Here is a 57,671-nt window from a genome sequence, read left to right on the forward strand (position 1 = left end):
TGGAAGGCCCGAATCGAAAGCGTCATTTCAGCTTTCGACCGAGGGACTGAAATGACACGAGGGGCAAGCCGGCGGAGCTGGATAGAAATAAAAGCGGAGCCGGCTCGAACTGCCCCGAAATGCATTGGAAGGCCCGAATCGAAAGCGTCATTTCAGCTTTCGACCGAGGGACTGAAATGACACGAGGGGCAAGCCGGCGGAGATAGAAGGCTAAAAAAGCGAAACGTACTAAACGTCACTTCAAATTAGTTTTCCAATACTTCTACTTTACGAATAGGAAATAGAGGAGTATGCTTATTCAACAGAGTAATTTATGACATATGTATTATAACTATGGAGTGTCTAGTCAATCGATTAGGCCTTCTTTTTCGCATTTATTAAAATTACTGATTAGACTATTTGAAGGAGTGACGGTACAGTGAAAATCGTGATGCATTTCATGATTATTATATTGTGCTTAGTACTAACCTATTATATATACGATAAGCAATTAGGCGCTATCTCATTCCTTCTTCTTGCGCTTTACTTGTTTATCTATGGCTATTCTCGATTGAGAATTGAAAAAAAGAAGAATTGATTGTAGCAAAAATTAAGTATAATTGTTTATAATGGATATTATGTTTATGTAGAGAAAGGACGTGCACGAATTGAACCTTCGTGATTTAACTCAAGAACAACTAACAGAAGAATCATTAATTAACCTAGCATATGCTATTTTAGAAGAAAAACATCAACCAATGGCGTTTGCTGAAATTATGGAAGCTATTATTGAATTAGGTGCTCGCACTTCAGAACAAATGAAAGCTGCAGCTATCCAATTCTACACAGATATCAATATTGATGGCCGCTTTCTTGTATTAGGGGAAAATCGCTGGGGTATCCGTGAATGGTATGCCATCGAACAAGTCGAAGAAGAAACTGCTCCAACAGTCAAAGTTCGTAAGAAAAAAGCGAAAGCTGCAATTGTCGATGATGTTCATGAAGATGAAGAAATCGAATTTGATGAAGATTTCGATGAATTCGTTGATGACGATGATGATGATACAGAAGACTTTGATACTACTGATATCGATGAAATTGAAGACGATGATTTAGATGAAGAAATCGAAATCGAAGATGAAGAAATCGAGATTGAAGACGAAGACTTTGAAATTGAAGACGATGATGATTTAGCAGATAAAGAAAAATAATAACTTCTTGACAATTTAGGTTATATCATATACCCTTTTACTTGGGCTCCTTAAAAAAGGAGATTGACCGTATAAATAATACGCTCCCCCTGCAAGTTACTTGCGGGAGGAGCGTTTTTTGTATTTTTTACAAGTGTTTTAGGAACACTACCTATAAGGAGGAATTTGCAGTGACTAAATATATTTTTGTAACTGGCGGCGTAGTCTCATCACTAGGCAAAGGTATTACAGCAGCATCATTAGGACGATTATTAAAAAATCGTGGTTTAGAAGTAACAATCCAAAAGTTTGACCCATATATCAACATTGACCCAGGAACAATGAGCCCATATCAACACGGTGAAGTATTCGTAACAGATGATGGTGCAGAAACAGACTTAGACCTTGGTCACTATGAACGTTTTATCGATATCAATTTAGGTAAACATTCAACTGTAACATCAGGTAAAGTTTACTCAACTGTATTGAAAAAAGAACGTCGTGGTGATTATAACGGTGGTACAGTTCAAGTTATTCCACACATCACTAACGAAATTAAAGACCGTATTCAACGCGCAGGTCGCGAAACAAATGCAGATATTGTTATTACTGAAGTAGGTGGTACTGTCGGTGATATCGAATCATTACCATTCCTTGAAGCAATTCGCCAAATGAAACGTGATCTTGGAAATGACAATGTCTTATATCTTCACTGTACACTAATCCCTTACATTGCAGCAGCTGGTGAGTTAAAAACAAAACCAACTCAACACTCTGTAAAAGAACTACGTTCACTTGGTATTCAACCAAACATCCTTGTTGTACGTACAGATCGTCCGGTTCCTCAAGAAATGAAAGAAAAACTAGCACTATTCTGTGACGTAAAACCTCACGAAGTAATCGAATGTGTAGATGCGGATCATTTATATGAAATCCCACTAAATCTACAATCTCAAGATTTAGATGACATCGTGCTTGAACACTTTGGCATCCAAGCACCAGAAGCAGATATGACAGATTGGAAAGAACTTGTAGATAAAGTGAAAAACCTTAAAAAATCAACAAAAATCGCCCTTGTTGGTAAATATGTTGAATTACAAGATGCTTACATTTCTGTTGTCGAAGCTCTTAAACATGCAGGCTATGCTTTTGATACTGACATCGAAGTTAATGCGATCAACGCTGAACACGTTACAGCTGAAAATGTCAAAGAATTACTAAACGATGCGGATGGTATCCTTGTACCAGGTGGATTTGGAGATCGTGGTGTAGAAGGTAAAATCTTGGCAATCCAATATGCTCGTGAAAATGACGTACCATTCTTAGGCATTTGTTTAGGTATGCAACTTGCAACAGTTGAATTTGCACGTAATGTACTAGGCTTAAAAGGTGCTCATTCTACTGAACTAAATCCAAAAACAAAATACCCAATTATCGATTTACTTCCAGAACAAATCGATGTAGAAGACCTAGGCGGTACACTTCGTCTTGGCTTATATCCATGTAAACTAAAAGATGGTTCTCGTGCAGCACAAATTTACAATGATGAATTAGTATATGAACGTCATCGTCACCGTTATGAATTTAACAACGAATATCGCGAAGCTATGGAAGCAGAAGGATTAGTATTCTCAGGTACTTCACCAGATGAACGCTTAGTTGAAATCATCGAATTACCAAACAATAAGTTCTTCGTGGCATCTCAATTCCACCCAGAATTTAAATCTCGTCCAAACCGTCCACAACCATTATTCCGTGATTTCATCGGCGCAGCAGTTAAATAATAATTTTTTATACTTGCCAGATTCTTGAATAGAGTCTGGCATTATTATTAGGATGAAAGTTTTCTAAAAGAAAAAACGCTCTTTAATTGATCACGACAAATTAGAAAGCAAAAACTAATCGTGATCAATAGGAGCGTTTTGTACATAATAATTTAGTTTTATAAACCACCTAGCATTTCATCATATGCTATTTTAATTGCTTCATAGATAAATAATGCTGTCAAAGTGTGTGGCATAACAATTCGTTCACCTAATTCGTTTGGTAACAAGCCTTTTTTAATGCCCATTGAAATATATGTGTATGCTAAGTCACCCATTTCGCCAGCATCTTCTTCTTTTTCATTTGCAACAACAGCAAAAGGGATAAAAGAATCATATAATCTGTGAGCTAGCGCTAATGCATCAGGATGATTTGCACTGTGTGTGAAAATACATACGCGATCTAAATCACTTATTTCGACACTACTTGTCCATGGACGTAATTTTCTAAAAGGTTCAGTTGCGTTTAATGCATTTATCTCAATAGCTTGTAATTCGTCAAAGCATGCAAAGTAAACAGTACCTTCAAAAGCACCTGCTTGTGCAAGTAAGCGTGCGGTTTCTTCGATTGCATCTTCTTTGTCAGAGGCAATTTTAGATAGTAAACCGCCGACTTGGGTCGATAACATTTTTAACATTTTATTCACCTCATGACATTAATTATAAAGAGGGGAGATTTCAATTGCAAAATCTAAAAAAAGTAGATATCTTAAGAGGAAAAAATAGGGATGGGCACGAATACAATATAAGGATGATAAAATAAGGAGTAGAGGTTTTGTGAAAAAATTATTAATCGTAGATGACCAACAAGGAATACGCCTTTTACTTAACGAAGTTTTTAAAAGAGAAGGGCATGAGCCATTACTAGCTTCTAACGGATTAGAGGCAATTCAAATTCTAGAAAATGGAGCAGTCGACGCTGTTTTACTTGATATGAAAATTCCTGGCATGAATGGATTGGAAATTTTAAACTATATTAAAAATTTACATAAACAATTACCAGTTGTAATGATGACAGGTAATGGAGATGCTAGTTTAATTAGCAAAGCAAAAGAACTTGGAGCACAGCATTTTTTTATGAAGCCTTTTGATATTTTTGAAGTGAAGGACACGATTAACAAATTATTGAAAGAATAAGTATAGACGGTGGTCAATGCTTATTCTTTTTGTTATTATGATAGTGTTATTATTCAATTTTATACCATGCTATATCCTAAAGGAGGATTTACTGATGGCTTTGGTTTCAATGAAAGAAATGTTAATTACTGCAAAAGAAAACGGTTATGCTGTTGGTCAATTCAACATCAATAACCTTGAATGGACTCAAGCGATTCTACAAGCAGCAGAGGAAGAAAAATCACCTGTAATTTTAGGCGTATCTGAAGGCGCTGGTAAATACATGGGTGGCTTTGTTGCTGTTGTTAATATGGTAAAAGGACTTATGGAAAGCTACAAAACGACAGTTCCAGTAGCAATTCACTTAGATCATGGTTCAAGTTTTGAAAAATGTAAAGAAGCGGTAGATGCCGGTTTTACATCTGTTATGATTGATGCTTCTCATCATCCATTTGAAGAAAATATTGAAATTACTTCAAAAGTAGTAGATTATGCACATGCACATGGTGTTTCTGTCGAAGCAGAACTAGGAACAGTTGGTGGCAATGAGGATGGCGTAATCGGTGGTATCATGTACGCTGATCCTGAAGAATGCCGTAAGATGGTTGAAGCAACTTCAATTGATTGCTTAGCACCAGCACTTGGTTCAGTACACGGACCTTACCATGGCGAACCAAATCTTGGTTTTAAAGAAATGGAAGAAATCTCAAATTTAGCTGGACTTCCATTAGTGCTACATGGTGGTACTGGTATTCCTACAAAAGATATTCAACGTTCTATTTCTTTAGGAACAGCGAAGATCAATGTAAATACTGAGAACCAAATTGCTGCTACAAAAGTAATTCGTGAAATTTTGGACAACGATAAAGAAGTTTACGATCCACGTAAATTCTTAGGACCAGCACGTGAAGCAATCAAGGCAACTGTCATTGGCAAAATGCGTGAATTTGGTAGCTCACAAAAAGCTTAAGCATATATTTTTAGTAAGGGAATCGGAGAAGACATCGGTAAGAAAATCGAATCTTCTCCATTTTTTCCATCATTCAGGAGGAATATAAATTGAAATTTTTTATTGATACAGCAAATTTTGAAGAAATAAAAGAAGCACATGCATGGGGAATCATTTCTGGTGTAACTACCAACCCTTCTTTAGTTGCAAAAGAAAAAAACATTTCATTTCATGATCGTTTAAAAGAAATCGCAGAATTAGTTGATGGTTCAGTAAGTGGAGAAGTTATCTCATTAGATGCTGAAGGTATGATCAAAGAAGGTCATGAATTAGCTAAAATCGCTCCTAATATCACAGTTAAACTTCCAATGACACCAGATGGATTAACTGCATGTTCAACTCTTTCAAAAGAGGGTATCAAAACAAATGTAACGTTAATCTTCAGCGCAAACCAAGCATTATTAGCTGCACGTGCTGGCGCAACATATGTTTCTCCATTCTTAGGTCGCTTAGATGATATTGGTCAAGATGGAACAGAACTAGTACGTGAAATTGCTGAAATTTTTGCAATTCACGAAATTTCAACTCAAATCATTGCCGCTTCTATTCGTCATCCACAACATATTACAGAAGCTGCTTTAGCAGGTGCGCATATTGCTACAACACCTTTTAAAGTTTTAAAACAATTATTTAAACATCCTTTAACTGATAAAGGTATCGAAGGATTTATGAAAGATTGGGCAAACAAAGATAAATAATATAAGGAGATTCACATGGACGTATATAAAATTACAGGGGAAAAGCATCTAAAAGGAACGATTAAAGTAAGTGGTGCTAAAAACAGTGCAGTAGCTTTAATTCCAGCTTCTATTTTGGCAAATTCTCCTGTAACGATTGAAGGATTACCAGAAATCTTAGACGTTTGGACATTAAAAGCATTGCTTGAGGAAATTGGTGGCGAAGTAGAATTTAAAGATGGCCATATGATAATCGATCCTCGTTCAATGATTGATATGCCATTACCTAATGGCAATGTGAAAAAATTACGAGCTTCTTATTATTTGATGGGTGCAATGTTGGGGCGTTTTAAAAAAGCAGTCATTGGTTTACCAGGTGGATGTCATTTAGGCCCTCGACCAATTGACCAACATATTAAAGGTTTCCAAGCATTAGGAGCTCAAGTGACTAATGAACATGGTGCCATTTATCTACGTGCTGAAGAGCTACATGGTGCGAAGATTTATTTAGATGTTAGCAGTGTCGGCGCTACGATTAATATTATGCTGGCAGCAGTATTGGCTAAAGGTAAAACAGTTATTGAAAATGCCGCAAAAGAGCCAGAGATTATTGATGTTGCCACTCTTTTAACGAATATGGGTGCCAAGATAAAAGGTGCTGGTACGAATGTGATTCGTATCGAAGGCGTTGAAGAATTACATGGTACAAACCATACAATTATTCCTGACCGTATTGAAGCAGGAACATATATGATTATGGCTGCTGCCGTAGGTGATGGTGTCATAATTGATAATGTTATTCCATTACACTTGGAAGCAGTGACTGCCAAATTACGGGAAATGGGCGTAAAGGTTATTGAAGAAGAAGAACGGATTCTTATTCCAAAAACAGATGCTTTAAAATCAGTTGATATTAAAACCCTTGTTTATCCAGGATTCCCAACAGATTTACAACAACCATTTACAGTTCTTCTAACACAGGCAACAGGTTCTTCTATTGTAACGGATACGATTTATTCTGCTAGATTTAAACACATTGATGAAATCATTAGAATGAATGCAAACGCAAAAGTAGAAGGACGTTCTGCCATTATCACAGGTCCTAGCAACTTAGAAGCTGCAACAGTTACTGCAACAGATTTGCGTGCAGGGGCTGCGCTAATTATAGCAGGGCTACTAGCAAAAGGTGAGACTGAAATCCACGATATTTATCACATAGAGCGTGGTTATAGTGATATTATCACTAAACTACAAGCCATAGGTGCTGATATACGTAGGGAATCAATCGAACCGAACAACAAGAGCAGCGTGACCAATAGATAATGTAGATTTCCTGTAGTAGTTCTTATTACATTGTTAATAAGCGATGAAGCTGAAAAAAATCTGCAGAAAATATTCTGTGTGCTATAATAGATTTAGTTTGAAACGATTCCGGTCAAAAAGGCTGGAAAACGGGAGGAACAGTAAAAAATGAAACGCAGTTTATCAATGGAAGTAGTACGTGTAACAGAAGCGGCAGCAATCGCCTCAGCAAGATGGATGGGCCGTGGGTTGAAAATGGAAGCAGATGACGCAGCTACAACAGCAATGCGCCAAGTATTTGATTCAATTCCAATGGATGCAGTTGTTGTAATTGGTGAAGGCGAAATGGATGAAGCGCCTATGCTTTACATCGGTGAAAAACTAGGCTCAGACCCTAATGGTCCACAAGTTGACATCGCAGTTGATCCACTAGAAGGTACTAACATCGTAGCAGCTGGAAGCGGTAATGCTTTAACAGTATTAGCTATTGCTGATCGTGGTAACTTACTCCATGCCCCTGATATGTATATGGAAAAAATTGCAGTTGGTCCAGAAGCAGCAGGTAAAATCGATATTGAAGCCCCTGTTATTGACAACTTACGTGCAGTAGCAGAAGCAAAACATAAAAATATCGAGGATGTCGTAGCTACATTATTAAACCGTGAACGCCATCAACCAATCGTAGATCAAATTCGTGCTGCTGGTGCACGTATTAAATTTATCTCAGATGGTGATGTAGCGGCAGCTATCAACACAGCATTTGATGAAACAGGTGTAGATATTCTATTTGGTACAGGTGGTGCACCAGAGGGTGTAATCGCAGCAGTTGCCTTAAAATGTCTTGGCGGAGAGTTCCAAGGTAAATTAGTTCCTTCAAATGATGAAGAAATTGAACGTTGCCATAAAATGGGTATCGAAGTCAACAAAGTGTTGAAAATGGATGATTTAGTAAAAGGCGATGATGCCATCTTCGCAGCTACTGGAGTAACAGATGGAGAGTTGTTAAAAGGAGTTCAATTTAAAGGAAGCTTCTGCACAACTGAATCCGTTGTAATGCGTGCAAAATCAGGTACTGTTCGTTTTATCGAAGGCAGACATAGTTTAACTAAAAAACCAAAACTATATATGCAAGACTAAACTTCAATTTTTTACTGCCCGGTGTCATGCCGGGCTTCTTCTTAAAAATTCATTCCATTCAAAACTCGTAAAACTCACATACCAAAATTCAAATTTGTAAAACAATATTATATAAGAGTGGTGTTATTGCCTATGACGACAAAAACTATTTCTCAACTAGAAGATATGAAATTAAAGGACCTGTATGCGCTTGCACGTGAATACAAGATTTCATATTATGGTAAGTTGACAAAAAAAGAATTGATTTTTGCTATTTTAAAATCACGTGCTGAAAGTGAAGGCTATTTCTTCATGGAAGGTGTATTAGAAATTATTCAACAAGAAGGTTTCGGATTCTTACGTCCTATTAACTATTCACCAAGTTCAGAAGATATCTATATTTCTGCATCGCAAATCCGTCGATTTAGTCTTCGTAATGGCGACAAAGTAACTGGTAAAGTTCGTCCTCCTAAGGAAAACGAACGATACTATGGACTTTTACATGTTGAAGCTGTTAATGGAGAAGATCCTGAAACAGCAAAAGAACGTGTACATTTCCCAGCGCTCACTCCACTATACCCAGATCGACAAATCAAACTAGAAACAACTCCTACGAAACTATCTACTCGTATCATGGACTTAGTTGCGCCAGTTGGATTTGGACAACGTGGATTAATAGTTGCTCCTCCAAAAGCAGGTAAAACATTATTATTAAAAGAAATCGCCAATGTAATTACAGAAAAATATCCAGAATCAGAACTAATTGTCTTGTTAATCGATGAACGTCCAGAAGAAGTAACTGATATAGAACGTTCTGTTAAAGCAGATGTTGTAAGCTCAACCTTTGATGAATTACCAGAAAATCATGTAAAAGTGGCAGAACTTGTTTTAGAACGAGCAATGCGTCTTGTAGAACATAAACGGGATGTAATCATCTTAATGGATTCTATCACACGACTTGCACGTGCATATAATCTAGTAATTCCACCAAGTGGTCGTACATTATCAGGTGGGATTGATCCAGCAGCTTTTCATAGACCAAAACGATTCTTTGGAGCTGCACGTAATATAGAAGAGGGCGGAAGCTTAACAATCCTAGCAACAGCTCTTATCGATACGGGATCACGTATGGATGAAGTAATTTATGAAGAGTTTAAAGGTACAGGTAACTTAGAACTACACTTAGATCGTAATCTTGCAGAACGTCGTATCTTCCCAGCAATTGATATTAGACGTTCAGGAACGCGTAAAGAAGAGTTACTAATACCAAAAGCTCAATTAGATAAGTTATGGGCGATTCGCAAGACATTTTCAGATTCACCAGACTTTGCAGAGCGCTTTTTGAAAAAATTACGCAATACAAAGACAAATACAGAATTCTTCGATACACTGAATTCTGATATGAAAGCTGCTAGAAATGGTAAAGGTTTAATCTAATACATTATAGAATGTATGCTATTTTTCCAGCCTAATTTTGTGTTGCACCTTTTTAAATTTCTTGTTATACTATGGACAATGCATTTCATATGCGTTGCATATGCGACAAACTAATCTGGGTCGTGTAAGGCAACAGTTCTTATAATACTCTGTTCCGGATGGTTCAGGGCGAGAGGAGATACCAAACATGAAACCAGGAATTCACCCAGAATACAAAGAAGCAACAGTAACTTGCTCTTGTGGTAATTCATTTAAAACAGGTTCAGTAAAAGAAAACATCACTGTTGAATTTTGCAGCGAATGTCACCCATTCTATACTGGCCGTCAAAAATTCGCGTCTGCTGATGGACGTGTGGATCGTTTCAACAAAAAATACGGTCTTAAATAATTTCTTTAGAAATTTAAAATACCTGCCTAGCACTTTACCGCAAGGCAGGTATTTTTCTTGCGATAAAAAGTATTTTCATGTAGTATAAAGAAATTGATTCTACCTATAACACATTATTTTGTCGAAAAAAAGAGAGGTATTTTGGCTTTTTTTCGGTATGATGTTGGATATATGTTTTTGAAAGGAGTCTGGTCAATGTACGTAATGACTCAAAACGGCTGGATTGAAGTAATTTGTGGCAGTATGTTTTCAGGAAAATCTGAAGAATTGATTCGACGAGTGCGCAGAGCACAATTTGCGAAACAAAAAATTGCTGTCTTTAAGCCTAAAATTGATAATCGCTATAGTGAAGAAGCTGTTGTAAGTCATAATGGCTCGACAGTAATTGCTCATCCAATCGAACAATCAAAAGAAATGTGGAATTACCTTACAGATGATTTTGATTTAATCGCGATTGATGAAGCACAGTTTTTTGGTGAAGATATTATAGATACTGTTCAAGAATTAGCTAATCACGGATACCGTGTAATTTTAGCAGGACTTGATCAGGATTTTAAAGGTGTTCCATTCGGTCCGATGCCAAAACTTATGGCAATTGCTGAGCAAGTAACAAAACTACAAGCTGTTTGTAGTGTATGTGGTTCACCTGCAAGTAGAACGCAAAGACTTATTAATGGACAACCTGCAAAAGTAGACGATCCCGTAATTTTAGTTGGTGCTGCAGAAGCATACGAACCTCGTTGCCGTCACCACCATTTAGTACCAGCAGGCCAAACAAATATGGTGAAATAATAAAATAGAAAAGAGGAGTGGCAATAGCTGCTCCTTTTTTGAATGGAAGTAAAGTTCGGGGTTAATATATGAATAAAGTAATGCAAAAACACAAGTGAAATACACCTAAATGATTGAAAAAACATAAAATAACAATCTTCTCCGTTCTAAAAGAGTAGCGATAGTGGCTTTTTTTCATTATACTATTAAAGGAACATCAAAAATGAGCGACTCGTCTAACCCTAACGAACAAAAGAGAGCGCCGTAGCTGTACAGATATAAATGATATATCAGTAACTTATGTCAGCAACTGAATTAATTTCATAACTCAAGTTTTTTCAAATGGAATGTGACTCATTTGATACTAATTTCTATTAAATAGTTTCTATAAAATGTTGTCTATAGCTGAAAATCTGTAAATGGATATCGTATATATTCAACCATTCATATTTATAAACAAAAAATAGATTTATGAAATTGATTCACATATATAATACAAATAAATAAATTGTAAATAGAAAGGTATCGGTGAAAAATAATGTTTGATCGCCTACAAGCTGTTGAAGATCGTTATGAAAAGCTAAATGAACTTCTAAGCGATCCAGATATCGTATCTGACTCAAAAAAATTAGCTAAATACTCAAAGGAACAATCTGATATTCAAGAAACTGTAGAAGTTTATCGTGAATATAAATCAGCAAAAGAACAACTAGCTGATGCAAAAGAAATGCTAGAAGAAAAACTTGACCCAGACATGAAAGAAATGGTCAAAGAAGAAGTTAGCGATTTAGAAAAACAAATTCGTGACTTTGAAGAACGTCTTCGAATTTTATTGATTCCTAAAGACCCTAATGATAATAAAAACGTTATTATGGAAATTCGCGGTGCTGCAGGTGGGGACGAAGCAGCATTATTCGCAAACTCACTATTCCGTATGTACAGTAAATACGCTGAAACACAAGGTTGGAAAATTGAAGTAATGAATGCAAACCCAACAGAACTTGGTGGTTATAAAGAAATCGTCTTTATGATTAACGGTCAAGGTGCGTATTCTAAATTTAAATATGAAAGTGGCGCACACCGTGTTCAACGTGTACCAGAAACAGAATCTCAAGGTCGTGTCCATACATCAACATCGACAGTTGTTGTAATGCCAGAAGCAGAAGAAGTAGAACTTGATCTTCAAGACAAAGATATCCGAGTAGATATCTATCATTCATCAGGTGCTGGTGGTCAGCACGTCAACAAAACTGCATCTGCTGTACGTATGACACATATCCCAACAGGTATCGTAGTAGCTATGCAAGATGAACGTTCACAACTTAAAAACCGCGAAAAGGCAATGAAAGTACTTCGTGCTCGTGTTTATGATAAATTACAACAAGATGCACAAAGTGAAATCGATGCAGAACGTAAATCTGCAGTTGGTACAGGGGACCGTTCTGAACGTATCCGTACTTACAACTACCCACAAAACCGTGTAACAGATCACCGTATTGGCTTAACAATTCAAAAACTCGACCAAATTATCGAAGGTAAATTAGATGAAATTATCGATGCATTGATTTTAGAAGAACAAGCCAAAAAATTGGATGCACTAAATGACACAGCACTTTAATTTTATATATGAGGCCCTGAATGGGGCTTCTTCTTTTTTACGGGATAAAGGTCGAGAGGAAATTGCTGCAAGACTTCTTTTACAACATGTATTAAAAAAAACGTACACAGAATTATTAGTAAGTATGCATGATGAGATTGAAGAAGAGGATTGCCGAACTTATTGGCAAATGGTTGAATCTCATGCACAGGGAATGCCTATCCAATATATCATTGGTGAGGAAGAGTTTTATGGCCGTACTTTTCAAGTGAACGAATCAGTTCTCATTCCTAGACCTGAAACGGAAGAACTCATTCTAGAAGCAACCAAAAGGATAAAGCGACTTTTTGGTGCACAACCAACCATTAAGTTAGCGGATATAGGGACAGGTAGTGGTGCCATTGCCATTACAATGAAAAAAGAAATCCCCACTTTACAAGTAACGGCAACAGATATTTCATCCGATGCGTTAAAAGTAGCAAAAAAAAATGCGAAGCTGCTCAATGCAGAAATCCATTTTGAAGAGGGCGATTTAACAGTACCAATCTCTCAACAAAAATGGCAAGTTGTCTTATCTAATCCCCCTTACATTGCCTATGAAGAAGCGGCTGAAATGTCTGAAGTTGTACTAGAGCATGAACCACATACGGCACTTTTTGCAGAAGATGATGGACTAGCACTTTATAAAAGACTAGCAAAAAATCTTCCAAGTCTAATGACCAAACCAAGTTTTATAGGTGTGGAAATCGGGTATGCGCAGGGCCCAGCAGTTGCCGCACTATTTAAAGAAAACTTTCCACAAGCCAATGTTGAAATCATAAAAGATATCAACGGAAAAAATCGTATGGTTTTTTGTGAAATAGATGAATAAATAGTAATCTATTTGTCCATGATAGTTTCATGGAGGGGATACAAATGATAGAAGATTACTATAATATCAAACAACCACAAGAATTATCATATTACACGATTAAACAACCAAAACAACCATCTCAAGTGACAATACTTTTGCAATTTATAACTGCACTTTTACTTATACAATTAATCCTTATGGTCGTTCAAAGCTATTTAACGGAGCAATATAGCGTTGAACTAGAGCAACCAAGATTTCGGATTATCGCCAATAGCAATTCATCTGCAGATCAACAATATAAACACCAATTAGTAAATGAAATCAAACCAATCTTAGATAAAGCAGTATTGAATTCTACTGGACAAGTAAATCTATCAACAATTGAAGCTGAGATCAAAAATAAATTAGCTACAAAATTAGAAACAGACAATATTAAAGTCACAACAAAAGATGCATTATTTCCACCAAAGCGTTATCAAGATAAGATATATGCACAAGATAAGTATCAAGCAATTGTTGTGACAATCGGTGCAGGAAAGGGAGATAATTGGTGGTGTGGATTATTTCCGAAAGTTTGCTACCGTGATGAGGTAGAAGAAAAGAAAGAAGAAAAACCTAAATTTTTTATAATAGAATGGTTTAAGAGTCTATTTTCAGACAAAGATTAGAGTTACCCACAATATTTGGTAAATTGTCCACAATCTAACCAACGTTATCAACAAATTGTGCATAACTTTCTGAAAACTCTTTAATATCGGGAGGTAACAACATGGAAACACAACGTCTAATTGTGGATAATAATGTGGATTCCGAAAAAAGTTATTCACAAGCTGTGGATTTGTTAAATGCTGGAGAATTAGTTGCATTTCCGACAGAAACTGTATATGGACTTGGTGCGATCGCAACAAATAACACAGCAGTTAAAAAAATCTATGCAGCAAAGGGAAGACCATCGGACAATCCATTAATCGTACATATTGGTACTTTCGATGAGCTTGAAAACTATGTAGAGGATATTTCAGACAAGGCAAGAATATGTATGGATGCATTTTGGCCTGGCCCATTAACGATGATTTTTAAAGTTAAGCCCAATGTGCTTGCAGAAAGCGTAACAGCTGGATTGGATACAGTAGGAATTCGTATGCCAAACCATTCAGTTGCTTTAAAGCTATTGCAAAAACTAGGAAAGCCAGTAGCTGCTCCAAGCGCTAATCGCAGTGGCAAACCGAGTCCTACTGAAGGAATTCATGTTGAACAAGATTTAACAGGCAAAATCCCATTGATTTTAGATGGTGGAGCAACTGGAGTTGGCGTAGAATCTACTGTTATTGATCTTACATTAGAAACACCAGTTATTTTACGGCCAGGAGCAATTACAAAGGAAATGTTCGAAAAAGTAATCGGTCCAGTAAAACAACCTACTCATATTGAACAAAAACAAGGTGCTCCTCGTGCTCCAGGTATGAAGTACAAGCATTATGCACCAAATGCACCGGTTTTGTTAATTGAAAAAGACAAAAACCAAGTTGCGTCTGCCATACAGCAACTGCAACAACAAGGACACAAAGTTGCTCTATTAGCACCACAAGATTTTGAGGAACTAACGCCAGATTGGTTTTTCACTTTAGGAGAAACACAAGAAGATATGGCGGCCAACCTTTTTCATGCATTACGAGCATGTGATTTAACAACAGCCGATGTAGTACTTGCAACAGTTACAACTACCCAAGGAGTCGGAGCTGCCATTATGAATCGCCTCGAAAAATCCGCAGGCGGTAAATGGTATAAACAAAAATAACTCTATATTATAGAAGGAATTTTTAACAAGCAGCTGGAAAACAGCTGCTTTATTTTTTTTAACTGCCTGAGTTGTGCAAAAGAAGCTGTGAGTTGTGCAAAAGGGTCTGTGAGTTGTGCAAAAGGGTCTGTGAGTTGTGCAAAAGGGTCTGTGAGTTGTGCAAAAGGGTCTGAGTTGTGCAAAAGGAGCCGTGAGTTGTGCAAAAGGGTCTGTGAGTTGTGCAAAAGAAGCTGTGAGTTGTGCAAAAGGGTCTGCGAGTTGTGCAAAAGGAGCCATGAGTTGTGCAAAAGAAGCTGAGTTGTGCAAAAGAAGCTGTGAGTTGTGCAAAAGGGACCATGAGTTGTGCAAAAGACCCCACGAGTTGTGCTAATCAGCAAACAAAATTATAACCAATTACCAATTTACCAATTACCAATAAAATCCCTATCCCAAAAGCAACGACAACCTCCAAAAGAAAAATGCTCTTAATTGTCCGCGCCAAAGAAAAGGAAAGAATTAAAATCCTCCCGCGAATAATAGAAAAATATAATCCACCCCGAGCATCATTTTAAAATTTCAGCATATGAATGTTTCAGCATTCATAGGATAAAAGACGATTCCTATTGAATGGAGGAGCTTTGTGAAAGAAATTATTGCTGCTATTATTACAGCTATGGATGTGTTGACGATTTATATACTAATACCCCAAGTGAAATATCGCTTTTGGCTATCACTTTGGACAGGTGTTCTCCATATGATTTTCCCCTATATTGGTTTTCTCTTTGGTGAATGGCTTGCCGCTTATATATCAAACCTTGCACAAAATATTTCAGGTATATTATTAAGTATGATAGGTGTACAACTATTACTAGCAGTAAAAGATCATAAAGCTGCTCAAATTCCTGTAACCATATTAGCCATCACTACTAGTTTAGATACCTTTTCAGTTAGTGTATCTTTTGGTATGCTTCAATTAAAAGAAACATTACTCGTTTGTAGTATGGGAGTATTTGCTTTTCTATTTTCATATATTGCGCTAGTTTTACATAAAAAAATCCCATCAAAAATAGGAATATACATGCAATTAATAGCAGGAGTAGTGTTACTTTTGATGGGTATTTTTTCATTTAATTTGTAAAAATAGATTACTAATTAAGTGTTTTACTATATAATGAAAGGTAAGGATATCAGATGAATATTTATTTTGTATGTACAGGAAATACTTGTAGAAGCCCAATGGCAGCAGCTATTTTAAAATCAAAAAAACTACCAGAAATCAGTGTGAAGTCAGCAGGAATCTATGCAATGCCTGGAAGCCCCATGTCACATAACTCGGAAATTGTGTTACAGGAGAAGCAAATTTCCTACGACCATACTTCACAACCAATTACATTGGAAGACCTTCAATGGGCCAATTTAATCTTAACCATGACTTCTGGACATAAAGAATCACTTTTACAAGTGTTTCCACAAGTAGCGGATAAGACATTTACATTAAAAGAATATGTCACTGAATCGAGTGACTTAGATGTATTAGATCCGTTTGGTGGCGATATTGAGACATATCGCAAGACGTTCCAAGAACTTAGTACATTGATGGATGGACTTGAAAAGAAAATATTGGAGGAGTAAGCATGGCAAAAAAAAGTGTGCAACATTCTTTTGGACTAAAAAAGAAACTTATCCTATTTGTAACTATCTTAGCAGTTATAACTTATAGTGTTAGTTACTTCTTTATCGAGTATTTACAACCTCAATTTTTCCCAAACGTAAAAGACGGGGTATTTCAAATCATTACATATTCTTTGGGAATCATTTGGTCCGGCATTTTAGCTGGATTATTCAGTTCACTATTAGTAAAACCTTTGCAAAAACTAGAACATGTAGCAATTGAAGCTGCAGATGGGAAACTTAGCAAAGATGTAGAAATGCCAAATAGCTCAGATGAAATTCGTTCATTATCAGAAGCATTTCAAACAATGCTTGTAAGTCTACGTAAAATAGTCGCAAGTATCAATCAAAATTTCCAAACAACGAACAAAACAGTATTAAATTTGTCTGAAGAGACTGAACAAGCTTCCAAACAAACGGAATCGATTGCTGAAACGATTTCAAATATTTCAGAAGGTGCTACAAGCTCTGCAATTGCTATTCAAGAAACAGCGGAAGCACTAGAAGATGTTCGTATATTGGCAGAAGAGGTCAATCAACGTGCCATCACATCATCAAACCAATCAACAAAAATGATGAGTGAGCTAAATTATACAACAAATGCTATTAACCAATTAGTAGAAGGTATTGAAAAAATAACATCTGGTAACCAATTAGCTCTTAAAGATATTCACCAACTTGAAAAAAACGCGTTAAAAGTAGAACAAATTATTCAGTTAGTTGGTGACATTGCTGAACAAACTAACTTGCTTGCACTAAATGCCTCTATCGAAGCGGCAAGAGCAGGAGAACAAGGTAAAGGATTTGCAGTAGTAGCAGAAGAAGTACGTAAACTTGCAGATGAAAGTGCAGAAGCTGTAAAAGGTATTACGGAATTAATCCAAACAATTCAATTAGATGTTCAAACAGTCGTTGGGAAAATGACTGAGCAAGTTAATATTGCGGAAGGTGAAGTAGCACGTATTTCCGAAACAACATCTGCTGTTGATGGAATGTCTGCAATGGTTAAAGAAATGGCAGATTCAATTGTGGAAATTTCAGAATTTGTAGGGAAACAATTACATAACATTGAAAAAACGGCCCATCAATCTCAAGAGGTAGCAGCTATTGCTGAACAAACTTCTGCAGGAGCAATGGAAGTACAAACAGCAACAGATGATCAAGTAAGATCCATTGAACAAATCGACCAACTATCTCATATATTAAAACAACAATCTGAAGAGCTATACCAAATGATTCAAAAATTTGAAAACTAATATTGAAGCTAGCTTCTATAGCTAACCGGTTAGGACATAGGAATAGCCTAATCATACAAGGCAAATTGTCGTCTTATTTTGATGGCAATTTGCCTTTTTCTTCCGCTCTTTTTTATCTTTTCACCCAGCAATTTTATGAAATCTTCTCCTAGTCGCATTCAAACTAGCGTTGGATTCTCTCCATAATCACATAGATTTGATCTAAAACTTAATCAATTAGAGTTAAATCACGAATTAATATATTGAAATTTAAAAATATATTCGTGATTTACTTATAATATCATGATAAATTTATGATAAAAAATAATATTATTCGTATTTTTAAAAATTGCCTCTCGCAATTGAGTAGAAAATATGTCATTATACATATAGAAGTGGTAAACTGATGATGAAAAGAACAATTGAAAAGAGGGAACCCATTGAAAATTGCAATTTCATCAGATCATGGTGGTAATAATTTAAGAAAAGAAATCATAGCTTTGCTAGAAGAACTTGGTATTAGTTATGAAGACTTTGGTCCAAAAACATCTGATTCAGTAGATTACCCAGACTATGCCTTACCAGTTGCTAATGGAGTAGCTAGTGGTCAGTTTGATCGCGGTATTTTAATTTGTGGAACTGGTATTGGAATGTCCATTACTGCAAACAAAGTAAAAGGTGTTCGTTGTGCATTAGTACATGATGTATTCAGTGCTAAAGCAACACGTTGCCACAATGATTCAAATGTGTTGGCAATGGGAGAAAGAGTCATTGGACCAGGACTTGCACGTGAAATCGTTCAAACGTGGTTATCAACAGACTTTGAAGGTGGTCGTCATGAACGTCGCATCAACAAAATTTCAGAAATAGAAGCACAAGAACAATAATTAGATTAGAGGTCTTAAACGATGAACTTACATCAAATTGAAGAACAGCTCGAATCATTGCTATTTCAGTTTGAACAACAAGTGACTTTCCGTAATGGGCAAATTTTCGTTATAGGATGCTCAACATCAGAAGTAAAAGGTCAAAAGATTGGTACAGCTGGTGGTTTAGAAATAGCAGAAGCTCTGTATAAACCATTAAAGTCTTTTGCTGAAAAACACCAACTTTATTTAGCGTTTCAAGGTTGCGAACATATAAATCGCGCCTTAACTATAGAAAGAGCTGCAGCAGAACAATATGGATTAGAACCTGTTTCTGTTATCCCTGTTCAAAAAGCTGGTGGTTCGATGTCAACGTATGCTTATAGCCAATTTAAAGATCCTGTAGTAGTTGAAGAAATTCAAGCTCATGCAGGAATTGATATTGGTCAAACATTAATTGGTATGCACTTAAAAAAAGTGGCAATTCCTGTCCGCACTTCTATCTCAAAAATTGGAGAGGCAGTCGTGACAGTTGCAAAAACTCGTCCAAAACTAATAGGTGGCGAGAGATCAGTATACAACAAAGAGTAGAAATTAGGGGGAATAGGTGTAATGGAAAATCTAGCAGCACTAGATCAGTCAACTATTGCGTCACAAGACAAAGCAGTATTTGAAGCAATTGAAAAAGAATTTGCTCGTCAACAAGCGAATATTGAGTTAATCGCTTCTGAAAATATTGTTTCTAAAGCAGTTTTAGAAGCACAAGGCTCTGTATTAACAAACAAATATGCTGAGGGCTATCCTGGTAAACGTTATTATGGCGGTTGTGAACATGTGGATGTTGTTGAAGATATTGCACGTGATCGCCTAAAAGAAATCTTTGGCGCTGAATATGCAAATGTACAACCACATTCAGGTGCACAAGCCAATATGGCCGTATACTTTACTATCTTAGAACCAGGCGATACTGTTTTAGGTATGAACTTATCTCATGGTGGTCACTTAACACACGGTAGTCCTGTCAATTTCTCAGGTAAACAATATAACTTTGTTGAATATGGTGTGACAGAAGATACAAACGTAATCGACTATGAAGATGTTCGTCAAAAAGCACTTCAACATAAACCAAAATTGATCGTGGCAGGTGCATCTGCATATCCACGCATTATTGATTTTGCTAAATTCCGTGAAATCGCTGACGAAGTAGGAGCGTATTTCATGGTCGACATGGCTCATATTGCAGGTCTTGTTGCTGCAGGTGTTCATCCAAACCCTGTACCATATGCTGACTTTGTAACATCTACTACTCACAAAACTTTACGTGGCCCACGTGGTGGACTAATTCTTTGCAAAGAAGAATGGGGTAAGAAAATTGATAAATCCATCTTCCCAGGTATTCAAGGTGGTCCATTAATGCATGTTATCGCAGGTAAAGCTGTTGCATTTGGCGAAGCACTTCAACCTGAATTTAAAGAATATATCCACCAAGTTGTGAAAAACGCAAAAGTATTTGGCGAAGCATTACAAGCAGAAGGTATTAAACTTGTATCAGATGGTACGGATAATCACCTATTATTATTAGATGTACGTTCTCTAGGCCTAACAGGTAAAGTAGCAGAAAAACTTCTAGACGATGTGAACATCACTGCAAACAAAAATACAATTCCTTACGATCCAGAAAGTCCATTTATCACATCTGGTGTTCGAATTGGTACACCTGCTATTACATCTCGCGGTTTCAAAGAAGAAGATGTGAAAGAAGTTGCCTCTATTATTGCTAATGTTTTAAAAAATCCAGAAGACGAAGCAGTTAAACAAGATGCAATTACACGTGTTAAAGTCCTAACAGATAAACACCCAATTTATACGAAATAAGTGTAAAAAAAAGCTACTTTTGGTATAATCCAAAAGTAGCTTTTTTTATTTAGTAAAATAGTATTGTTTTGTGCGTTTATAGGGGAGGATAATTTAAGTGGAAAACGATTTACCTCAATTGTCCAATGATTTAATCGAGTGGTTTCAAAATTTTGATGATAAGATAGATAGCAAAATTCTTGGTGGTTTTGTAGTATTTGATACAGAAAATGATGATTTTCCTATACTGTTTTCAAGTAGAAGCTTTGAAACTATGACCAAATACGAAAAGCAAGAAGTAAAAGGGTTGTCCTTTTTTTCAATGATAAAAGAAGAATTACATAAAGCTATTTCAAAAACAAAACGGTTAAGCAAGGAAATGTTCATAACCACAAAAGATAATGCTATCGTTCATTGCAAAGTATTATTTCATCCACTGCAATTTAGTGGAACTTCTCGAAAGCTATATATGGCAACTTTTTATAATAGAACAGAACAAAAGAAAAATAAATTAATTTCAGATATTCAAAATTGGGTTTTAGAAAAGTATAACGATGAAGAAAACCCAGAAATAATATTACAGGGATTCTTCAAAAAAATTGAACAATACACGTCCAATAATATTACTTGTAGTGTAATGATTTATAATGAAGATGATAGTGCGAAAATGTTTCTATCAGAAAGTTTTACGAACAAAACGATAAACGCATTTAACAAAGATGATATCATCCCTTATAATAAATATTTTAAAAAACTACTAAGTAAGAATTCACAATATATCATAAAAAATGTATTACTAGAACCTAATATGTACTTACCATCACATGATATATGTTCTCGATACAATAAAGCGGTTTTATTTGCATTAAAAGATGATGAAAATAAAGTAAGAGGCGTATTCATTGTTGCATGTTCTAACAAATGGTCATTAGAGAGTATTGATATTACACTTTTTCAACAATTAACAACAGTGATTAGAACAATTGTTAAATATGGTAGTTATCAAAAAATAATGCTTGAACGAATTACGAAAGAGCCAAATTCAGGATTATATAACCTGGCTTATTTCAAAAAGAAAGTACAAGAAAAATTTCCAGAATGTTCAAAAGGTTATATTTGTATAATATCTCCTAAAGAATATGAAGATATAGTTAATCTTTATGAACGTAAAGCGGGTTATGATTTATTGACTCAAATTGCGGATAGGATGAGTAGTTATAAAGAAAACAGAAACTTAGTAGTAGCTTCATTCGCTACAAACGCATTGATTGTTTTTGTTGATTTTAACTATAAGCAATATGAAAAACATGTCTTAGAACAATTTGTAGAAAGGCCATTTATAATACATGGTTTTGAAGTTTTTGTCTCATTAAGTGTAGGGCTATCTCCAATTGAAAGTTATCAGCAACTAGATGAAAGTATTAGAAGGGCAGATCAAGCTTTTTCAAAAGCAAAGCTTGAGCCTGGAAATAATATTCAATTTTTTGACGATGAAGATAATAATAGAATTAAACACGAAAGAAGAATGTACAATTTAATCATTCATGGCATAAAAGAAAAACAATTCATACCATATCTTCAACCAAAAGTATCTCTACAAACTAAAGAAATCATTGGTTTTGAAGCATTAGCTCGGTGGCAAACGAAAACTGGTAAGATGATTTACCCAGATCAATTCATACCACTTGCTGAAAGTACTGGGAAAATAATTGATATTGAAAATATGATTTTAGATAATGTGTTAGATTGGCTCTGTGAACGGAAAAGTAGAGGATTACCATTGTATCAAGTGTCTATTAATATATCTCCACAGCATTTTTATGAACAAGATTTTGTATGTAATCTCGTCGACAAACTAGATATATATCGTGTGAATCCAAAATATATCAAAATAGAAATAACAGAAAGTATTGGATTAGTCGATTTAAAAAAAGCGAGTACAATTATTAATCATTTAAAATCTTATGGATTTGCAACATCTATGGACGACTTTGGAAAAGGTTTTTCTTCTCTGAATTACTTAACTCAATTAGATTTTGCGGAGATTAAAATTGATAAAAGTTTTATTGACAATATGAATGATTCGAAAACATTTGCCATTATTCGAACCATGTTACAACTAGCGGACAATTTAAATGTTAAAGCTGTAGTTGAGGGAATCGAAGATAAAAGTCAAGTTGAAAAGCTAGGAGAAATTGGCTGTGATGTAGGTCAGGGTTATTACTTTTATAAACCTTTATCTATAGGACAAGTAAATGAAATTTTGAACGAAATACGATAATTTCAAAAAAATACATAAGAATGAATCTTTTCTGTTATAATAAGCAAGATAAATATTAAATAGGGAGAGATCTTCTTGGGTAAAGTATTCGTTTTTGACCATCCATTAATTCAACACAAACTAACATATATTCGTGATAAACACACAGGAACAAAAGAATTCCGTGAATTAGTTGATGAAGTGGCAACACTTATGGCATTTGAAATTACTCGTGATATGCCAACTGAAGAAATTGAAATTGAAACACCAATTACAAAAACAAAAACAAAAGTATTATCAGGTAAGAAAATTGCAGTTGTGCCAATTTTACGTGCTGGATTAGGTATGGTCGATGGAGTATTAAAACTAATCCCTGCTGCTAAAGTAGCTCATATTGGTTTATACCGCGATCCAGAAACACTAAAACCAGTTGAATATTATGCAAAATTCCCAGCTGATTTAGAAGAACGTGATTATATTATTGTTGACCCAATGTTAGCAACAGGAGGTTCAGCAATTGAAGCCATTAACTCACTAAAAAAACGTGGTGCAAAAAATATTAAGTTCATGTGCTTAATTGCAGCTCCAGAAGGCGTAAAAGCTATCCAAAAAGAACATCCAGATATCGATATCTTTATTGCAGCATTGGATGAACAACTAAATGAGCACGGATATATCGTACCGGGTCTAGGAGATGCCGGCGACCGTTTATTTGGAACAAAATAATGAATAATATAGGTGGTGCTTCGATTGTCTAAAAAGTGGAAAGTAATGACAGTATTCGGTACACGTCCAGAAGCGATTAAAATGGCTCCGCTTGTATTAGAGCTTAAAAAGCATCCGGATGAACTTCAAACAATTGTTACCGTAACAGCTCAGCATCGACAAATGTTAGACCAAGTTCTAGACACATTTAAGATCACACCTGATTATGATTTGAACATCATGAAGAATCGCCAAACGCTTCTAGATGTCACAACAAGAGGTCTTGAAGGACTTGATGAGGTTATGAAAGAGGCGAAGCCAGACATCGTACTTGTTCATGGTGACACAACTACAACATTTGTCGCGAGTTTAGCTGCTTTTTATAACCAAATTGCAATTGGACATGTAGAAGCGGGCTTAAGAACGGGTAACAAGTATTCTCCGTTTCCGGAAGAGATGAACCGTCAGCTTACAGGGACGATGGCAGACATTCATTTTGCACCTACTGAACAAGCAAAACAAAATTTGCTGATTGAAAACAAAAAAGAAAATAGTATTGTTGTAACCGGGAATACTGCTATTGATGCTCTGAAAACGACAGTTAGCGATCATTATGATCATCCTGTATTAAAAAAATTAGGACAAGATCGAATGATTCTATTAACTGCTCATCGTCGGGAAAACTTAGGTGAACCTATGCGCCATATGTTTAAGGCGATTAAACGTTTGTTAACAGAGTTCAATGATGTTCAAGTTGTATATCCCGTGCATTTAAATCCAGTTGTTCGTGAAATTGCTAACGAAATTTTAGGTGATGAACCGAAAGTACATTTGATAGAACCACTTGAAGTGTTTGACTTTCATAATTTTGCTGCAAGATCATTTATGATTCTGACAGATTCAGGTGGTGTTCAAGAAGAAGCGCCTTCTCTCGGTAAACCAGTACTTGTATTAAGAGATACCACGGAAAGACCAGAAGGTATCAAAGCTGGTACATTAAAACTAGCAGGAACAAATGAGGATACTATATATCATTTAGCAAAAGAATTGTTAACAGATCATAGCGAATATGAAAAAATGGCACATGCATCCAACCCATATGGTGATGGACATGCTTCTGAAAGAATAGTAGAATCATTACTCGGATTTTTATCATCAAATAGTTTGTAACAAAATCCTCACAAATTATTCCATATAATTTGTGAGGATTTATAATATTCTAACAATAGCTACAAAATTGAAATATTTTGTTCAAAATTTGTCTACAATTTGACAAAGTAGTATTGCTTGTGAAGTTTTTCTCTCTAACCAATTGACATGAAATATTCACTATTGTATGCTTACAAAGGGTAAGAATGATAAGGGTTTCATGCTCAAAAATCATAATGGAAACTCTTTAGATACCAAGTTTCTACTAATTTTGCAGTTAATATTATTTTCTGTAAAATTTTAGCGGTTTTTGTACGTCTATTAGATGTCCTTATGAGGCGGTGGTTTATCATAAAAGCTTATCTCTCACCATTTGGATCCGATTCAACTCAAATGTGAGTTTAAACGGCTTCCACCCCAGTGTAGTTTTACACTACTTATCCGACATCCATTCGGTGGTCAGCTATACTTCCATCATTCGAAGAAAATAAGATTCAGGAGATTAAAGACCAATGCTAGAATTGCATCAAATTTTTGCTATGCAGAAGAAAGCCTTCTTTTTTTTGCTTGCATTTTTTGCGTTAGGCTGGGGATTTACATCATTCAAAACTGTATTTGCTGGTCTCGCAGTAGGTGTGCTTTTTGGTCAATATAACTTTTGGATTCTCGTCCGAAGAATGGAACGCTTTGACCGAGCATTAAGTGAAGGGAAAAAAGCACCGTCTCTAGGGATGGGCTTACGCTTTGCATCTGGTGTTGCAGCTGCCGCAGTAGCGATTACTTGGCCAAAGTATTTTCACTTAGTGAGTGTGGTCATTGGGCTAATGATTCCGTACGTTCTGCTTTTAGTAGACAGGATCGTATTTCATGTAAAAAACCAATAAGCACATTTGAAAGTGAGGTGAATGCAAAGTGCAACATGAAAATCCGCATTTTGATTTATGGGGATTAGGATTTAACCCAGCGAATATTTTAGTATTACTGGTTACAGCTGTAATTGTTTTCTTAATTGCTTTCATTTCTACTAGAAATCTGAAGTTAAAACCAACAGGTATGCAAAACTTTATGGAGTGGATTATGGACTTCGTAAAGAATATCGTCAACAGCAATATGGACTGGAAAACTGGTGGTAGATTCCATGTATTAGGAATCACACTAATAATGTTCATCTTTGTTGCGAACATGCTTGGTCTTCCTTTCTCAGTTCATGTAAATGGAGAACTATGGTGGAAATCACCAACAGCTGATCCGACAATCACAATGACTTTAGCCGTAATGATTCTAGTATTATCAAACTACTATGGTGTTAAACTACGTGGTATGAACCATTATATCGGTACGTTTACAAAACCAATGCTTTTCTTATTCCCATTGAAAATCATTGAAGAGTTTGCAAATACATTGACATTAGGTCTACGACTTTACGGTAACATTTATGCAGGTGAAATTCTATTAGGATTACTTGCAGGTTTAGGTACAATGTGGTCAGGTTGGGGCTTCCTAGCAGCAGCCATTCCAACATTAGTATGGCAAGGATTCTCCGTATTTATCGGTTCAATCCAAGCATTTATTTTCGTTATGTTAACAATGGTTTATATCTCTCACAAAGTGAGTGAAGACCATTAAGTATAAATTGTTTAGCAGTAGCATTAGCTAAACAGCTGACAACCACAAAAAAATATAACATTTCCAAGGAGGAAAATTTACAATGGGTTTATTAGCAGCAGCAATCGCAGTTGGTTTAGGTGCACTTGGTGCAGGTATTGGTAATGGTTTAATCGTTTCTAGAACAGTAGAAGGTATCGCTCGTCAACCAGAAGCTCGTGGCGTTCTTCAAACAACTATGTTCATCGGGGTAGCATTAGTCGAAGCCCTTCCAATCATCGCGGTAGTTATCGCATTTATCGTAATGAACAAATAATCGTCTTTAATTGTTTTATGAAATGGCGAAGAAAATTTCATCTAAGGAATACTTCGCCTTTCCTTATGCCTATAATTGAAGGGCAAAATTCCTTTAGAATTTACATCTTACTAAGATTCCAATCATAAATGATTTGAACTCTAAGCTCTTGAAGGGAGTGAAACAATCGTGTTTTTAGACTATCTATCACTAGGTGAAGCAGCTCATGTTGGCGTGAACTGGGGAGATATCCTGGTTACATTAATAGTTTTCATCGTCCTAATGCTTCTTTTGAAAAAATTCGCATGGGGTCCATTGATGGGAATTATGCAACAACGTGAAGAACAAGTTGCTGGTGACTTAGACGCAGCTGAAAAAAGCCGTCAAGAAACTAAACAATTATTAGAAGAACAACGTAGCCTTCTTAAAGAAGCTCGTGTAGAAGCGCAAGCGATTGTTGAAAACGCTAAGAAACAAGCAGATCTTCAAAAAGAAGAGATTGTTTCAGCTGCTCGTAATGAAGCAGTGCGTTTACAAGAATCAGCAAAACGTGACATCGAGACTGAAAAAGAAAAAGCAATCGCCGCTGTTCGCGAAGAAGTGGTTTCACTTTCTGTCCTTGCAGCATCTAAAGTACTTAATAAAGAAGTCTCAGAAGAAGATAATCGTTCTCTAATTGAAGAAACGATTGCGAAGGCAGGGGAAAATCGATGAGTCAATCGACTGCAGCGAATCGCTATGCTAAAGCTTTGTTTCAATTAGCACAAGAACATAATCTTCTAAATGAAGTAACAGAAGATTTACGTGAAGTAAAAATCGCATTTGAAGAAAACCAAGAACTATTTAAGTTACTTGATTCTCCAAAAATCGATGCAGAACAAAAGAAAGCAAACCTTTCTGAATTGTTCGCTTCTGTACAACCAATCATTGTGAATGCATTAAAACTTTTAGTTGATAAAAAACGCATTCATGAAGTAGTTAATGTAATTGATGCATTCGTTACTCAAGCTAACAATGCTCAAGGTGTTGCAGATGCAATTGTTTTCTCAACACGTGCACTAACAGAAGATGAAACACAACGCATTTCTACTGTATTTGCTCAAAAAGTAGGAAAAAATGCGCTTCATATTACAAACGAAATCGATGCAACACTACTTGGTGGAATTCGAGTTCAAATCGGAAACCAAATTTACGATAACTCAGTCGCAACAAAACTTGCTGGCTTACAACGTGAATTGATCGGTTAATCCAATAATCATTTGAGAGGTGACAAACGTGGGCATCAAAGCTGAAGAAATCAGTGGACTTATTAAAAAACAGATGGAAAATTACCAATCTGAAATGCAAGTTAGCGAAGTTGGTACAATCATCACTGTTGGTGACGGTATCGCTCGTGCTCACGGCCTAGACAACGTCATGGCTGGAGAATTACTTGAATTCTCTACTGGTGTTCTTGGTATGGCACAAAACCTAGAAGAAAATAACGTTGGTATCGTTATCCTAGGCCCTGCTAAAGGCATCAAAGAAGGCGATGAAGTTCGTCGTACAGGTCGTATTATGGAAGTACCAGTTGGTGAAGAACTAATTGGTCGTGTTGTAAACCCACTAGGTTTACCAGTTGATGGACAAGGTCCAATCAATACTACAAAAACTCGTCCTATCGAAAGCCCTGCTTTCGGTGTAATGGCTCGTAAATCAGTTGATACACCACTACAAACAGGTATTAAAGCAATCGATGCTTTAGTTCCAATTGGTCGTGGTCAACGTGAATTAATCATTGGTGACCGTCAAACAGGTAAAACATCTGTTGCAGTCGATGCAATCTTAAACCAAGCTGACCAAAACGTAACATGTATCTATGTTGCAATCGGTCAAAAAGAATCAACTGTACGTAGCTTAGTTGAAACTTTACGTAAAAACGGTGCATTAGACTACACAATCGTTATTACTGCAGCAGCTTCTTCTCCAGCTCCATTATTATACTTAGCTCCTTACGCTGGTGTATCAATGGGTGAAGAATTAATGCTTCAAGGTAAAGACGTATTAATCGTATATGATGATCTTTCTAAACAAGCAGCTGCTTATCGTGAACTGTCATTATTATTACGTCGTCCTCCAGGTCGTGAAGCTTACCCTGGTGATGTATTCTACCTACACAGTCGTTTACTAGAACGTGCTGCTAAATTGAACGAATCTTACGGCGGCGGTTCAATTACTGCTCTTCCATTCGTTGAAACTCAAGCAGGCGATATCGGTGCTTACATTCCAACAAACGTAATTTCAATCACTGATGGTCAAATCTTCTTACAATCTGACTTATTCAACTCAGGTGTTCGTCCAGCGATCAACGCAGGTCTTTCTGTATCTCGTGTTGGTGGTGCTGCACAAATCAAAGCAATGAAAAAAGTTGCCGGTACACTACGTCTTGACTTAGCTGCTTTCCGTGAACTTGAATCATTTGCTGCATTTGGTTCTGATCTTGATGCCGCTACTAAAGCAAAACTTGAACGTGGTAAACGTACAGTAGAAGTACTTAAACAAGATCTTAACAAACCTATTAAAGTTGAAAAACAAGTTGTAATTCTATATGCATTGACTAAAGGATTCTTAGATGATATCCCAGTTCAAGACATCGTTCGTTTCGAACAAGAATTATATGCTTGGTTAGATGTTAATGATGAAAACGGCGCCGGCGTTTTAAATCAAATTCGCACTACTAAAGGCCTTCCATCTGATGAAGATATGGCTTCAACAATCAATGCATTCAAAAAAACTTTCGCTCCTTCAGCTGAGTAAGATTGCATAAATGTGAATTTTAAAATAAAACGGTAAGGTGGTGAAATACCAGTGGCATCATTACGCGAAGTAAAACAACGTATTAAATCTACAACTAGTACAAGTAAAATTACGAACGCAATGCAACTCGTGTCATCTTCAAAAATGTCACGTGCTGAAGCAAATGCTAAAGCATACGTTCCATATATGAATAAGATTCAAGATGTTGTTGCAGCAATCGCTTCAGGAACTCAAGATGGCGCACATCCAATGTTAGTCTCTCGTCCTGTAAAAAAATCTGCTTACCTTGTGATCGCTTCAGATCGTGGTTTAGCAGGTGCATACAACTCAAATGTTATTCGTAAAGCACTTGATGGAATGGAAAGTCGTAACCAATCAAAAGATGACGTCGTTATTTTTGCGGTTGGTCGAGTTGTTCGTGATTTCTTTAAAAAACAAGGTTTTAACGTAGTTGATGAAGAAATTGGTTTACCTGACCAACCTTCATTTTCAGATATTAAACAAATTGCTCGTAAAGCTGTTGGTATGTTCACAGATGGTACTTATGATGAACTTTATATGTACTACAGTCACTTTATCAGTGCAATTTCTAACGAACCAACGGAGAAAAAAGTACTTCCAATTACTGATATTACTCCAACAAGCACAACATCAGCTTCTTATGAATTTGAGCCATCTGGCGAAGCAATTCTAGAAGTATTGTTACCACAATATGCGGAAAGCTTGATTTATGGTGCGTTATTAGACGGTAAAGCGAGTGAACATGCTTCACGTATGACAGCAATGAAGAGCGCTACAGATAACGCTCATGACTTAATAAATGACTTAACAATTCTGTATAACCGTGCACGTCAAGCGGCTATTACACAAGAAATTACCGAAATCGTTGGTGGAGCTGCGGCCTTAGAATAGGCCACTCCCTAACCTTTCTGTAATTAGTTTGATAGGAGGGAAATACAAGTATGAACACAGGACACGTTCTTCAAGTAATGGGTCCAGTTGTCGACGTACAATTCGATAACAACACATTACCAGAAATCAATAACGCGCTAACTGTAGAAATTAAACGTCCTAACGAAGACGCTGTAACACTTACTTTAGAAGTAGCTCTTCACTTAGGCGATAACGCTGTTCGTACCATCGCAATGTCATCAACAGATGGCTTACAACGTGGCGCAGTAGTAACTGACAAAGGTGCTGCAATCTCAGTACCAGTTGGTGAAGTAACATTAGGTCGTGTATTCAACGTATTAGGTGATACAATCGACTTAGCAGATCCAATTCCAGCAGAAGCTCGCCGTGATCCAATTCACCGTGAAGCTCCTACTTTCGAAGAACTTTCAACAAATGTTGAAGTACTTGAAACAGGTATTAAAGTAGTTGACTTATTAGCACCATATATCAAAGGTGGTAAAGTCGGACTATTCGGTGGTGCTGGTGTAGGTAAAACCGTATTAATCCAAGAACTTATCAATAACATCGCTCAAGGACACGGTGGTATTTCCGTATTCTCTGGTGTAGGTGAACGTACTCGTGAAGGGAACGACCTATTCTATGAAATGAGCGATTCAGGCGTTATTTCAAAAACAGCAATGGTATTCGGTCAAATGAATGAGCCACCAGGTGCTCGTATGCGTGTAGCATTAACTGGTCTTACAATGGCTGAATATTTCCGTGATGAAATGGGACAAGACGTTCTATTATTCATCGATAACATTTTCCGTTTCACTCAAGCAGGTTCTGAAGTATCTGCATTATTAGGTCGTATGCCTTCTGCCGTAGGTTACCAACCAACACTTGCAACTGAAATGGGTCGTTTACAAGAACGTATCACATCAACAAACAAAGGTTCTGTAACATCTATCCAAGCGGTATATGTACCAGCCGATGACTATACTGACCCGGCTCCAGCTACAACTTTCGCTCACTTAGACGCTACAACAAACCTTGAACGTAAACTTTCTGAAATGGGTATCTACCCTGCCGTTGACCCATTGGCTTCAACTTCTCGTGCATTGTCACCTGAAATTGTTGGTAAAGAACATTATGATGTTGCTCGTCAAGTACAAGCTACATTACAACGTTACAACGAATTACAAGATATTATCGCTATCTTAGGTATGGATGAATTATCTGATGAAGATAAATTGACTGTAGCACGTGCTCGTCGTATTCAATTCTTCTTATCTCAAAACTTCCACGTAGCTGAACAATTTACAGGTCAAAAAGGATCTTACGTACACGTAAAAGATACAGTTCGTGGCTTCAAAGAAATTCTTGAAGGTAAGTATGATAAATTACCTGAAGATGCATTCCGTCTTGTAGGTTCTATCGAAGAAGTTGTTGCTAAAGCAAAAGATATGGGCGTAGAACTTTAATACTAGGGACTTGGAGGAAAAAATATGAAGACGACTGTAGTCAACATTGTCACTCCCGACGGCCCAGTATACGATTCAGAAGTTAGCATGGTTATTGTGAAAACTGTAACTGGTGAAATGGGAATTCTGCCTGGACATATTCCAACAGTTGCTCCATTAGCAGTTAGTGCTGTTCGTCTTAAAAAAGACAATAACACTGAAGTTGTAGCAGTAAGCGGTGGCTTTGTTGAGATTCGTCCCGATAAAGTTACAATTTTAACTCCTTCTGCAGAAATTGCCGATGATATCGACATTGCTCGCGCAAAAGAAGCTGTTAAACGTGCAGAACAACGACTTCAAAGTAAGCAAGATAACATTGATTTCAAACGTGCAGAATTATCTTTAAAACGCGCGATGAATCGTATCAACGTTAAAGAGGGTAACATCTAAGTAATAGATGAATTTTAAAGCGAGCAGAATTTTATTTCTGCTCGCTTTTTTAAAAGAAAAAAGGGAGGACTCTATGGATTCAATAACAGCTTCTTTAGGACAAAATGCGTTAATTGGAATTTGTTCGCATATTTTCTTTATTGCAATAACATTTTATGCATTACAAGCAATCATGTATGAAAAAGTTTTTAAGAAAAATCATGTCTTTCAAATTCAGCTACTGTTAATTTTAGTAAGTATTGCTATCGGATCAACTGTGTCGAATTTCTTTATTGCCATTTCAACGTGGTCTAAACAATTACCATATTTATTTAATTAAATGTATTCTGTATGCAAAAGAAATAATGGCACAAACTTATTGTAGAAATTATTTCAGTATTAATCCATTTTATATTACAATAAAGTTATGTGCGTTTTTTGGTCGCATTATGTGTTTACATTATTCCTTTTGCATATAGAGTAACTAATTACCCAGGAAATATTTTGTTGAAACATGTTTAAATTTCTCAAGTATTGTTTTTCTTTAAGCGCAAATGGAAATTTATTAACACACTTCTAGTTTTTTAACGTAATATAGTATTACTATAGTTATTTATTCGTAGAAATCTAAAATAGTGTAATCGGTTCTTGTCAACAACATGAAAAAAAGGTATTATGAAAGTTGCTTTGTTACTAATTATTTACATTGAACAACTAAAAAAAAGAATTTTATGAGCTGAAATATAAGAAAGTTTATTTAGAATAAGTTCGGAGGGACATATTGTGGAGAAAATTGTTGTAAAAGGCGGCAAGGTTTTACACGGAAATGTAAAAGTAGAAGGAGCAAAAAATGCAGTTCTACCAATACTTGCAGCATCATTATTAGCATCTGAAGGAAAAAATATTATAAATAATGTGCCGAACTTGGCAGACGTTTATACAATCGATGAGGTATTAAAAAGCTTAAATGTGGACCTTTCGTTTTCAAGCGCTGAAAATATTGTCGAAATCGACGCATCTGGACAGATTTCGTCAGAAGCTCAATTTGAATATGTACGTAAAATGCGTGCATCTATTTTAGTAATGGGACCACTTTTAGCACGTAATGGTTATGCACGTGTTGCAATGCCAGGTGGATGTGCAATTGGTTCACGACCAATTGATATTCATTTGAAAGGCTTTGAGTTAATGGGAGCGAAAATTTCTACAGGACATGGATATGTAGAAGCTTCAACAGAAGGCCGCTTAAAAGGTGCTAAAATTTATCTTGACTTTCCTAGTGTAGGTGCTACTGAGAATATTCTTACTGGTGCAGCATTAGCAGAAGGCACAACAATCATTGAAAATGCCGCAAAAGAACCTGAAATAGTGGATTTAGCAAACTTTATCAATGAAATGGGTGGTAAAGTAGTTGGTGCTGGAACAGATACGATTCGTATTGAAGGTGTCGAAAAATTACATGGTACAACACACTCAATTATCCCTGATCGAATCGAAGCTGGAACATTTATGATTGCTGCAGCGATTACAGGTGGCGATGTATTAATCGAAAATGCAGTTCCTGAGCATTTAACTGCGCTTGTTTCAAAAATGCGCGAAATGGGCGTCGAAATTGAAGAAGAAGCTGAAGGTTTACGTATCCGTGCAACTCATCCTTTGAAAGCAGTAGATATTAAAACTATGCCTCATCCTGGATTCCCTACAGATATGCAATCACAAATGATGGCACTAATGCTAGTAGCACAAGGTGCAAGCGTCATTACAGAAACTGTTTTTGAAAATCGATTTATGCATGTTGAAGAATTCCGTCGTATGAATGCAAATGCGAAAATTGACGGACGTTCTGTTATTATTGATGGACCATGTAAGTTACAAGGTGCCGAAGTTGCGGCAACCGACTTACGTGCAGCCGCTGCATTAATTCTCGCTGGATTAGTTGCAGAAGGCGTTACACGTGTTTCAGAGCTAAGACATTTAGATCGTGGATATGTTAATTTCCACAAAAAGCTAGCTTCACTAGGTGCAGAAATTGAACGAATTTCATCAGAAGAAGTATTTGAAAAAGAACTTCAAACAAACTGATTTTTCGTTAATATGGGACCCACTACATACATATGCATGTAGTGGGTTTTTATATGCTTAAAAAGAAAATCTTTTCAAAAAAATCATAAAAAGCAATGCAATCTCATATTCATAGATTATGAAAAAAATACATCTCTATATTCTACTTATTATCGCCGTTTTATTCATATTGCCAACTTTTTTAAACAAGGACAAGGAGACCAAATCCATTCCATCCTCAGAAGCTGCAGGAAAACAGACTCAGGGGAAGGAAAATACAGTAAAGGACGATGAATGTAATATTCAAATTCAGATTCAAGGAAAAAAAGAAACGTATTCACTTGAAGAGTACCTAGTAGGGGTTTTAGCTGCAGAAATGCCTGCTTCTTTCCCTCTTGAAGCCTTAAAGGCACAAGCTATCGCCTCCCGAACGTTCGCTTTAAAACGTACCAATTTTGGTGAAAATGCGATAGAGCCAAATGTATCAGCTCAAGCATTTGCCAACAAAGAGCAAAGAAAAAAGGGCTGGGGAAAAACTTTTAAGAAAAATGAAAAGAAAATAAGAAAAGCAGTACAAGAAACAAAAGGACAAGTATTAGTTTATGAAGATGAACTAATTACAGCTATGTTCTTTTCAACAAGTAATGGACAAACAGAAAGTGCAAAAAGTTATAGTGGTCACGCCATTCCTTATCTTCAATCGGTCTCTGTTCCTACAAATGAAAAAGAATCACCAAGATATCACACAACTTATAATTTCACACTTCAACAATGGAATGCAGCCTTCAATGAGACATGGACAAAATCACAAATACAAAATATGAAAATCTCTCATAATAGTTCTGGAAGAGTTGAAACCATTAAATCTGGAGACTATAAGTGGTCTGGTAGAGAAGTACGCCAAAAACTGCAATTAGCGTCAACAGACTTCACGATTAAATGGAATACGGACAAAAATACGATTCAAGTAAAAACAACCGGATACGGCCACGGAGTAGGGATGAGTCAATATGGTGCCAAGGCACTCGCAGAAAAGGGGGCAGGTGTAAAAGAGATCCTTCATCATTTCTATCAACACGTAAAAATAGAAAAACTAAAAAAATCTTCTTCTCTATGTTTAAACTCTCAAGCTATTGACAACAATAGCAAATGAGGTGATGAAAATGAGAGAGGAAAATAAGAATAAACCTACTCCAAAAAAAGGAAATGTTACAAAACAGCGCTGGTTTTGGCCGGTAATTTACGCAAGCTTTTCGATTCTACTAGTCGCAGGTGTTTGGGGTTATTCGGCATTAACGAACTCTTCAAATGAGACAGGCACTAAGAAAATAACAGTTTCAAAAGAAGAGACTCCATCTGTAGAGACAAACGCAAAAGCCGAATCTATGAAGTATCCATTTAAAGAAGCACTCTTAAAAGATGCAAAAGTAATTCAGGACTACTACGATGTTGAGGCAAGTGAAGAATCTAGAGAAGGTGCCCTACTTGTATTTAACCAAACGTTTACAACAAGTGACGGTATTGCCATTTCAGTTAACGGTGAGGGCTTCGATGTTCTTGCTGCACTTAGCGGAACAGTAGAAGAAGTAAAAGACGACTCGTTTATTGGAAATGAAGTTACAATATCCCATTCTAATGGTATGACTACAAAGTACAGTTCTGTTGGTGATATCAAAGTTAAAAAAGGGGATAAAGTAGAACAAGGACAAACACTTGGTAAAGCAATTTCCAACGAATACAATCCAACTGCTGGAACACATCTTTACTTTGAAGTAATGCAAGAAGGTAAACTTATCAATCCAAAAAGCTTACTTGCTTTTTAGATAATTCTGACGACTAGGTTCTAAGTATAAGGTTTTAGACATAAGGTGAAGAAACGTTCGTACATTGTGGAAAGGAAGAGAATGTGCACGAACATATTCGCAATCGATGTCTAAAACTTGGTTTAATGCTTAAAGAGTCGCAACAGACTGTGAGAGCCTTAGCGCAAAAAACAGGTTACTCCAAGAGTACCATCCATAAGGATCTTACAGAAAGATTGTCACAAGTAAACGAGGAGTTAGCAAAAGAGGTAAGTGAAATACTGGCTTACCACAAATCCATCCGTCATATTCGCGGAGGAGAGGCAACACGCCAAAAATGGCTTTCTCGTAATGCAGAAAAAAAGACACCCTCGCATTTAGAATAGTGAGGGTGTCTTTTTTTGTCTTTTATTTAAAAAGAAGATTGCTAACGACAGTACTGAAATATCATATGTATGGGAATAATAAGTAAAAAGGCATATTTTATATATATAAATGCCTATATATTAAGGAAATATTAGATGTAATTAAATCAATGCTATGTTAAAATATTCTAGATACATATCGAATTTTTTAAGTAAGAATTGATAAGGAATGAAAGGGGAAAAAACATGTTTTCTAAAGATATTGGGATCGATTTAGGAACAGCAAATGTATTGATCCATTTAAAAGGTAAAGGAATCGTGTTAAACGAACCATCTGTTGTTGCAATCGATAAAAATACAAACAAAGTACTAGCTGTTGGAGAAGAAGCACGTAAGATGGTCGGTAGAACACCTGGGAACATAATCGCTATTCGCCCATTAAAAGATGGCGTTATTGCCGATTTTGACGTAACAGAATCCATGTTAAGATACTTTATCAATAAATTAAATATCTCTGGTATTATGTCAAAGCCACGTATATTAATATGTTGCCCAACTAATATCACAAGTGTAGAGCAAAAAGCTATTCGTGAAGCAGCTGAAAAGTCAGGCGGACGTAATGTCTTCTTAGAAGAAGAGCCAAAGGTAGCAGCGATTGGCGCAGGAATGGATATATTCCAACCAAGCGGAAATATGGTAATCGATATTGGTGGTGGTACTACTGACGTAGCGGTACTATCAATGGGTGATATCGTAACATCTGAATCCATCAAAGTAGCGGGTGACTTATTTGATAATGATATTTTGCAGTATATTAAAAAAGAGTACAAGCTCTTAATAGGCGAACGTACTGCAGAGAATATCAAAATTCAAATTGGTACCGTCTATCCTGAAGAACGAGATGAAAGCATGGAAATTCGCGGACGTGATCTCGTTACAGGATTACCACGTATAATCGAAATTCATTCGCATGAAATTGAAAAAGCATTACATGAATCTGTTTCACTTATCGTGCAATCTGCAAAAAATGTTCTTGAAAAGACCCCACCAGAATTATCAGCGGATATTATTGATCGCGGTGTAATGGTTACAGGTGGTGGTGCTTTACTTCATGGTTTAGATCATTTATTAACAGATGAACTAAAAGTACCTGTCTTTATCGCAGAAAATCCTATGAACTGTGTAGCTGTTGGAACAGGCGTATTGTTAGAAAATATTGATAAAACACCAAAGAGTCGAAAAAAATAACCGAAATAAAATAAGAATATAAATCTTATTTTATTGAAAGGATGAAAGCGATGTTTCGTGGATTTTATACAGTTGCTTCAGGAATGATTGCACAACAGCGTCGTACTGAACTTTTATCAAACAATATCGCAAATGCAAACACACCTGGTTATAAAGCAGATCAATCTACCATCCGCTCATTTCCCAATATGTTATTATCGCGTATTACAAAAAGTGGAACTGCTAATGTAGAAAACGGCTTTGAAGGTAGTTCATCTAAACAAATTGGTGCACTTGGAACAGGTGTTTATATGCAAGAAACATTACCAGATTATTCACAAGGACAAATTACTGAAACAGAGCTTCCAACAGATGTAGCACTAGTAAATGGTAACTTACCAGTGAACGGTGAAACAGGAAAGCCTGGCGCTGTTTTTTACCGTCTTCAAAATCCGACAGGCGGAGAAGCGTACACCCGTAATGGCAACTTCACAATTGATGCTGCAGGTAATTTAGTGAATGCTCAAGGGTATTATGTACTGTCAGATCAAGGCAAGAAAATTACACTACAAAGTGAAGATTTCCAAATTACAGAAGACGGCTCAATTATGGAAAATGGGCAACAGGTAGCACGCTTAGGCGTATCTTATTCAGCACAACCAGATACATTGGCAAAGCGTGATACTGGATTATACTACACAAGTGATGGACAACCACTTCCATCCGCTTATAACGTAAATAATGTTAGCTTTTCTGTAAAACAAGGTTACACAGAACGTTCGAACGTTGATGCAGCTCGTACAATGACCGATATGATGACCGCTTATAGGGCCTTTGAAGCAAACCAAAAAATACTACAAGCGTACGATAAAAGTATGGATAAAGCTGCAAACGAAATTGGCAAAGTATAATATCTACTCTGCTAAAACAGCAAGCTAGTACCGTAGATTTAGTATTTTGGGTTACTTAGGAGGTTTACGTAAATGATACGTACAATGATTTCGGCTTCAAATACAATGTCACAACTACAACAACAGTTGGATACAATCGGTAACAATATGGCAAATAGCAATACACATGGCTTCAAAGCAAAGGAAGCTAAATTTGGCGAATTGCTATACCAAGAATTTAAAAACGATGAAGAAGACAAAACAAAGCGACAATCACCAGTCGGTATTCGTATAGGTGTGGGAGCTCGTTTAGCTCAGGCACAATTGAATACAAAACAAGGTGGCCTTCAACAAACAAATCGTGCACTCGACTTTGCATTTACAAAAGAAAACCAATATTTTAATGTGTTGATGCCAGATGGTAAAAATGGCACAAAAACAGCTTATACAAGACAAGGCGACTTTTATCTTTCGCCTATAAAAAACGGTAATGTAATGCTAGTCAATACAGATGGCTATCCAGTAACAGATGCCAATGGTAATGCCATCGTGTTGAAAGATGGGGCAAAAGACTTTGCTGTTTCGGAGGACGGAACGCTAAATGTTCAGTATAATAATAATACAAGCGTCAAAATTGAAATGGGTATCACACAGATTAAAAAGCCTCAATTGATGGAACATATATCTGATACATATATTGGATTGCCTAATAATTTTAATCAATTGGGTGTTACAAGAGCTGATGTTTTGCAAAACTTACAAGGTGCAAATCGTACACAAATAGGTATGCAAAATGGTAGCCTTGAAATGTCTAACGTAGATATTTCAAAAGAAATGACAGAACTTATTAATACTCAACGCTCTTATCAATTCAACGCTCGAACGATAACGATGGCCGATCAAATGATGGGACTAGTTAACGGAATAAGATAAGTAATTGTTTATAGAGGAGATTATGTAATGACAAATAATTCAACTGAACAGAGAACTGAAAAACCAACACCGCAACCGCGTACTCGCAGAGAAGCAAAGCAAAATAAAGAACTTGCTGATGAACGTATAGGTGGAAAATGGATCTCATCAAGCCTTTTTTCAATCAGTCTCCGAATCATCATTGTAGTTGTATTACTTGTCATTGCAGCATTTGCTGGTTCGGCGATTGGTTATGGTGTCATTGGTGATGGGAATCCGCTAAGCGTACTAAACCCAGCAACATGGCAACATATGCTTGATATTATGAATGGCAAACAATCCTAATAAGCAATAGGGGGAAGAAAATGCTAACTGTAGATCAAATTCAAAAAATACTTCCGCATCGTTATCCTTTTCTTTTAGTGGACCGTATTATTGAAATCGAAGAGGGGAAACGAGCTGTAGGTATTAAAAACGTTTCTATAAACGAACCATTTTTCACTGGCCATTTCCCTGGATATCCAGTAATGCCAGGTGTACTAATTATTGAGGCAATGGCGCAAGTTGGTGGGGTAGCACTACTAAAATCGGAAAAATTCCAAGGCCATTTAGCGTTTCTAACAGGTGTTGATAACGCACGCTTTAAACGCCAAGTAACACCAGGAGATCAACTTCATATTGAAGTTGAGTTTACAAAACTCCGCGGTGTTATGGGAAAAGGTCATGGTAAAGTAACAGTAGATGGTGAGCTTGTGAGCGAAGCAGATATTCTTTTTGCAATTGGACCAGCTCAACAAAACGAAGACTAATAAATGATACCGTTTCGAACATACTAAGTTTGAAACGGTTTTTTATTTGGCAAGATTAAATGTTGAAATTTGTTCTTATAATGATGCCCATAATAACTAAAATCATTTATCAATTTTAAGGATAGTTTTATTTTTTTCGCGCATCCTATTTTTGAATCGCACACAGCGTGTAGTGATTTAAAAAATATGATGGAAGGAGGAAATAAAAATGTGGAAGCAGTCAGCTGCGATCTTACTTTTTTCCGGACTTTTATTGGTAGGATGTAACAATAAAGCCGTCGAGGATACTCGTACAGAAACACCTATGGAAGATACAAATAGAGGTGTTAACGAAGGTGTTACTGATGATGGCATCACTAATGATGGTGTAAATGATAGTGTGAATCATCCTGTTGAACGAGGTATCAATGAAGGTGTCAATGACATTGAAAATGGCGTCAATGATGTAACAGATGACGTTAAACGTGGTGTCAATGATGTTACTGATAATAACGGCGTAATGGATAATAACAAAAGATAAAAAAACTTAGCATATCCAATCTAGGATATGCTAAGTTTTTATTTTTTGGTTTGAGTTGAACTCTTTAATCGCGGTCTCGTTCGCATATCGGATTTGAATTTTTCAAGAAGCTCATTTCCTTTTAAGCCTTGTTCAACAAGTTCTAAAAGTAATTGTTCGGCGTATTGGCGTCGACCTGAATTTAAAGTTCCCTTTAATAATACCGAAACATGCTTATGATCTGGCATTTCGATGATGTCTTGAACAACTACTCGAAAAGTTGCAGGCTCATTATCTGGATAAGAAATTACAGCACGTACATTTAAAATAGTATCTGTCCCTTTATAAGGGGCAAAGTCAGTGGCATATTGTCGATCTATATACATCTCTAAAATCCAAGATTTATGACTACTCTCTTGATTAATAATGATTCCATCGGTTAGTGGGTAGGATTGTAATTTTTCATCTTTCAATAGTTCCAACGACAACATTTTAAATGTCTTCACTGAATGAACTCACCTAGCTTTCGACCAATTTTTTTAATAATTATAACATATAAAAAATTAGCTAAAATAGTATTTTGCATAGTTTTTGTAAATTAAGAAACCTAATAATGGCGCAATTTACAACAAAATGTGTGCTTTTAAAACGCAATTTTGTACATAAAAAGAAGTACAAAATCATTATTTCGCCATTTTGCGCAAAATACGCAATGTCATTATGATATGGATAAGTTAGAAGAAAGGAGGTGACAGCTTGAACCAAGTTGCCCTTGTTGGACGGATTACAAAAGATCCAGAATTACGACAATTATCAGAAGGGAGGGTGCAAACCAGTTTTATCATAGCAGTCAATCGAAATTACAAAAATGCTCATGGAGAGATTGATGCAGATTTCGTCCCATGCTCTGTTTGGGGTAAACTAGCTACAAATGTAGTGAAGTATTGCGGTAAAGGCTCACTAATTGGGGTTGGGGGCCGACTGCAAACAAGGTCCTACGAGCGTGATGATGGAAAAAGAGTCTTTGTCGTTGAAGTAGTTGCTGAAGAGATACGCTTTTTAGCATTAAAAGAACGTGAGGATAAAGGTGTTCAAAAAACATCAGAACAAAAAGAACAGACAACTTTGCAAACAACATCTGGGCAATCTCAAGAAATTCCAGAAGGTTTTGTATTACCAAAAGAAGAAGCAAGTTTACCAATAGGATAAAGTAATCATATCCTATCAAATTCTAATATTTGTCAGAAACATAGTTAGTACAGCAAATCCTACTGGAAAGACCGCGCCAATAGGTTTGATGAATTGATCCAAATAAATTAACCAATCGATCATCCTATGGAACAATTCAAAAATTGCTGTATAAATAACAAAATTCGTTATGTACAGCATACATAACGAAAATACGTAGTTGTAATATAAGAGAATAGTATATTTGGGGATATACTATTCAAGATGAAAAGGCGTTTTAAAACTTTGTCTATGGGGTAACAAGCGGATGAAGTCATCATAGCATGACTTTATCTGTACATAATAGTCTAATAACTGATGATAGAAGAGTGTTTTAAATGTGGCTATAAACAATAGACACTCTTTTAAGCAAAAAAGTAGTTGAATAAGGAATATGATTCCCATTCAACTACTTTCCTTCTAAAAGTTAAAAGATAACAAATCCATAATTTCTTCGTCTTTTAATTCTGTGATCCATTGACTGGATTGAATTAGTTCTTCTGATAGTGCTTGTTTTTCAGACAGCAAAGTATCAATTTTCTCTTCGATAGTTCCTGTCGTAATAAATTTATGAACATGGACAAATTGCGTTTGCCCAATACGGTATGCACGGTCAGTTGCCTGGTTTTCAACAGCTGGATTCCACCAACGATCGGCATGAAGGACATGGTTTGCCGCAGTTAAGTTCAGACCAGTACCTCCAGCTTTTAATGATAGGATGAATATAGGGAATTCTCCTTTTTGGAATGATTCCACGAAATAATCACGCTGCTGTTTCGGCATACTACCTGTCAAAAATGGTACATCAATATCATATAGCTCAGATAGACAATGTTGTAGTAGATGCCCCATTCCAATATATTGCGTGAAGATTAAACACTGTTCTTGATTGTTGGCGATATCAGATGCAAGTGTGACAATTCGCTCTAGTTTCTCTGAACGGCTAAGCATCTCTTTAGCCCCTTCGAATGGTTCTTTTAAATAGAGGGCAGGGTGATTACAAAGCTGTTTTAACTTACTAAGCATTTTCAAGATAAGACCTTTTCGTTCAAACCCAGATAATGTCTGCAACTTTTGCATCGTTTCTTGTATAAAACTTTCATAAAGAACAGCCTGTTCCTCAGTTAGTGGACAATACTCTCTTTGCTCAAGTTTGTCAGGTAAATTCAACATAAGAGCAGGATCTCGTTTTGTACGACGCAATAAGAACGGTTGAATTTTCTTTCGTAATCGTTCTTTATGGCTTTCTGATTCATCGCGTTCAATTGGAGCGATATATTCTTCTTGGAATCGAGAAAAACTACCTAAATAACCTCTATAGATAAAGTCGAAAATAGCCCAAAGCTCTGATAATCGGTTCTCAACAGGTGTTCCTGTTAAAGCTATATTATGTCTGCCGTGAAGCCTTCTGATAGCTTTAGATTGTTTCGTATGCATATTTTTAATATTTTGGGCCTCATCAAGAGTAATATTCGTCCAATCATGATTTTCAAGCATATCGACATCTTGTGTAATCGTCCCGTACGTAGACAAGACAACTTGAGGTCGTTCTTTATCTATAAATTTATCAAAAGCGACATCCTTTAAACGGTTTGAACCATAATGTAAATATACCTTTAAAGAAGGAGCAAAACGCTCTAATTCCTTTTGCCAGTTTCCAAGTACAGATGTAGGGCAAATGATAAGTGTAGGCGGAGCATCATTTTCATGATCATATACATGAAGTAAGTAAGATATCAGCTGAACAGTTTTCCCAAGCCCCATATCATCAGCTAAGCAAGCTCCAAAGTTTTGATCACGCATAAAGACTAGCCATTCAAATCCTTCTTGTTGATAAGGACGCAAAGAAGCTTGTAAATGATCAGAAACTTTAATAGCAGGCATACCCTTCTTATCAACCAACGTTTGTACATAGTCACGAAGAGATTGTTGCATTTCAAATTGGAAGAAAGGATCATCTCGGTCATCATCTTCCTCTTCTTCATCTGGAATAGTAAGCTCCTCTGGTAACTCTTGGAATAATAAATCTTTAACTGTCCAATTTTCATTTTCTGCTCGATCCATCAATTTTTGAATTTCTTGCATCCAAGCAGCGTCGACTTTTACCCATTCAGTACCAGCTCGTATAAACTCACGATTATCATTCACCATTTGTTGGAACTGTTCAACTGAAATCTCTTGACCATTTAACGAAAGCTTCCAATCAAACGTTAAAATCTCTTGTAAACCAGCAGCAGACTTATAATTAGAGGCAGTATTTGCACTGGCACGAACTTTAATACGAGAATCTTTGAGATCCTTGAGCCATCCGGGAAGTACAATCTCAAAGCCTAGAGCTTGTAGACGAGCAAAATCTATGCGCAAAAATTCTCGTACTTCAGGATCTTTCAAGTTTACAGAAAGAAAATATTCTGCACTGACGTCTTTCATATAATCATGACTACGCAATAACCCAATTACTTGTTGTTGAAGTTGCTTAATCCCTTCTGCTTGTTGGACCCATTTTTCGGGTAATGCATTTTCAATTGGGAGTCTTCTTTTTCGCATAGGTGGAGCCCAATAGTTAGCACTTTTTTTATTTCGAATAACGGTCTCAAGGAACCACTCTTCTTGATTTTCTCCGGGTTCCCGTAAACGTAAGCCAACAAACACTGCATCATCAACTTTTTTCGGCTTGATCGGCCAACCGCCATTGCGGAAGAAAGGAAGGAGAGAAGGTAAATCATGTATAGTTAATCCTGCTCCTAATAGCTTTTGAATAATCGCCATTTGCAGTAGTTCTTTCACCTGATCATCGATTGATAAATCGATTGTAAAATCATCTTCTCCAACAGAGATATTTTTCCACAGATCTTTGCTATACCAATATTTAGAAGCATTAGCAGAAGCGTTTAACCAATTATTTGAGTTTTCATCAATGCCAACGTACGAAATGAATGGATGTTTATTTTCATCTGAAAACAATTCCACCATTTCAAGTGGTGAAAGGGTAATAGTATACGATGTATGATTTGCTGTAAGACCATAAAAAGCAGGTTCGTATTGAAAGAAAAGAAAGGATAGCCATTCAGTTGCAAGTAATGGCGAACCATTCTGATCGTGTGCTTGCAAAGAAAAGGATTGTCCGGATTCAGTTTCTACACTAAGAGAGATTGTTTTTAAAAAAGTATCCGGTACTGTTGCATTCATAGTCATAGCTTCAAGTTTCCTTTCTCAATTTCTTCTTGTAATGCACGAAGACGTTTATATTGTTGACGTGTTTGATCGACATAATCATTCCAAAACTCCGTTTTACCACTTTTCTTTGCAGCAGCCTTCATCTTCTTCCAAACACGTACAGCTTGTTTATAATGTTGACGTGATTTTTGATTTAACTCATTCATAGCAAGTGCATGATAAAGCGGCAGAAGTACCTCAGGTTTTTCTTCTAATACCGTTTTTAATCCACACAGCTCCAAATAGGCAAGCGAAGAAGGAAAACGATGATGAAGTGCGGTCCATTCAGTAAAGCGACCACGTTCTATTAAAAACAGAGAATAAGGTTGCATACCGTACATACCTGAAGCTGAAAATAAAACTTCTGCTTCTTCGTCATTAAGATGAACTTTTGAACATAATTTATTGAAAGCATTCACAAATGCTGAGCGATATCGGGTTGATAGCCAACTATTGATGAATGAGTTTAAATAAGGAAGCATTGCACGTACAATCATGGAAAGCGCTTGGTCATCTTCGTTGCGGTCTGCAAATCTTGCTAAATCCATCCATATAAGCATATCCGCTTCATTTAAATCGATAAGCTTTTGTTCAAGTTGATCGTATTTTTTTAACATGATTAAGAACATCGATTCAATACTTTCAACTTTAACATCATCAGCAATATGTCGATCATTCTTGATCAAAGCTAGTTCTGTTTCTCGACGGGATTTCTCATTAAACATAGATTCCCAGAAAAACGTATAGATGTATAACCTTTGTTCAAAGTAGCCTTTTTGGTGTAACAAAAAATAATTGACTATTTTTTGCAATGTATCATAGAAAGGGTCTGTCGCAAAAAGACGAGGTTTTGAAGAAGTTAAGCGAATAAAATCCTTCACTTTTTCTGCTTCATGTTCTATAAAATTATTGTAATATGTTTTATAAGATTCGTTTGTCGGATGCAGATGTTTCCATGTGTGAGATAACAAAGCAATATGCGTAAATAATTTATATAAGCTTTGCCATTCACGCTCAAGCGGAGTATGCTGGAAAATTTGTCGTTGCATATCAGCGAAAATACTCTCAACTAAATATGGATTCATAACAGGTTGACTGTACAAATTGCTCTTATAAACATTCTGAACTAAACGCAACCAAGCTTCTGGAGATCGCTCATCTTTTAACAAATTCATCTGAGCTGATTTTTTCGCCCGAAATCCTTCAAGCCATGTTGATAAAGAATCAATATATTGATATAGAACAAACAAAGCCGCCAGTTTATGACGGCACCAATGTTCTTTTGGACAATCACAAGTTAGACTGTCAGAATTTATTTGAAATGTCACGTTCGTCGGTGTTGCGTCTTGAACTACAAAAGAAATGACATTACGTTCTTCACTATAAGTAGTAATCTTTACATAGTTATGACGAGCTAAAAAAGCAGCACGTCTGACTAACTCGTCATCTTCACTATTTGTTGTATGAAGATCTAAACTAATTTGAGCCATTTGATTACGAATAAAATCCTCGTAACGTTTGGCAATATCAGAAATATTCGTATTCATATCATCGCTCCTGCAAAAAAACTTTCCTTTCATTATAAATCTTTTTCATACTATTCGTAAATGTAAAAGGAAGTTTTTCAATACAAAGTCATGTAACGTTGTTTTAATTTGCTGAAAACAGCAGAAAAGTTCTGAAAAGACGACAAATATTTTAGTGTCATTTAAGAGTGTTTAATGATACTATATTAATAATCAGAATATTCCTTCGAAGGAGGGGGCCTATGTTAGAAGTAAAAAGAATGGAACCTTTCTACACGAAACGAGATGGTGCTCGCCTGAAAATGGTCTTTGCTTACCAATACTTCTCTATTATTAAGGATGAGGAATTATTCCATTTCATCCCTGTAGAAGGAAAGGAAATAGTGATTAATCTATCATCATTACAAATTGAAAACCTATCTGAAGTTTTCGTATTCCAAAAGGGCAGTCGTTTCATACGTCTACCTTTGTATCAATTATTACTTGTTTCAAATATTCACGATCACCTAGAACTAATTTTAGATGAACTGCAATTGAAACGTGGTGAACAGCTTTTAGAGGCACCATCAGAATTGGATATACTCATAAAAGAACTGGAAGATTCCAATCGCTTACGGTTGATCGATGAAGCTTTAGAACAACGCGATGAAGAGTTATTTTACACACTTGCAAAAGATTTAAAACCTATGGAGGACTTAAGAAATTGAATACGCAACACTCTTAAAAAGCACCTATTCATTGCTAAATGACTAGGTGCTTTTGACGTGCAGCTAGATAATTCGATAATCCCATCGCACAATAAAGATAACATGCACCTTCCACAACAAATTATCCCTCTTATATAAAATTTTCACTTAGAAATTAATGAGAAAACGCATTAATCTAACGAATCCAGAAAAAAACAAATAGCAAGAGAAACAAAACCGCCATACTTCCTCCATAAATCCAAATCACCGCATCAAAAAAATCCAGCCCTAAGCGTCTCCATAACCTCCTCATCATCATCCCCCAATTTCTTTTCATCCTTACCCAAACATATGCAAGGCTAAACATTAATGACAGTAAATAGATGAATCTAAGGAAGATTATGTACTCTAATCCAAACTTTTTACAAATCAAACCCATAACTAAATGACTAAATCTAATTTAACTGTTTGGCACTTATTTTAAATTGAGACATATAGACACAAGTACATACAAAAGTACATATATAGAAAATTCATCCTATAAATAAGAAAATTTATAACACATAAATGGACCTATGCGGATAAAAAGAGTAGATATTCAATTTTTATATGGAAATAAATAACTAAATACAATTAGAGCTTGATATATAACAAATACCAAATCAAGAAAAATAACTTTATTGTCTAATAGCTAGAAATTGTTATAGTTATTTTTTACTGATTAGTAATTAAAATTTAAATATCCAAATGACATGCTTTTATCCTTTTTGGGTGTAATTATGCATTTTTTATTTTATGAATTATAAGGTTATTATATTAATCACTTTTAAAATCCCCATGAAACCAGTAATAACAGGCACTTTTAGTAGTTAGATTCGGTTTTCAATCCTCTAAATTAAATACTAAAGTCCCCCATGTGATTAGTAGAAAACGATTAATTTTGAAAATTCTAAAAACTTTCGACATAGACTAACAAAATTTTTGATTTTGTTAATATATAGTAACTTTAACAACTAGAGAATGTATCCACACCTTTGAATCTATTTACCTAAATGCCATTTGGGAAAGGGGGGAAAGGTGTTTTCTTTTTCTTTGGACTTATTAAGTTATCTTAAATTTTCTTACATCTAGAAAACGAGTAACACCCAAAAAATAGAGGGAGGAATGCGAATGGAAAGGAAAGGACGTTATGCTAAAGCATTGAGTCTTGCTACATCAGCACTTATGGCATTTTCGATGCTAACGCCCAACATTGCAGGAGCGAAAACAAATGAGATTCACTCATCATTCAGTGAGTCCAATCAAAATTCAATTGTTGTAAAAAATAAAGTAAGTAATAGTTTACTAGAGGATTTCAAAGATGATGAAAAACTAACTTTCTTGATTAAATTTAAAGACAAATCATCTGTCAACAAAGTAGCTACACAAGCTAGAAAAAGTGCAGAGAAGGACAACCTATCAGCACAACAAACGAAATTTGTGCAACGCTCTGCAGTAGTATCGGATTTAAAGGCGACATCTCTTGAATCACAAGAATCCGTAAAGCAATATCTTGAGAAAGAAGTTAAAAAGGGCAATGCAAAAGACATTGAGTCTTACTATATCGTAAATGGTATGGCTGTTACGGCTACAAAAGAGGTAGCTGAGAAGGTTGCAACTTTTGAGGAAGTAGAAAAAGTACTACCAAATGAAACACGCCAACTTTATACGACCAAGGTAAGTTCTGAAGAAGATCCATCATTTTTGAAAGTGAAGGATCTACCTAAAACGAAAAAAACTGCTGAAACAAAAGCAAAAAATGCAGTTGAAGAAAAAGCTAAAACTTCAAGTATTGAGTGGAATGTTGAACGTGTAAAAGCTCCAGAAGCTTGGGAGATGGGTATTGATGGTAGCGGTACGGTAGTCGCAAGTATTGATACTGGTGTTCAATGGGACCACCCCGCATTGAAAGAAAAGTATCGTGGGTACAATAAGGCTACTGGGCAAGTATCAAACGATTTTAACTGGTTTGACGCAACCTCAGCTGGACGAGCTACCCCATACGACGATCTTGGACATGGAACACATGTAACAGGAACAATGGTCGGTAGCGAACCGAATGGCACCAACCAAATCGGTGTAGCACCCGGAGCAAAATTCATCTCCGTTAAAGCATTTACTTCTAATGGTGGAACAGATACAGACCTTTTAGAAGCAGCAGAATGGATTTTGGCGCCAACAGACTCAAGCGGTAACGCACGAGTAGATATGGCACCTGACGTAGTAAACAATTCATGGGGCGGCGGTCCTGGACTTGATGAATGGTACCGTGACGTTGTACGAAATTGGCGTGCAGCTGAAATTTTCCCAGAGTTCTCTGCAGGAAACACAACACTAACAAATCCAGGTGGAGCTGGTTCAGTAGCAGCACCAGCAAACTATCCTGAAAGTTTTGCAACAGGCGCAATTGATATCAATAACAAAGTAGCAAGCTTCTCATTACGTGGGCCATCACCATATGACAAAATAAAACCAGATATCTCTGCTCCAGGAGTTAATATCCGTTCATCTGTACCAGGTGGCGCTTATGAAGGTGGATGGAATGGAACATCTATGGCTGGTCCAGCTGTTTCTGGTGTAGCAGCACTTTTACGTCAAGTGAGTGCAAATTTAACTGTTGACGAGATGGAGGACATCTTACTCGAAACAGCAACACCATTAACAGACTCACAATATCCTCAAACGCCAAACCATGGTTATGGATATGGATTAGTTGACGCTTACCAAGCAGTATCATCCATCGCTACTGGTCTAGGAACTATTGATGGACAAGTAACGAAGCAAGGTGAAGATGATGAAGCACCAGTCCTAAAACATACTGCACCAAAAGAAACTTATGCGGGTATGGATTTAGAGCTAACTGCAACTGCATCAGATAATATTAGCGTTGCATCTGTTGTTTTAAAATATAAAGCTGCTAACGGCGATTGGAAAAATATCGAAGCAGTCCGTAAATCTGGCGACTATAAATCAGGCGAATTCAGTGTGAAAGTCCCTGGCGAAAATGTTCCAGTTGGTGACTTCAAATATAAATGGGTTGTCAATGATTTTGGTAACAATGAAGTTGTAAGTGATGAGTACACTGTAAAAGTCAAACCAGGCATTACAGTAGGTTATTCTGAAGACTTAGAATCCCAACCAGTTGGATGGACATCATTTGGTAACCAAAATAGCTGGGAATGGGGTAAACCAACTTCTGGCCCAGGAAATGCTGCATCTGGTGAAAAAGTTTATGCTACTAATTTAGCAGGAAACTATGCGAACAGTATGAATGCAACATTAGTGATGCCACCAATCGATCTTCCAGAAGGAAATGCATTTTTACAATTTAAACAATGGTTTAATTTTGAAAAGTCTACTTCTGGTAGGGAATATGATTATGGCACAGTCTTCGTCTCAACAAACAAAGAAGACTGGACACAACTAATGAGAGTTTCTGGCGCGTCGAATGGTTGGCTAGATGCTGAAGTCGACCTATCTGCATATGCTGGTCAACGAATTTATATTGGCTTTAATGGATTCTCAGATTCAAGTGTTCAAAAAGAAGGCTGGTATATTGATGACATAGCATTAACAGACAGTTCTCAAACTAGCAAAGTATCAAAAGGTAAAGATAAGAAAACAGGTGTGATTGTTGTAAGTGGTAAAGGAAAAGACAAGAATTCTAAAAAAGAAGCGATTGATCCTAAAACTATTAAACCAACAAAACCTGAAAAAGAATCAGTTCCTGTTGAAGAAAAAGTTGTCAATCCAACACTTCTACCATTAGGAGCACAAGTAAGCATTTTAGAATCTAATCGTTCTGTATATTCAGATCCTGCTACAGGTTCATATTCATTGAAACATAGTACAGGAACATTTACAGCAAAAGCGGAAGCTTATGGATTCACGTCTAAACAGCAATCTGTAACAGTTGAAGCAGATGAAACATCAACGGCTAACTTCACATTACAAGAAATCGCTCAAAACACAGTAAGCGGTAAGATTACTGATGAGTCAACGGGTGAAGGAATCGAAGGCGCAACAATTCTTCTTAAAGAAGATGCAAATATTGCACCTGTAACAACAGATGCTGAAGGTAATTACTCTATTAAAGCTTATCATGGGGACTATACATTAAAAGTAGTTGCTCGTGGATACAATAGCCAAGAGTTTACCGTTTCAATCGGTGAAGAAGCAAAATCGAAGGATATTCAATTAAAACCATTCTACACTTACCCAGGTGGAGAAATTGGATACGATGATGGAACGGCTGAAAATGCACGTGCATTCAATGCAGCAGGTAATGCATGGGCAGTGAAAATGTCACTCCCAGAAAACGAAAAGCAAGGGATTGTAACAGATGGCGTATTCCGTTTCTGGGATACAACATGGCCAAACCCTGGTGGCACAGCATTTGAAGTAGAAGTATGGGATGCAACTGGTGCTGAAGGTACTCCAGGTAAAAAACTTGCAGGTCCAATTAATGCAACTGCTCTACGTAATGGCGAATGGACTGTTGTTGACTTAAGTGAGCACAATATCATTGTTAACGGCGACTTCTATATGGTATATCGCCAAACAAATGCAAATCCAAATGCTCCTGGCCTTGCAACAGATGAAGATGGCAAAAATGCGGAAAGAAGTTATCAAGCTGTTTCTGGCACATGGTCTAAATCACCAGCAGAAGAGGGTAACTATATGATTCGCGCACGCGTTAGCTATGAGGTGAATGCACCAGTTATCACTTCACCAGTAGCAGAGTCGGTAACAAGTGAATCTGCGGTTCAAGTTGAAGGGAAGGCTTCACCAACAACAGAAATCACCCTAAAACAAAATGGCAAAGAAGCTGGTAAAGTAGTTGTTGGCTCTGACGGTAAATTCTCAATCCCAGCTACACTAGTAGAAGGGGAGAACACGTTATCAGCAGTATCTAAACTGGCTGGTAAAGTAACTGGAGAATCTGAAGCGATTAAAGTAACTTTAGATACAGAAAATCCTACTTTGACTATCGACAGTCCACAAGATAGCTCAAAAACAAATCGTGAAACTGTAACAGTTGAAGGAACAATTGCTGATGCTAACCTTGACTGGGTTAAAGTAAACGGCAAAGAAGCCAAAGTATCAAACGGTAAATACTCTCTTCGTATCCTTTTAGATGAAGGTACTAATGAGATCAAAGTAGTTGCACAAGACAAAGCAAAAAATAAAGTAACGAAAAAAGTAACTGTAACTGCAGATTACACTGCACCAGTAATTGAAAACTTAACACCAGCAAAAGATCTTACATTGACAACTGGTAAAACAGTTAAAATCGTCTTTGATAGTGAGCCGGATGTGAAAGCAACATTCCTCATCCACATGCCATTAACAAACGTAAATGATACTGTATCAAACGCTACAGAACTCCCACTGACTGAAGAATCAGATGGTCATTATGTAGGATACTGGACTGTACCAGATGGAACTGTAGCAGACGGAGCAGTGATCGAAGTTAAAGCGGTCGACAGCTTCAAAAACGAAACACGTCAAAAAGCTGCTGGTAAACTGTATATTAATCTATCGAAATAACATAAAACTTACCCCTTTTAAATAATAGGAGATGTCATCTGTATTTTCAGATGGCATCTTTTTTTATGGCATAGCCCCATTCGTGCAAGAGAAAAAAAGGAATGTTTCAAAAGCTAACTTACCTCCAAATATAAAAGTACAGCATGTTACCCAACTATTCCCCATTCCCAAGTAAGCATACACTACTATGAGAGGGTGGGGAGACATGGATGAAATCGAACAGTTGTTGGAAAATATTTTACCACCGACAGCCACTATTCTAAAATTACAAAACAACAGACCGGCCATTTTGTTGGCAGATATAGATGGAGACCGCTTAAAAGAGCTAATCGTTGCTTATCAATTTAGAGGAGAAAATTATCTTCTTTTATTAAAAAAAACAATAGACTATTGGTACCCCGTTATGGAGATCAAAGGAAAAGGATATGCAATCACTGAGCTAATGGCAGTTCAAATAACCCCCAATGGCGTAAAATCACTAATCGTAGGTTGGCAAATTGGAAGCATATGGTCAGAACTAATCATCTTACAGTGGAAGGGCTATGGATTCACCAATTTGCTTCCGAACAATACGGTTTATAGTAAATTATTTGTGGAAGATATGCCCGGACGATACGGAAAAGATGGTCAATACAAATTGGCAATTTGGAGTCATGATACAGGAGATGCCTATATGGTTGACGTATATCGATACGATGGCAAAGAGTTTGTACTAGCCAAAGATGTTTATCCCTATTATTTTAAAAAAGTTGTTTCTTTTTATAAACAATTAGTCCAAATCTACAATTACTCATACTACTGGTATTATTTAGCGGATGCGCAACTAAAGGCAAAAGAACTTGATGATGCTCTAATTTCCATCGACAAAGCTCTAAACTCAACATTCCTCTATCCATCCAAAGAAAAAATGATTGATCTAAAACAAAAAATACTCAAGAAACAATTATCGTCAGATGGATGAGTTATATATCCGTTCACATAAAAGATAAAAGCTCGAACTGTGAAAAACGGAATCGAGCTTTATTCATGCAGGACTTAAATTGTGTAGAACGTGGATTCAATTTCTATAAACGCGGGAGGAGAGCTCGAAACCGCGTGACTGACGCCGAAAACCGCGTGACTGACGCCGAAAACCGCGTGACTGACCACCGAAACCGCGTGACCTCGAAACCCTACCTAAATAAACCATCATCAAATCTGTTGTCTGAATCCACTTGCTATTGCAAATACTATGTATGATCATGACTTTCTGAAAAGAGGGATACATATATGAGTAAAGGACCGTGGGTGATGGAACAGGAATGGCAGGATGTGTATTTTCTTCATTGGCCGATAATGGCAAAGGACTTGCGAGAACATGTGCCACAAGAATTGGAGATTGATACATTCGATGGAATGGCCTGGCTTGGAGTTGTGTACTTTCAGATGAAGCGTATGCGCGTAAGATTTATACCACCTATTCCAGGGACAAGCTCTTTTTTGGAGCTAAACGTACGAACTTATGTGAAATATAAGGGAAAGTCTGGTGTATATTTTTTTAACATAAACGTAAATAATCCAATCGTATCGAAGCTAGCGAGTGTAGGGGACATACTACCTTTTCAGTTTGCGAAAATGTATGAGAAAAGAGACAAAGATATCTTAACATTCCAAAATAGAAGGGAAGAAAATGGTCATACACCAGAAACATTAATAGCCACTGTTAAACCAATATCTGAGCCAATCATGCGGACACCACTAGAATTTTGGCTAACAGAACGGCATTATTTATGGACAAAAACAATGGGGACACTGATCCGACAATATAATGGACATACGCAATAGGTATTACAGCGTACACATGGAGTCGTTCATGAAAATACAATAGCGCCATATTTAATGGGCCAAGTACAAAAGAACAAACCGATTGTCCATTATTCAAAATATAAAAAAGCTTGCCTTTACTTGCCGATAAAAGAAAGCCAGACAGAAAAATAATAAAATTGTAGCCACATTAACAATGTTTCACACCTTAATACCGGCACTGGAAATATTGATAGAACTGCATCACAACAGCATTTGAAAGCATATCAGCCATCATTAAAACTTCCATAACAATCTGATCAAATGTTTCAATATCATCTTTATATTTTTTCTGAATCATCGTAACGGCTTCTTTTTTCGTTAAATCCAAATGAGTATAGAACATCTTCTTAACATCTTCTTGTTGTAAATGAGGATTAATCTTGCTCCAAAATAGGGCAATATCATCTGCATTCTTATACCATTCTATCTCTTTGGCATTTGCGGTAGTTGTATCACCTTTAACAGCCGCTGTAACAAGTTCAGCTGCAATCGTAAGATGATCATGGATAAGCTTTGTGTAATGATCCGCCACTTGATCACCATAGAAAGGACGAAGACAATTTCCTAAATCTGTCGCATTTCTTAAAAGACGTTCTTCAACAAATTGTACATCGGGTAAGTTAAAAACGATACTCGTAATTACCATACGAGTCCAGTTTACATGCTCCATCCAAAGAAGCCGATTCATACTAACATAATCTGTTTCGGCCTTACTTTTACAGCGATAATCATATATTGATGGAGGTTGCACTAGAAAAAATCGAACAGGAGCAGTGTATTGAGAATAAGGTGGTTGATACATTTGTGTTAACGAATACGAGATAACACCATTTGAATAAGGATTCAATTTATATCCTCCCACGTTTATTGATCTGGCCACAATACTTTGGATAATGGCCCATAAGCATAGAATATGCAGATGTATGTGAGGTTGTTAAATACATTAGTACTCAAAAGTAAACAATACATACAGTTAGTAAGTATTTACTTTTTGAGCACACCTAAAAACAATCTAAGCAAGGTTAAAATATCTATTGAATGCATTTGAATCTATTGGGGAAGTTTTGATGACGTCAATATTTTCTGTATTAGAATCTAATATCATTCTAATTGCAATTCGCCTTAAAATTTCATCCTCTAACAAACGAATAAAATCTGTGTTTAATTGAAATGTCTTCGCTTCGTTGTAAGCTTCGATTAATAATTCGTCCGATAGTTTATCCATTTTTATATTCACCTCCATCTGAAAGTTTCATGTTCTAATGTATATAAAAGAGGAATATATTGATAGTTGCTAAGTTGTACATTTAATTTATCAGATTGTTCAGTGATAAACAACTGGCATATTATCCACAACTATAAGTGGATAAGTTGTGATTAAACTGTGTGGATAAATAACGAAATGTACGTACAACTATGTGGGGAATGTGTATAAACTTATCCACAATTTACTGAATTGGGGAAATTTGTCGAAAAGTTTTTATGAAAACTTTGATTATAAAAGTTCTAAACGAATAAAATGCGGAGCAAATTTTAATATCTTTTCCGAACTTAATGAATAAATAATTAGAATATTTAAAATTTATCTAATAAATTATCAAATACACCCAAAAAATAAGCAATAAAATATTTCATTTTTCAGATTTATGAGTATAATAAATACGATAACTAAATTTAAACATAACGAAAGAAGGATTTTCACATGTCTTTATCAATGAATCCAAAAATGGATCAACTAGGTTTACCTGGAATTCGTAAATTTTCAAATCAATTAGTTAACTATCCAGATGCGATTAATTTAACAATTGGCCAACCCGACTTCCCAACACCAGCATCAGTAAAACAAGCCGGAATACGAGCGATTGAAAATAACTTAACAACTTACTCCGCAAATCCAGGATTAATCGAATTACGTAAAGCAGTGGCCGCCTTCTTCGCCGAAAAATATAATTGTCACTACAAACCGGAAGATGAAATCCTTGTTACAAACGGTGCAACACAAGCTATTGACTCTGTTTTCCGTACAATCTTAGCACCTGGGGACGAAATCATTTTACCAGCACCAATATATTCTGGATATGAACCAGTCATTACGTATTGCGGTGCAAAAGTAGTTTACCTAGACACAACAGATACAGACTTCCAACCATCTGCCGAACGCCTAGCAAAACTAATCACACCAAAAACAAAAGCCGTTTTATTTAACTTCCCATCTAATCCAACAGGTGCAACAATTTCCCATGAACAAATGGATGCACTTGCAAATGTATTGAAGGATGAAGATCTTTACATTATTTCAGATGAAATCTATAGCGAAAACACATTTGTCGGAGAACATCGCTCATTCGGTTCCTATGCCGAGCTAAAAGATCGCCTATTCCTTATCCATGGTCTTTCTAAATCTCACTCCATGACAGGATGGCGCATAGGCTTTTTAATGGCAGACGCTCGATTAATCGCTGAAGTAGCGAAAATTCATTCATTCAATGCAATCTGCGCAGCGCTTCCAAGCCAATATGCAGCAATCGAAGCACTAACCAATTGCAAAGATACGCCACAAGAGATGAACATAAGCTATATCAAACGACGCGATTATGTCTACGATCGCCTTGTTAAAATGGGTATTGAAGTAAAAAAACCAAACAGTGCATTCTACATCTTCCCATCTATCAAGAAATTTGGACTAACATCTGAACAATTCGCAATCCGCCTCATGCAACGAAAAGAAGGCGGCGTCGGTGTCATCCCAGGATCAGTTTT

At 36.4% G+C, this 57,671-nt stretch carries 55 protein-coding genes (1 of these 55 running past the window's edge); 49 read left to right on the forward strand and 6 right to left on the reverse strand.

All coding sequences use genetic code 11. The features are described from left to right. The first annotated feature begins 638 nt into the window (after window positions 1-638). Window positions 639-1,190 carry a DNA-directed RNA polymerase subunit delta gene (gene rpoE / locus Q0977_RS11605; RefSeq protein ID WP_367269474.1) on the forward strand — a complete coding sequence of 184 codons (552 nt, stop codon included), beginning with the start codon at window positions 639-641 and terminating at the stop codon, window positions 1,188-1,190. Window positions 1,191-1,360: 170 nt separating this feature from the next. Further along, window positions 1,361-2,953, forward strand: a complete 1,593-nt coding sequence (locus tag Q0977_RS11610; protein ID WP_119414079.1) for a CTP synthase — start codon at window positions 1,361-1,363, stop codon at window positions 2,951-2,953. A gap of 158 nt (window positions 2,954-3,111) precedes the next feature. Here the strand turns inward: Q0977_RS11610 and Q0977_RS11615 are convergent, their stop codons facing one another. Then, a complete protein-coding gene (locus Q0977_RS11615; RefSeq protein WP_119414080.1) occupies window positions 3,112-3,630 on the reverse strand; it encodes a DUF2529 family protein in 519 nt (172 codons plus the stop codon). A gap of 139 nt (window positions 3,631-3,769) precedes the next feature. On the opposite strand from Q0977_RS11615, the gene Q0977_RS11620 reads away from it, so the two are divergent. From Q0977_RS11620 to Q0977_RS11820, 41 genes are all read left to right on the forward strand, one after another. After that, complete coding sequence (locus Q0977_RS11620) at window positions 3,770-4,129, forward strand: response regulator (protein ID WP_119414081.1); 360 nt, start codon at window positions 3,770-3,772, stop codon at window positions 4,127-4,129. A 94-nt stretch (window positions 4,130-4,223) separates the two neighbouring features. Then, entirely contained in the window at window positions 4,224-5,078 is an 855-nt protein-coding gene (locus Q0977_RS11625) for a class II fructose-bisphosphate aldolase (RefSeq protein WP_119414082.1), read from the forward strand. An 89-nt stretch (window positions 5,079-5,167) separates the two neighbouring features. Continuing rightward, window positions 5,168-5,815, forward strand: coding sequence for a fructose-6-phosphate aldolase (fsa, locus tag Q0977_RS11630; RefSeq protein ID WP_119414083.1), 648 nt, complete (start codon window positions 5,168-5,170; stop codon window positions 5,813-5,815). A gap of 15 nt (window positions 5,816-5,830) precedes the next feature. Beyond that, a complete protein-coding gene (locus tag Q0977_RS11635) occupies window positions 5,831-7,117 on the forward strand; it encodes a UDP-N-acetylglucosamine 1-carboxyvinyltransferase (RefSeq protein WP_119414084.1) in 1,287 nt (428 codons plus the stop codon). A gap of 147 nt (window positions 7,118-7,264) precedes the next feature. Then, a complete protein-coding gene (gene glpX, locus Q0977_RS11640; RefSeq protein WP_119414085.1) occupies window positions 7,265-8,233 on the forward strand; it encodes a class II fructose-bisphosphatase in 969 nt (322 codons plus the stop codon). A gap of 132 nt (window positions 8,234-8,365) precedes the next feature. Further along, on the forward strand, window positions 8,366-9,649 hold the full coding sequence (rho, locus tag Q0977_RS11645; RefSeq protein WP_119414143.1) for a transcription termination factor Rho: 1,284 nt from the start codon (window positions 8,366-8,368) through the stop codon (window positions 9,647-9,649). Between the two features lie 187 nt (window positions 9,650-9,836). Then, entirely contained in the window at window positions 9,837-10,037 is a 201-nt protein-coding gene (gene rpmE, locus Q0977_RS11650; protein WP_119414086.1) for a 50S ribosomal protein L31, read from the forward strand. A gap of 195 nt (window positions 10,038-10,232) precedes the next feature. Beyond that, window positions 10,233-10,829 carry a thymidine kinase gene (locus Q0977_RS11655; RefSeq protein WP_119414087.1) on the forward strand — a complete coding sequence of 199 codons (597 nt, stop codon included), beginning with the start codon at window positions 10,233-10,235 and terminating at the stop codon, window positions 10,827-10,829. A gap of 517 nt (window positions 10,830-11,346) precedes the next feature. Then, on the forward strand, window positions 11,347-12,426 hold the full coding sequence (gene prfA / locus Q0977_RS11660; protein WP_124217482.1) for a peptide chain release factor 1: 1,080 nt from the start codon (window positions 11,347-11,349) through the stop codon (window positions 12,424-12,426). Next, window positions 12,410-13,276, forward strand: a complete 867-nt coding sequence (gene prmC, locus Q0977_RS11665) for a peptide chain release factor N(5)-glutamine methyltransferase (RefSeq protein WP_299514044.1) — start codon at window positions 12,410-12,412, stop codon at window positions 13,274-13,276. Before prfA ends, prmC begins: the two co-directional genes overlap by 17 nt. Window positions 13,277-13,320: 44 nt before the next feature. Continuing rightward, a complete protein-coding gene (locus tag Q0977_RS11670) occupies window positions 13,321-13,926 on the forward strand; it encodes a stage II sporulation protein R (RefSeq protein WP_164489541.1) in 606 nt (201 codons plus the stop codon). Between the two features lie 101 nt (window positions 13,927-14,027). After that, window positions 14,028-15,056 (forward strand): L-threonylcarbamoyladenylate synthase, encoded by a 1,029-nt coding sequence (locus tag Q0977_RS11675; RefSeq protein WP_299514051.1) that lies wholly within the window; start codon window positions 14,028-14,030, stop codon window positions 15,054-15,056. Window positions 15,057-15,675: 619 nt separating this feature from the next. Next, window positions 15,676-16,173 (forward strand): manganese efflux pump, encoded by a 498-nt coding sequence (locus tag Q0977_RS11680; RefSeq protein ID WP_124217486.1) that lies wholly within the window; start codon window positions 15,676-15,678, stop codon window positions 16,171-16,173. Window positions 16,174-16,226: 53 nt separating this feature from the next. Continuing rightward, a complete protein-coding gene (locus Q0977_RS11685) occupies window positions 16,227-16,667 on the forward strand; it encodes a low molecular weight protein arginine phosphatase (RefSeq protein WP_119414093.1) in 441 nt (146 codons plus the stop codon). A 2-nt stretch (window positions 16,668-16,669) separates the two neighbouring features. Further along, entirely contained in the window at window positions 16,670-17,962 is a 1,293-nt protein-coding gene (locus Q0977_RS11690) for a methyl-accepting chemotaxis protein (RefSeq protein ID WP_119414094.1), read from the forward strand. Between the two features lie 419 nt (window positions 17,963-18,381). Next, window positions 18,382-18,828 carry a ribose 5-phosphate isomerase B gene (gene rpiB, locus Q0977_RS11695; RefSeq protein ID WP_124217487.1) on the forward strand — a complete coding sequence of 149 codons (447 nt, stop codon included), beginning with the start codon at window positions 18,382-18,384 and terminating at the stop codon, window positions 18,826-18,828. A gap of 21 nt (window positions 18,829-18,849) precedes the next feature. After that, entirely contained in the window at window positions 18,850-19,398 is a 549-nt protein-coding gene (locus Q0977_RS11700; RefSeq protein ID WP_119414096.1) for a TIGR01440 family protein, read from the forward strand. 21 nt (window positions 19,399-19,419) lie between these two features. Next, window positions 19,420-20,682, forward strand: coding sequence for a serine hydroxymethyltransferase (glyA, locus tag Q0977_RS11705; protein WP_124217488.1), 1,263 nt, complete (start codon window positions 19,420-19,422; stop codon window positions 20,680-20,682). A gap of 97 nt (window positions 20,683-20,779) precedes the next feature. Further along, complete coding sequence (locus Q0977_RS11710) at window positions 20,780-22,942, forward strand: EAL domain-containing protein (protein ID WP_299514073.1); 2,163 nt, start codon at window positions 20,780-20,782, stop codon at window positions 22,940-22,942. A gap of 75 nt (window positions 22,943-23,017) precedes the next feature. Further along, window positions 23,018-23,647 (forward strand): uracil phosphoribosyltransferase, encoded by a 630-nt coding sequence (gene upp, locus Q0977_RS11715; protein WP_299514076.1) that lies wholly within the window; start codon window positions 23,018-23,020, stop codon window positions 23,645-23,647. Between the two features lie 24 nt (window positions 23,648-23,671). Continuing rightward, a complete protein-coding gene (gene wecB, locus Q0977_RS11720; RefSeq protein ID WP_299514078.1) occupies window positions 23,672-24,796 on the forward strand; it encodes a non-hydrolyzing UDP-N-acetylglucosamine 2-epimerase in 1,125 nt (374 codons plus the stop codon). A gap of 491 nt (window positions 24,797-25,287) precedes the next feature. Beyond that, a complete protein-coding gene (locus Q0977_RS11725) occupies window positions 25,288-25,659 on the forward strand; it encodes an ATP synthase subunit I (protein ID WP_119414101.1) in 372 nt (123 codons plus the stop codon). A 28-nt stretch (window positions 25,660-25,687) separates the two neighbouring features. Beyond that, the gene (atpB, locus tag Q0977_RS11730) at window positions 25,688-26,401 is read left to right on the forward strand and encodes a F0F1 ATP synthase subunit A (RefSeq protein ID WP_299514081.1); all 714 of its coding nucleotides are present in this window, start codon (window positions 25,688-25,690) and stop codon (window positions 26,399-26,401) included. A gap of 82 nt (window positions 26,402-26,483) precedes the next feature. Further along, complete coding sequence (gene atpE, locus Q0977_RS11735; protein WP_066791746.1) at window positions 26,484-26,696, forward strand: F0F1 ATP synthase subunit C; 213 nt, start codon at window positions 26,484-26,486, stop codon at window positions 26,694-26,696. Window positions 26,697-26,864: 168 nt separating this feature from the next. Further along, window positions 26,865-27,389 carry a F0F1 ATP synthase subunit B gene (gene atpF / locus Q0977_RS11740; RefSeq protein WP_119414103.1) on the forward strand — a complete coding sequence of 175 codons (525 nt, stop codon included), beginning with the start codon at window positions 26,865-26,867 and terminating at the stop codon, window positions 27,387-27,389. Further along, entirely contained in the window at window positions 27,386-27,922 is a 537-nt protein-coding gene (locus tag Q0977_RS11745; RefSeq protein ID WP_119414104.1) for a F0F1 ATP synthase subunit delta, read from the forward strand. Before atpF ends, Q0977_RS11745 begins: the two co-directional genes overlap by 4 nt. Window positions 27,923-27,950: 28 nt before the next feature. Further along, entirely contained in the window at window positions 27,951-29,471 is a 1,521-nt protein-coding gene (gene atpA / locus Q0977_RS11750) for a F0F1 ATP synthase subunit alpha (protein WP_119414105.1), read from the forward strand. A 51-nt stretch (window positions 29,472-29,522) separates the two neighbouring features. Further along, complete coding sequence (gene atpG / locus Q0977_RS11755) at window positions 29,523-30,383, forward strand: ATP synthase F1 subunit gamma (RefSeq protein WP_119414106.1); 861 nt, start codon at window positions 29,523-29,525, stop codon at window positions 30,381-30,383. 50 nt (window positions 30,384-30,433) lie between these two features. Then, window positions 30,434-31,849: a F0F1 ATP synthase subunit beta gene (gene atpD, locus Q0977_RS11760; RefSeq protein WP_119414107.1), complete on the forward strand. Its 1,416-nt coding sequence runs from the start codon at window positions 30,434-30,436 to the stop codon at window positions 31,847-31,849. Between the two features lie 24 nt (window positions 31,850-31,873). After that, window positions 31,874-32,278 carry a F0F1 ATP synthase subunit epsilon gene (locus Q0977_RS11765; RefSeq protein WP_119414108.1) on the forward strand — a complete coding sequence of 135 codons (405 nt, stop codon included), beginning with the start codon at window positions 31,874-31,876 and terminating at the stop codon, window positions 32,276-32,278. Between the two features lie 73 nt (window positions 32,279-32,351). Further along, window positions 32,352-32,597, forward strand: coding sequence for a DUF1146 family protein (locus Q0977_RS11770; protein WP_119414109.1), 246 nt, complete (start codon window positions 32,352-32,354; stop codon window positions 32,595-32,597). A 443-nt stretch (window positions 32,598-33,040) separates the two neighbouring features. Beyond that, window positions 33,041-34,339, forward strand: a complete 1,299-nt coding sequence (murA, locus tag Q0977_RS11775) for a UDP-N-acetylglucosamine 1-carboxyvinyltransferase (RefSeq protein WP_119414110.1) — start codon at window positions 33,041-33,043, stop codon at window positions 34,337-34,339. Window positions 34,340-34,457: 118 nt separating this feature from the next. Then, entirely contained in the window at window positions 34,458-35,471 is a 1,014-nt protein-coding gene (spoIID, locus tag Q0977_RS11780) for a stage II sporulation protein D (RefSeq protein ID WP_299514095.1), read from the forward strand. Between the two features lie 10 nt (window positions 35,472-35,481). Continuing rightward, on the forward strand, window positions 35,482-36,141 hold the full coding sequence (locus Q0977_RS11785; RefSeq protein WP_119414112.1) for a M23 family metallopeptidase: 660 nt from the start codon (window positions 35,482-35,484) through the stop codon (window positions 36,139-36,141). A gap of 83 nt (window positions 36,142-36,224) precedes the next feature. Beyond that, the gene (locus Q0977_RS11790) at window positions 36,225-36,506 is read left to right on the forward strand and encodes a sporulation transcriptional regulator SpoIIID (RefSeq protein ID WP_119414113.1); all 282 of its coding nucleotides are present in this window, start codon (window positions 36,225-36,227) and stop codon (window positions 36,504-36,506) included. A gap of 225 nt (window positions 36,507-36,731) precedes the next feature. Further along, a complete protein-coding gene (locus tag Q0977_RS11795) occupies window positions 36,732-37,733 on the forward strand; it encodes a rod shape-determining protein (protein WP_124217489.1) in 1,002 nt (333 codons plus the stop codon). Between the two features lie 50 nt (window positions 37,734-37,783). Beyond that, window positions 37,784-38,623, forward strand: a complete 840-nt coding sequence (locus Q0977_RS11800) for a flagellar hook-basal body protein (protein ID WP_124217490.1) — start codon at window positions 37,784-37,786, stop codon at window positions 38,621-38,623. A gap of 72 nt (window positions 38,624-38,695) precedes the next feature. Beyond that, window positions 38,696-39,535 carry a flagellar hook-basal body protein gene (locus tag Q0977_RS11805; RefSeq protein ID WP_119414116.1) on the forward strand — a complete coding sequence of 280 codons (840 nt, stop codon included), beginning with the start codon at window positions 38,696-38,698 and terminating at the stop codon, window positions 39,533-39,535. 27 nt (window positions 39,536-39,562) lie between these two features. Continuing rightward, window positions 39,563-39,859, forward strand: coding sequence for a DNA-directed RNA polymerase subunit beta (locus Q0977_RS11810; protein WP_119414117.1), 297 nt, complete (start codon window positions 39,563-39,565; stop codon window positions 39,857-39,859). A gap of 20 nt (window positions 39,860-39,879) precedes the next feature. After that, the gene (fabZ, locus tag Q0977_RS11815) at window positions 39,880-40,323 is read left to right on the forward strand and encodes a 3-hydroxyacyl-ACP dehydratase FabZ (RefSeq protein WP_119414118.1); all 444 of its coding nucleotides are present in this window, start codon (window positions 39,880-39,882) and stop codon (window positions 40,321-40,323) included. Window positions 40,324-40,531: 208 nt separating this feature from the next. Beyond that, a complete protein-coding gene (locus tag Q0977_RS11820) occupies window positions 40,532-40,843 on the forward strand; it encodes a hypothetical protein (RefSeq protein ID WP_119414119.1) in 312 nt (103 codons plus the stop codon). A 38-nt stretch (window positions 40,844-40,881) separates the two neighbouring features. Here Q0977_RS11820 and Q0977_RS11825 read toward each other — a convergent pair whose 3' ends face one another. Next, window positions 40,882-41,328: a YwpF family protein gene (locus Q0977_RS11825; RefSeq protein ID WP_119414120.1), complete on the reverse strand. Its 447-nt coding sequence runs from the start codon at window positions 41,326-41,328 to the stop codon at window positions 40,882-40,884. Between the two features lie 250 nt (window positions 41,329-41,578). On the opposite strand from Q0977_RS11825, the gene Q0977_RS11830 reads away from it, so the two are divergent. Next, on the forward strand, window positions 41,579-42,031 hold the full coding sequence (locus tag Q0977_RS11830; RefSeq protein WP_119414121.1) for a single-stranded DNA-binding protein: 453 nt from the start codon (window positions 41,579-41,581) through the stop codon (window positions 42,029-42,031). Between the two features lie 438 nt (window positions 42,032-42,469). Here the strand turns inward: Q0977_RS11830 and Q0977_RS11835 are convergent, their stop codons facing one another. Together Q0977_RS11835 and Q0977_RS11840 are read right to left on the reverse strand one after the other, a co-directional pair. Further along, entirely contained in the window at window positions 42,470-45,238 is a 2,769-nt protein-coding gene (locus Q0977_RS11835) for a DEAD/DEAH box helicase (protein ID WP_299514112.1), read from the reverse strand. Window positions 45,239-45,240: 2 nt separating this feature from the next. Continuing rightward, window positions 45,241-46,812, reverse strand: coding sequence for a hypothetical protein (locus Q0977_RS11840; RefSeq protein ID WP_119414122.1), 1,572 nt, complete (start codon window positions 46,810-46,812; stop codon window positions 45,241-45,243). Between the two features lie 221 nt (window positions 46,813-47,033). Between Q0977_RS11840 and Q0977_RS11845 the strand changes: the two genes are divergently transcribed. From Q0977_RS11845 to Q0977_RS11860, 4 genes are all read left to right on the forward strand, one after another. Then, window positions 47,034-47,498, forward strand: coding sequence for an IDEAL domain-containing protein (locus Q0977_RS11845; RefSeq protein WP_119414123.1), 465 nt, complete (start codon window positions 47,034-47,036; stop codon window positions 47,496-47,498). A gap of 1,149 nt (window positions 47,499-48,647) precedes the next feature. Beyond that, window positions 48,648-53,066: a S8 family peptidase gene (locus Q0977_RS11850; RefSeq protein WP_299514116.1), complete on the forward strand. Its 4,419-nt coding sequence runs from the start codon at window positions 48,648-48,650 to the stop codon at window positions 53,064-53,066. Between the two features lie 205 nt (window positions 53,067-53,271). Beyond that, complete coding sequence (locus tag Q0977_RS11855) at window positions 53,272-54,027, forward strand: hypothetical protein (protein WP_299514119.1); 756 nt, start codon at window positions 53,272-53,274, stop codon at window positions 54,025-54,027. Window positions 54,028-54,335: 308 nt separating this feature from the next. Next, window positions 54,336-54,890 (forward strand): YqjF family protein, encoded by a 555-nt coding sequence (locus tag Q0977_RS11860; RefSeq protein WP_299514122.1) that lies wholly within the window; start codon window positions 54,336-54,338, stop codon window positions 54,888-54,890. Between the two features lie 187 nt (window positions 54,891-55,077). Here the strand turns inward: Q0977_RS11860 and Q0977_RS11865 are convergent, their stop codons facing one another. After that, window positions 55,078-55,758 (reverse strand): hypothetical protein, encoded by a 681-nt coding sequence (locus Q0977_RS11865; RefSeq protein WP_299514125.1) that lies wholly within the window; start codon window positions 55,756-55,758, stop codon window positions 55,078-55,080. A gap of 165 nt (window positions 55,759-55,923) precedes the next feature. Continuing rightward, window positions 55,924-56,136 (reverse strand): sporulation histidine kinase inhibitor Sda, encoded by a 213-nt coding sequence (locus Q0977_RS18265; RefSeq protein WP_367269475.1) that lies wholly within the window; start codon window positions 56,134-56,136, stop codon window positions 55,924-55,926. 477 nt (window positions 56,137-56,613) lie between these two features. Here Q0977_RS18265 and Q0977_RS11875 point away from each other — a divergent pair, with 477 nt between their 5' ends. Then, on the forward strand, window positions 56,614-57,671 hold the 5' portion of the coding sequence (locus tag Q0977_RS11875) for an aminotransferase class I/II-fold pyridoxal phosphate-dependent enzyme (protein WP_299514128.1). The gene runs 103 nt beyond the window's last position; the window shows 1,058 of its 1,161 coding nt (coding positions 1-1,058); the start codon lies at window positions 56,614-56,616; its stop codon lies beyond the right edge, outside the window.

Source organism: uncultured Rummeliibacillus sp. (genome assembly GCF_934216135.1).
In the GTDB taxonomy this organism is placed as follows: domain Bacteria; phylum Bacillota; class Bacilli; order Bacillales_A; family Planococcaceae; genus Rummeliibacillus.

Bases quoted from the DNA above. Each gene is read 5' to 3' on its own strand.
- Q0977_RS11615 (WP_119414080.1), bottom strand. From the start codon at position 3,630: ATGTTAAAAATGTTATCGACCCAAGTCGGCGGTTTACTATCTAAAATT.
- Q0977_RS11625 (WP_119414082.1), top strand. From the start codon at position 4,224: ATGGCTTTGGTTTCAATGAAAGAAATGTTAATTACTGCAAAAGAAAAC.
- Q0977_RS11635 (WP_119414084.1), top strand. From the start codon at position 5,831: ATGGACGTATATAAAATTACAGGGGAAAAGCATCTAAAAGGAACGATT.
- glpX (WP_119414085.1), top strand. From the start codon at position 7,265: ATGAAACGCAGTTTATCAATGGAAGTAGTACGTGTAACAGAAGCGGCA.
- rho (WP_119414143.1), top strand. From the start codon at position 8,366: ATGACGACAAAAACTATTTCTCAACTAGAAGATATGAAATTAAAGGAC.
- rpmE (WP_119414086.1), top strand. From the start codon at position 9,837: ATGAAACCAGGAATTCACCCAGAATACAAAGAAGCAACAGTAACTTGC.
- Q0977_RS11655 (WP_119414087.1), top strand. From the start codon at position 10,233: ATGTACGTAATGACTCAAAACGGCTGGATTGAAGTAATTTGTGGCAGT.
- prfA (WP_124217482.1), top strand. From the start codon at position 11,347: ATGTTTGATCGCCTACAAGCTGTTGAAGATCGTTATGAAAAGCTAAAT.
- prmC (WP_299514044.1), top strand. From the start codon at position 12,410: ATGACACAGCACTTTAATTTTATATATGAGGCCCTGAATGGGGCTTCT.
- Q0977_RS11670 (WP_164489541.1), top strand. From the start codon at position 13,321: ATGATAGAAGATTACTATAATATCAAACAACCACAAGAATTATCATAT.
- Q0977_RS11675 (WP_299514051.1), top strand. From the start codon at position 14,028: ATGGAAACACAACGTCTAATTGTGGATAATAATGTGGATTCCGAAAAA.
- Q0977_RS11685 (WP_119414093.1), top strand. From the start codon at position 16,227: ATGAATATTTATTTTGTATGTACAGGAAATACTTGTAGAAGCCCAATG.
- Q0977_RS11690 (WP_119414094.1), top strand. From the start codon at position 16,670: ATGGCAAAAAAAAGTGTGCAACATTCTTTTGGACTAAAAAAGAAACTT.
- Q0977_RS11700 (WP_119414096.1), top strand. From the start codon at position 18,850: ATGAACTTACATCAAATTGAAGAACAGCTCGAATCATTGCTATTTCAG.
- glyA (WP_124217488.1), top strand. From the start codon at position 19,420: ATGGAAAATCTAGCAGCACTAGATCAGTCAACTATTGCGTCACAAGAC.
- Q0977_RS11725 (WP_119414101.1), top strand. From the start codon at position 25,288: ATGCTAGAATTGCATCAAATTTTTGCTATGCAGAAGAAAGCCTTCTTT.
- atpE (WP_066791746.1), top strand. From the start codon at position 26,484: ATGGGTTTATTAGCAGCAGCAATCGCAGTTGGTTTAGGTGCACTTGGT.
- Q0977_RS11745 (WP_119414104.1), top strand. From the start codon at position 27,386: ATGAGTCAATCGACTGCAGCGAATCGCTATGCTAAAGCTTTGTTTCAA.
- atpD (WP_119414107.1), top strand. From the start codon at position 30,434: ATGAACACAGGACACGTTCTTCAAGTAATGGGTCCAGTTGTCGACGTA.
- Q0977_RS11765 (WP_119414108.1), top strand. From the start codon at position 31,874: ATGAAGACGACTGTAGTCAACATTGTCACTCCCGACGGCCCAGTATAC.
- Q0977_RS11770 (WP_119414109.1), top strand. From the start codon at position 32,352: ATGGATTCAATAACAGCTTCTTTAGGACAAAATGCGTTAATTGGAATT.
- spoIID (WP_299514095.1), top strand. From the start codon at position 34,458: ATGAAAAAAATACATCTCTATATTCTACTTATTATCGCCGTTTTATTC.
- Q0977_RS11785 (WP_119414112.1), top strand. From the start codon at position 35,482: ATGAGAGAGGAAAATAAGAATAAACCTACTCCAAAAAAAGGAAATGTT.
- Q0977_RS11795 (WP_124217489.1), top strand. From the start codon at position 36,732: ATGTTTTCTAAAGATATTGGGATCGATTTAGGAACAGCAAATGTATTG.
- Q0977_RS11800 (WP_124217490.1), top strand. From the start codon at position 37,784: ATGTTTCGTGGATTTTATACAGTTGCTTCAGGAATGATTGCACAACAG.
- Q0977_RS11805 (WP_119414116.1), top strand. From the start codon at position 38,696: ATGATACGTACAATGATTTCGGCTTCAAATACAATGTCACAACTACAA.
- Q0977_RS11810 (WP_119414117.1), top strand. From the start codon at position 39,563: ATGACAAATAATTCAACTGAACAGAGAACTGAAAAACCAACACCGCAA.
- fabZ (WP_119414118.1), top strand. From the start codon at position 39,880: ATGCTAACTGTAGATCAAATTCAAAAAATACTTCCGCATCGTTATCCT.
- Q0977_RS11820 (WP_119414119.1), top strand. From the start codon at position 40,532: ATGTGGAAGCAGTCAGCTGCGATCTTACTTTTTTCCGGACTTTTATTG.
- Q0977_RS11835 (WP_299514112.1), bottom strand. From the start codon at position 45,238: ATGAATGCAACAGTACCGGATACTTTTTTAAAAACAATCTCTCTTAGT.
- Q0977_RS11840 (WP_119414122.1), bottom strand. From the start codon at position 46,812: ATGAATACGAATATTTCTGATATTGCCAAACGTTACGAGGATTTTATT.
- Q0977_RS11845 (WP_119414123.1), top strand. From the start codon at position 47,034: ATGTTAGAAGTAAAAAGAATGGAACCTTTCTACACGAAACGAGATGGT.
- Q0977_RS11850 (WP_299514116.1), top strand. From the start codon at position 48,648: ATGGAAAGGAAAGGACGTTATGCTAAAGCATTGAGTCTTGCTACATCA.
- Q0977_RS11855 (WP_299514119.1), top strand. From the start codon at position 53,272: ATGGATGAAATCGAACAGTTGTTGGAAAATATTTTACCACCGACAGCC.
- Q0977_RS11860 (WP_299514122.1), top strand. From the start codon at position 54,336: ATGAGTAAAGGACCGTGGGTGATGGAACAGGAATGGCAGGATGTGTAT.
- Q0977_RS18265 (WP_367269475.1), bottom strand. From the start codon at position 56,136: ATGGATAAACTATCGGACGAATTATTAATCGAAGCTTACAACGAAGCG.